Annotated in this window: 49 protein-coding genes, 1 tRNA gene and 1 pseudogene (2 of these 51 running past the window's edge); 30 read left to right on the forward strand and 21 right to left on the reverse strand. The window is 72.5% G+C overall.

What is annotated here, in order from left to right; translation table 11 throughout:
* A protein-coding gene (locus ACIBTU_RS06060; protein WP_399124687.1) for a MarP family serine protease crosses the window boundary here: on the forward strand, nt 1–439 show its end. The gene continues 761 nt to the left of window position 1, outside the view; only the last 439 of its 1,200 coding nucleotides appear in the window; its start codon lies off the left edge, out of view; the stop codon is at nt 437–439.
* 30 nt (nt 440–469) lie between these two features.
* Here ACIBTU_RS06060 and ACIBTU_RS06065 read toward each other — a convergent pair whose 3' ends face one another.
* From ACIBTU_RS06065 to ACIBTU_RS06090, 6 genes are all read right to left on the reverse strand, one after another.
* Entirely contained in the window at nt 470–655 is a 186-nt protein-coding gene (locus ACIBTU_RS06065) for a hypothetical protein (protein WP_399124689.1), read from the reverse strand.
* 337 nt (nt 656–992) lie between these two features.
* Nucleotides 993–1,946 carry an alpha/beta fold hydrolase gene (locus ACIBTU_RS06070; RefSeq protein ID WP_399124690.1) on the reverse strand — a complete coding sequence of 318 codons (954 nt, stop codon included), beginning with the start codon at nt 1,944–1,946 and terminating at the stop codon, nt 993–995.
* Nucleotides 1,943–2,452, reverse strand: a complete 510-nt coding sequence (locus ACIBTU_RS06075; RefSeq protein WP_399124691.1) for a phage holin family protein — start codon at nt 2,450–2,452, stop codon at nt 1,943–1,945. Before ACIBTU_RS06075 ends, ACIBTU_RS06070 begins: the two co-directional genes overlap by 4 nt.
* A 60-nt stretch (nt 2,453–2,512) precedes the next feature.
* Nucleotides 2,513–3,937: a Na+/H+ antiporter NhaA gene (nhaA, locus tag ACIBTU_RS06080; protein WP_399124692.1), complete on the reverse strand. Its 1,425-nt coding sequence runs from the start codon at nt 3,935–3,937 to the stop codon at nt 2,513–2,515.
* Between the two features lie 201 nt (nt 3,938–4,138).
* Entirely contained in the window at nt 4,139–6,097 is a 1,959-nt protein-coding gene (gene acs / locus ACIBTU_RS06085; protein WP_399124693.1) for an acetate--CoA ligase, read from the reverse strand.
* A 272-nt stretch (nt 6,098–6,369) separates the two neighbouring features.
* Nucleotides 6,370–8,808 (reverse strand): bifunctional SulP family inorganic anion transporter/carbonic anhydrase, encoded by a 2,439-nt coding sequence (locus ACIBTU_RS06090; RefSeq protein WP_399124694.1) that lies wholly within the window; start codon nt 8,806–8,808, stop codon nt 6,370–6,372.
* Between the two features lie 439 nt (nt 8,809–9,247).
* Here ACIBTU_RS06090 and ACIBTU_RS06095 point away from each other — a divergent pair, with 439 nt between their 5' ends.
* Nucleotides 9,248–10,561: a hypothetical protein gene (locus tag ACIBTU_RS06095; protein ID WP_399124695.1), complete on the forward strand. Its 1,314-nt coding sequence runs from the start codon at nt 9,248–9,250 to the stop codon at nt 10,559–10,561.
* A 91-nt stretch (nt 10,562–10,652) separates the two neighbouring features.
* Here the strand turns inward: ACIBTU_RS06095 and ACIBTU_RS06100 are convergent, their stop codons facing one another.
* Nucleotides 10,653–11,642 carry an ATP-binding protein gene (locus tag ACIBTU_RS06100; protein WP_399124696.1) on the reverse strand — a complete coding sequence of 330 codons (990 nt, stop codon included), beginning with the start codon at nt 11,640–11,642 and terminating at the stop codon, nt 10,653–10,655.
* Between the two features lie 101 nt (nt 11,643–11,743).
* On the opposite strand from ACIBTU_RS06100, the gene ACIBTU_RS06105 reads away from it, so the two are divergent.
* A complete protein-coding gene (locus ACIBTU_RS06105; protein WP_399124697.1) occupies nt 11,744–12,568 on the forward strand; it encodes an oxidoreductase in 825 nt (274 codons plus the stop codon).
* 337 nt (nt 12,569–12,905) lie between these two features.
* Here ACIBTU_RS06105 and ACIBTU_RS06110 read toward each other — a convergent pair whose 3' ends face one another.
* On the reverse strand, nt 12,906–13,757 hold the full coding sequence (locus tag ACIBTU_RS06110) for an HAD family hydrolase (RefSeq protein WP_399124698.1): 852 nt from the start codon (nt 13,755–13,757) through the stop codon (nt 12,906–12,908).
* Nucleotides 13,758–14,323: 566 nt separating this feature from the next.
* Between ACIBTU_RS06110 and ssd the strand changes: the two genes are divergently transcribed.
* From ssd to ACIBTU_RS06145, 7 genes are all read left to right on the forward strand, one after another.
* Nucleotides 14,324–15,421: a septum site-determining protein Ssd gene (gene ssd, locus ACIBTU_RS06115; RefSeq protein WP_399124699.1), complete on the forward strand. Its 1,098-nt coding sequence runs from the start codon at nt 14,324–14,326 to the stop codon at nt 15,419–15,421.
* Entirely contained in the window at nt 15,418–16,587 is a 1,170-nt protein-coding gene (locus ACIBTU_RS06120) for a TadA family conjugal transfer-associated ATPase (RefSeq protein ID WP_399124701.1), read from the forward strand. The genes ssd and ACIBTU_RS06120 overlap by 4 nt, the downstream gene beginning before the upstream one ends.
* Nucleotides 16,584–17,435: a type II secretion system F family protein gene (locus ACIBTU_RS06125; RefSeq protein ID WP_399124702.1), complete on the forward strand. Its 852-nt coding sequence runs from the start codon at nt 16,584–16,586 to the stop codon at nt 17,433–17,435. Before ACIBTU_RS06120 ends, ACIBTU_RS06125 begins: the two co-directional genes overlap by 4 nt.
* Before the next feature lie 232 nt (nt 17,436–17,667).
* On the forward strand, nt 17,668–18,318 hold the full coding sequence (locus ACIBTU_RS06130) for a type II secretion system F family protein (protein WP_399124703.1): 651 nt from the start codon (nt 17,668–17,670) through the stop codon (nt 18,316–18,318).
* Nucleotides 18,319–18,524: 206 nt separating this feature from the next.
* Nucleotides 18,525–18,662 carry a DUF4244 domain-containing protein gene (locus tag ACIBTU_RS06135; protein ID WP_399124704.1) on the forward strand — a complete coding sequence of 46 codons (138 nt, stop codon included), beginning with the start codon at nt 18,525–18,527 and terminating at the stop codon, nt 18,660–18,662.
* Nucleotides 18,649–18,999 carry a TadE family type IV pilus minor pilin gene (locus ACIBTU_RS06140; protein ID WP_399124705.1) on the forward strand — a complete coding sequence of 117 codons (351 nt, stop codon included), beginning with the start codon at nt 18,649–18,651 and terminating at the stop codon, nt 18,997–18,999. The genes ACIBTU_RS06135 and ACIBTU_RS06140 overlap by 14 nt, the downstream gene beginning before the upstream one ends.
* The gene (locus ACIBTU_RS06145; RefSeq protein WP_399124706.1) at nt 18,996–19,481 is read left to right on the forward strand and encodes an Rv3654c family TadE-like protein; all 486 of its coding nucleotides are present in this window, start codon (nt 18,996–18,998) and stop codon (nt 19,479–19,481) included. Before ACIBTU_RS06140 ends, ACIBTU_RS06145 begins: the two co-directional genes overlap by 4 nt.
* Nucleotides 19,482–19,686: 205 nt before the next feature.
* Here ACIBTU_RS06145 and ACIBTU_RS06150 read toward each other — a convergent pair whose 3' ends face one another.
* Nucleotides 19,687–21,969 carry a DEAD/DEAH box helicase gene (locus ACIBTU_RS06150; protein WP_399124707.1) on the reverse strand — a complete coding sequence of 761 codons (2,283 nt, stop codon included), beginning with the start codon at nt 21,967–21,969 and terminating at the stop codon, nt 19,687–19,689.
* Between the two features lie 289 nt (nt 21,970–22,258).
* On the opposite strand from ACIBTU_RS06150, the gene bldG reads away from it, so the two are divergent.
* The 6 genes from bldG (at nt 22,259) to ACIBTU_RS06180 (ending at nt 28,655) form a co-directional block, all read left to right on the forward strand.
* Entirely contained in the window at nt 22,259–22,600 is a 342-nt protein-coding gene (gene bldG / locus ACIBTU_RS06155; RefSeq protein WP_003975386.1) for an anti-sigma factor antagonist BldG, read from the forward strand.
* Nucleotides 22,601–22,680: 80 nt separating this feature from the next.
* Nucleotides 22,681–23,121, forward strand: a complete 441-nt coding sequence (locus ACIBTU_RS06160; RefSeq protein WP_399124708.1) for an ATP-binding protein — start codon at nt 22,681–22,683, stop codon at nt 23,119–23,121.
* A 309-nt stretch (nt 23,122–23,430) separates the two neighbouring features.
* The gene (locus ACIBTU_RS06165) at nt 23,431–25,818 is read left to right on the forward strand and encodes a sodium-translocating pyrophosphatase (RefSeq protein ID WP_399124710.1); all 2,388 of its coding nucleotides are present in this window, start codon (nt 23,431–23,433) and stop codon (nt 25,816–25,818) included.
* Between the two features lie 251 nt (nt 25,819–26,069).
* Nucleotides 26,070–26,663 carry a small secreted protein gene (locus tag ACIBTU_RS06170; protein WP_399124711.1) on the forward strand — a complete coding sequence of 198 codons (594 nt, stop codon included), beginning with the start codon at nt 26,070–26,072 and terminating at the stop codon, nt 26,661–26,663.
* 150 nt (nt 26,664–26,813) lie between these two features.
* Nucleotides 26,814–28,346, forward strand: coding sequence for a methyltransferase (locus ACIBTU_RS06175; RefSeq protein WP_399124712.1), 1,533 nt, complete (start codon nt 26,814–26,816; stop codon nt 28,344–28,346).
* A gap of 111 nt (nt 28,347–28,457) precedes the next feature.
* Nucleotides 28,458–28,655, forward strand: a complete 198-nt coding sequence (locus ACIBTU_RS06180; RefSeq protein ID WP_399124713.1) for a hypothetical protein — start codon at nt 28,458–28,460, stop codon at nt 28,653–28,655.
* Between the two features lie 94 nt (nt 28,656–28,749).
* Here the strand turns inward: ACIBTU_RS06180 and ACIBTU_RS06185 are convergent, their stop codons facing one another.
* The 3 genes from ACIBTU_RS06185 to ACIBTU_RS06195 form a co-directional block, all read right to left on the reverse strand.
* The gene (locus tag ACIBTU_RS06185) at nt 28,750–29,034 is read right to left on the reverse strand and encodes a TM2 domain-containing protein (protein WP_399124714.1); all 285 of its coding nucleotides are present in this window, start codon (nt 29,032–29,034) and stop codon (nt 28,750–28,752) included.
* Nucleotides 29,035–29,232: 198 nt separating this feature from the next.
* Nucleotides 29,233–29,631: a DUF2752 domain-containing protein gene (locus tag ACIBTU_RS06190; RefSeq protein ID WP_399124715.1), complete on the reverse strand. Its 399-nt coding sequence runs from the start codon at nt 29,629–29,631 to the stop codon at nt 29,233–29,235.
* A 3-nt stretch (nt 29,632–29,634) separates the two neighbouring features.
* A complete protein-coding gene (locus tag ACIBTU_RS06195) occupies nt 29,635–30,126 on the reverse strand; it encodes an NINE protein (protein ID WP_399124716.1) in 492 nt (163 codons plus the stop codon).
* A gap of 419 nt (nt 30,127–30,545) precedes the next feature.
* Here ACIBTU_RS06195 and topA point away from each other — a divergent pair, with 419 nt between their 5' ends.
* A complete protein-coding gene (gene topA / locus ACIBTU_RS06200; RefSeq protein ID WP_399124717.1) occupies nt 30,546–33,374 on the forward strand; it encodes a type I DNA topoisomerase in 2,829 nt (942 codons plus the stop codon).
* Nucleotides 33,375–33,534: 160 nt separating this feature from the next.
* Nucleotides 33,535–36,642: a dTMP kinase gene (tmk, locus tag ACIBTU_RS06205; RefSeq protein ID WP_399124718.1), complete on the forward strand. Its 3,108-nt coding sequence runs from the start codon at nt 33,535–33,537 to the stop codon at nt 36,640–36,642.
* A gap of 21 nt (nt 36,643–36,663) precedes the next feature.
* Here tmk and ACIBTU_RS06210 read toward each other — a convergent pair whose 3' ends face one another.
* Complete coding sequence (locus ACIBTU_RS06210; RefSeq protein ID WP_399124719.1) at nt 36,664–37,158, reverse strand: GNAT family N-acetyltransferase; 495 nt, start codon at nt 37,156–37,158, stop codon at nt 36,664–36,666.
* Nucleotides 37,159–37,261: 103 nt separating this feature from the next.
* Here ACIBTU_RS06210 and ACIBTU_RS06215 point away from each other — a divergent pair, with 103 nt between their 5' ends.
* The 4 genes from ACIBTU_RS06215 (at nt 37,262) to ACIBTU_RS06230 (ending at nt 41,320) form a co-directional block, all read left to right on the forward strand.
* Complete coding sequence (locus ACIBTU_RS06215; RefSeq protein ID WP_399124720.1) at nt 37,262–38,467, forward strand: DNA polymerase III subunit delta'; 1,206 nt, start codon at nt 37,262–37,264, stop codon at nt 38,465–38,467.
* Between the two features lie 286 nt (nt 38,468–38,753).
* Nucleotides 38,754–40,331, forward strand: coding sequence for an alpha/beta hydrolase (locus ACIBTU_RS06220; protein WP_399124721.1), 1,578 nt, complete (start codon nt 38,754–38,756; stop codon nt 40,329–40,331).
* A gap of 97 nt (nt 40,332–40,428) precedes the next feature.
* Nucleotides 40,429–40,502: transfer RNA gene (locus ACIBTU_RS06225), tRNA-Thr, on the forward strand.
* 251 nt (nt 40,503–40,753) lie between these two features.
* Complete coding sequence (locus ACIBTU_RS06230; RefSeq protein ID WP_399124722.1) at nt 40,754–41,320, forward strand: Uma2 family endonuclease; 567 nt, start codon at nt 40,754–40,756, stop codon at nt 41,318–41,320.
* Between the two features lie 88 nt (nt 41,321–41,408).
* On the opposite strand, the gene ACIBTU_RS06235 is transcribed toward ACIBTU_RS06230, so the two are convergent.
* Nucleotides 41,409–42,497: a YeiH family protein gene (locus tag ACIBTU_RS06235; RefSeq protein WP_399124723.1), complete on the reverse strand. Its 1,089-nt coding sequence runs from the start codon at nt 42,495–42,497 to the stop codon at nt 41,409–41,411.
* 91 nt (nt 42,498–42,588) lie between these two features.
* Here ACIBTU_RS06235 and ACIBTU_RS06240 point away from each other — a divergent pair, with 91 nt between their 5' ends.
* Nucleotides 42,589–43,545, forward strand: a complete 957-nt coding sequence (locus ACIBTU_RS06240) for a LysR substrate-binding domain-containing protein (protein ID WP_399124724.1) — start codon at nt 42,589–42,591, stop codon at nt 43,543–43,545.
* A gap of 15 nt (nt 43,546–43,560) precedes the next feature.
* Here ACIBTU_RS06240 and ACIBTU_RS06245 read toward each other — a convergent pair whose 3' ends face one another.
* Entirely contained in the window at nt 43,561–44,022 is a 462-nt protein-coding gene (locus tag ACIBTU_RS06245) for a GNAT family N-acetyltransferase (protein ID WP_399124725.1), read from the reverse strand.
* A gap of 70 nt (nt 44,023–44,092) precedes the next feature.
* Here ACIBTU_RS06245 and ACIBTU_RS06250 point away from each other — a divergent pair.
* Nucleotides 44,093–44,862 (forward strand): annotated as a pseudogene (locus ACIBTU_RS06250) (MBL fold metallo-hydrolase).
* Between the two features lie 7 nt (nt 44,863–44,869).
* Here ACIBTU_RS06250 and ACIBTU_RS06255 read toward each other — a convergent pair.
* Complete coding sequence (locus tag ACIBTU_RS06255; RefSeq protein ID WP_399124726.1) at nt 44,870–46,543, reverse strand: bifunctional 3'-5' exonuclease/DNA polymerase; 1,674 nt, start codon at nt 46,541–46,543, stop codon at nt 44,870–44,872.
* Nucleotides 46,544–46,603: 60 nt separating this feature from the next.
* Entirely contained in the window at nt 46,604–47,449 is an 846-nt protein-coding gene (locus tag ACIBTU_RS06260; protein WP_399124727.1) for a nitrilase-related carbon-nitrogen hydrolase, read from the reverse strand.
* 106 nt (nt 47,450–47,555) lie between these two features.
* On the opposite strand from ACIBTU_RS06260, the gene ACIBTU_RS06265 reads away from it, so the two are divergent.
* Both ACIBTU_RS06265 and ACIBTU_RS06270 read left to right on the forward strand, forming a co-directional pair.
* On the forward strand, nt 47,556–48,692 hold the full coding sequence (locus ACIBTU_RS06265) for a DUF2786 domain-containing protein (RefSeq protein WP_399124728.1): 1,137 nt from the start codon (nt 47,556–47,558) through the stop codon (nt 48,690–48,692).
* Between the two features lie 18 nt (nt 48,693–48,710).
* Nucleotides 48,711–50,831, forward strand: coding sequence for an FUSC family protein (locus tag ACIBTU_RS06270; RefSeq protein ID WP_399124729.1), 2,121 nt, complete (start codon nt 48,711–48,713; stop codon nt 50,829–50,831).
* Nucleotides 50,832–50,952: 121 nt separating this feature from the next.
* Here the strand turns inward: ACIBTU_RS06270 and ACIBTU_RS06275 are convergent, their stop codons facing one another.
* The gene (locus ACIBTU_RS06275; protein ID WP_399124730.1) at nt 50,953–51,441 is read right to left on the reverse strand and encodes a hypothetical protein; all 489 of its coding nucleotides are present in this window, start codon (nt 51,439–51,441) and stop codon (nt 50,953–50,955) included.
* 147 nt (nt 51,442–51,588) lie between these two features.
* Here ACIBTU_RS06275 and rpmG point away from each other — a divergent pair, with 147 nt between their 5' ends.
* Nucleotides 51,589–51,753, forward strand: coding sequence for a 50S ribosomal protein L33 (rpmG, locus tag ACIBTU_RS06280; protein ID WP_399124731.1), 165 nt, complete (start codon nt 51,589–51,591; stop codon nt 51,751–51,753).
* 5 nt (nt 51,754–51,758) lie between these two features.
* A complete protein-coding gene (locus tag ACIBTU_RS06285) occupies nt 51,759–52,016 on the forward strand; it encodes a type B 50S ribosomal protein L31 (RefSeq protein ID WP_399124732.1) in 258 nt (85 codons plus the stop codon).
* 83 nt (nt 52,017–52,099) lie between these two features.
* Here ACIBTU_RS06285 and ACIBTU_RS06290 read toward each other — a convergent pair whose 3' ends face one another.
* Nucleotides 52,100–53,575, reverse strand: coding sequence for an aldehyde dehydrogenase family protein (locus tag ACIBTU_RS06290; RefSeq protein WP_399124733.1), 1,476 nt, complete (start codon nt 53,573–53,575; stop codon nt 52,100–52,102).
* Between the two features lie 98 nt (nt 53,576–53,673).
* On the reverse strand, nt 53,674–54,570 hold the full coding sequence (locus tag ACIBTU_RS06295; protein ID WP_399124734.1) for a helix-turn-helix domain-containing protein: 897 nt from the start codon (nt 54,568–54,570) through the stop codon (nt 53,674–53,676).
* A gap of 268 nt (nt 54,571–54,838) precedes the next feature.
* On the opposite strand from ACIBTU_RS06295, the gene ACIBTU_RS06300 reads away from it, so the two are divergent.
* Nucleotides 54,839–55,336 carry an ATP-binding protein gene (locus tag ACIBTU_RS06300; protein WP_399124735.1) on the forward strand — a complete coding sequence of 166 codons (498 nt, stop codon included), beginning with the start codon at nt 54,839–54,841 and terminating at the stop codon, nt 55,334–55,336.
* A 15-nt stretch (nt 55,337–55,351) separates the two neighbouring features.
* Here ACIBTU_RS06300 and ACIBTU_RS06305 read toward each other — a convergent pair whose 3' ends face one another.
* Entirely contained in the window at nt 55,352–55,591 is a 240-nt protein-coding gene (locus ACIBTU_RS06305; RefSeq protein ID WP_399124736.1) for a DUF397 domain-containing protein, read from the reverse strand.
* Between the two features lie 242 nt (nt 55,592–55,833).
* Here ACIBTU_RS06305 and ACIBTU_RS06310 point away from each other — a divergent pair, with 242 nt between their 5' ends.
* Nucleotides 55,834–55,941: the 5' portion of a DinB family protein gene (locus ACIBTU_RS06310; RefSeq protein ID WP_399124737.1), read on the forward strand. Its footprint extends 438 nt past the window's final position; 108 of the gene's 546 nt are visible here — the first part of the coding sequence; it begins with the start codon at nt 55,834–55,836; its stop codon lies off the right edge, out of view.

Here is a 55,941-nt window from a genome sequence, read left to right on the forward strand (position 1 = left end):
CGACGCGAAGGTCGTCCTCTACGACTGGGAGCGCGACATCGCGGTCCTGGACGTGCCGGACCTGAAGGCGCCCCCGCTCCGGTTCACGTCGACGGACGCGGAGCGCGGCGGCGGCGCGATCGTCGCCGGCTTCCCGGAGAACGGCGCGTACGACGTGCGTCCCGCCCGGCTGCGTGGCCGCATCACGGCCGACGGCCCGGACATCTACCACCGGGGCACGGTGCAGCGCGACGTGTACTCGCTGTACGCGACGGTCCGTCAGGGCAACTCGGGCGGCCCGCTGCTGACGCCCGAGGGCCAGGTCTACGGCGTGGTCTTCGCCAAGTCCCTGGACAACGCGGACACGGGGTACGCCCTGACCGGCGACGAGATCCGCGGCGACATCGAGCAGGGCCGCACCGCGGTCCAGGAAGTCGACATGGACGCCTGCGCCCTGTGAGGTGAAGGTGGTGCTGCGGTGCGGCCGAGGTCAGTCGCGGGCGCTGTGCCGCAGCCGGGCGGACATCCACCGGGCCCTGCGGCGCAGGATGCGCGAAATGCCCAGCCGGGGGTCGTGCGCCGTGTGGTCCTGCGGCGCCCCCCTCTGGGGAGAGCCCAGCGTCATCGCCGGGCGGCGGGTGCGTGCTGCGTCACTGTAGTCGTGCGTCCAGCCCATACACCGACGTGTGCCCGGGCCTCATGGTCGGTAACCGCCCGCGCCGCGCCCAATTGGCTTATGCGCCGGGCATTTGGCTGTTCGTAGGACAACAGTTCCCGCCCGTCCGCCCACCGGCCGGGTGCGGGGGCCGCGGACGCGGGGCGAGGCCGCCGCCCACCGGCCGGATCACCGCCCCGTTCACCGGTCGGGCTCGGGGTCCTTGAGCCAGTTGACCAGCTCGTTCGAGAAGGCCAACGGGTCCTCCTCGTGCGGGCTGTGTCTCCCGGGGGCCGACCCCCGGACCCCCGGCCGGGAGGGGCCGTCTGCCGGGAGAAGCCGCCGCCCACCGGCCGGATCAGCGGTCGGGCTCGGGGTCCTTGAGCCAGTTGACCAGCTCGTTCGAGAAGGCCAACGGGTCCTCCTCGTGCGGGAAGTGGCCGAGGCCGTCGAAGAGGCGCCAGCGGTAGGGGGCCTCGACGTACTCGCCGGAGCCGGCCGCGCTGCGGGTGCGCATCACCGGGTCGAGCGAGCCGTGCAGATGCAGGGTCGGGACGCGGACCGGGCGCTTCATGCGGCGGTAGAACTGGATGCCGTCGGGCCGGGCCAGCGAGCGGACCAGCCAGCGGTACGGCTCGACCGAGCAGTGCGCCGTGGACGGGATGCGCATGGCCTGCCGGTACGCCTCGACGGCCTGGTCCTCCGGCTGGTTCGGCCCCGACCAGTCGCGCATCAGGCGGCCCACCAACGCCCCGTCGTCCGCGACCAGCTGACGCTCCGGGATCCAGGGCCGCTGGAATCCCCACACGTAGGACCCGGCCGAGGTCTGCTTGGGGTCGGCGAGCATCGCCGAGCGCCAGCGGCGCGGATGCGGCATCGACGACACCACGAGCCGGCGCACCAGCTTGGGGCGCATCACGGCGGCGGTCCACGCGAGATAGCCGCCGAGGTCGTGGCCGACGAGCGCCGCGTCGGGCTCGCCGAGGGAGCGCACGACGCCGGTGATGTCGAGCGCCAGGTTCGCCGGGTCGTAGCCGCGCGGCGTGCGGTCGCTGCCGCCGACGCCCCGCAGGTCCATCGCCACGGCCCGGAACCCGGCGTCGGCGAGCGCCACGAGCTGGTGCCGCCACGTCCACCAGAACTGCGGGAACCCGTGCAGCAGCAGCACGAGGGGTCCGTCACCCAGCTCGGCGATGTGGAAGCGCGCGCCGTTCGCCGCGACGTCCCGGTGGAGCACGTCCGGCGCCCCGGGTACGTCGAGTCGTACGACCGAGGTGGGCGGCTGGGCCGATGGGGTGGCGGGGTCCGTCATGAGGACGAGCGTGCCACAGCCTCGATGGCCTCGGGGACACGGTCGCCCGGCGTCACCTGACGGGGGTGCGGCTTGGCGTTCTGCAGTACGCCCGCCGTCTCCTTGACCGAGGCGGCGACCTTCTGCGGGCCCTTGCTCTGCTTGGCCTTCTTGGCGATCTTGATGCCGATGAGGCCGAGCAGTCCGGCCAGGACGAGGGTGCCGGCGAAGGACAGCAGGAAGCACCAGGCCAGGTTCCAGCCACCCTCCCCGTTGTGCCCGCCGGTCCACGCGTTGATCCCGTAGGCCAGCGCGAAGCTCAGCATGGGCAGCGAGAAGAGCAGCATGGTCAGGGCGACGATGAAGAGCGCCGCGCTGGTGACCCCGCGCTTCACGTCCTGCTTCAGCTGCACCTTCGCGAGGGCGATCTCGTCGTGCACCAGTGCGGACATCTCGGTCGTCGCCGAGGCGAACAGCTGGCCGATGCTGCGTTCGGCGCCGACCGGGCTGCCGTCGGGTGCGCTCATCGCGTACTCCCTGTTCTTCTGTAGCGGATATCTCCGGGGCGAACTTCCGTAGGCCTCAGATCATGCCGGACGCCCGTCGTCATCGCCTGCCCCGCCCGCCACTTCGGCACGCCTCCGGTGTTCCGCGGCCTTCTTCTCGTAGATCTCGGCCATCCGCCGGTGGTACTCCGGGTCGTCCTGCTCGTAGATGTCGGGGACGCCGCTCGCGTCCTCGTCGCGCTCCTCGTCCTCCCACAGGGCCCGGTACTTGGCGTTGCGGATCTTCAGCAGGACGCCCGCGAGCACGGCGGCGATCAGGGAGCCCGCCAGCACCGCGGCCTTGACCTCGTCGGTGAGCACGGGGTCGTCGGTGAAGGCGAGTTCGTCGATGAGCAGCGAGACGGTGAAGCCGATGCCGGCGAGCGTGGCGACCGCGAAGACGTCCGGCCAGGCCAGCTCGTCGGAGAGGGAAGCCTTGGTGAAGCGGGCCGTCAGCCAGGTGCCGCCGAAGATGCCGACGGCCTTGCCGACGACGAGGCCGAGCACGACACCGAGCGTCTCCGGCCGGGTGAAGACATCGCCGAGCGCGCCGCCCGACACGACGACCCCGGCGCTGAACAGGGCGAACAGCGGCACCGCGAGCCCGGCCGACAGCGGCCGCACCAGGTGCTCGATGTGCTCGCCGGGCGACTGCTCCTCGCCCTCGTGGCGGTGGCAGCGCAGCATCAGACCCATGGCGACACCGGCGATGGTGGCGTGGATGCCGCTGTTGTACATGAGCGCCCAGATGACGAGCGCGAGCGGCACGTAGATGTACCAGCCGCGCACGCCCTTGCGGAGCAGGAACCAGAAGACGAGGAGGCCGAGGACGGCGCCGCCGAGCGCGGCGAAGTTCAGTTCGCTGGTGAAGAAGATCGCGATGATCAGGATCGCGAAGAGGTCGTCGACGACGGCGAGGGTGAGCAGGAAGGCGCGCAGGGCGCTGGGCAGCGAGGTGCCGATGACGGCGAGGACGGCGAGGGCGAACGCGATGTCGGTGGCCGTCGGCACGGCCCAGCCGTCGAGCGAGCCGCCGCCCACCGTGCTGACCAGCGTGTAGACGAGCGCGGGCACGGCCATGCCGCACAGCGCGGCGACGACCGGCAGCGCCGCGGCCTTGGGGTCGCGCAGGTCCCCGGCGACGAGTTCGCGCTTGAGCTCGATGCCGGCGACGAAGAAGAAGACGGCGAGGAGGCCGTCGGCCGCCCAGTGCGCCACCGACAGGTCGAGCCCGATGGCACTCGGGCCGAGGTGGAAGTGGCTGACCGTCTCGTAGCTGTGGCTCAGGGCCGGGACGTTCGCCCAGACGAGCGCGGCGATCGCCGCGACGAGGAGCAGGACACCGCCGACGGTCTCGGTGCGCAGGGCGTCGGCGACGAAGGTGCGCTCGGGCAGGGAGAGCCGGCCCAGGACCTTGCGGGGGTTGTTCGACGGGTTGTCCGTCGGCTTCTTCGTCGGCGCGCTCACGGGTGGGGACCTCCGGTCAGGTACGGCTGTGGACACCGCCGACCAGACTTCCCGGCACACCCTGTGGACATCATGACGCGTTCTTGACGCGCCCTTCACCCTACCGGGTGTATGCGTGGCGTGCCTGGTGATCGTCACGATACGCACGAAACGGGCACCCGGCGCGTTCGCCGGATGCCCGTTCGTCAGGTGAGCGCGGGGTCAGTCCTCGCTGGACGCCGCCGGCAGCTTGGTCTGGATCAGGTCCATCACCGAGGAGTCGGTCAGCGTGGTGACGTCACCCAGCTCCCGGTTCTCCGCGACGTCCCGCAGCAGACGGCGCATGATCTTGCCGGAGCGCGTCTTGGGCAGCTCGGCGACCGGCAGCACCCGCTTGGGCTTGGCGATCGGGCCGAGCGTGGCGCCCACGTGGTTGCGCAGGTCGGCGACGAGGCCGTCGTCCTCCGCGTTCGCGGTGCCGCGCAGGATGACGAACGCGACGATCGCCTGTCCGGTCGTCTCGTCGGCGGCGCCGACGACGGCGGCCTCGGCGACGGCCGGGTGCGACACGAGCGCCGACTCGACCTCGGTCGTCGAGATGTTGTGCCCGGAGACGAGCATGACGTCGTCGACGCGGCCGAGCAGCCAGATGTCGCCGTCCTCGTCCTTCTTCGCCCCGTCACCGGCGAAGTACCTGCCCTCGAAGCGCGACCAGTACGTGTCGATGAACCGCTGGTCGTCGCCCCAGATGGTGCGCAGCATCGACGGCCACGGCTCGGTCAGGACCAGGTAGCCACCGCCGCCGTTCGGCACCTCGTTCGCCTCGTCGTCGACGACCGTCGCGGAGATGCCCGGCAGGGCGCGCTGGGCGGAGCCCGGCTTGGTCTCGGTGACGCCCGGCAGCGGCGAGATCATGATCGCGCCGGTCTCGGTCTGCCACCAGGTGTCCACGACGGGGCACTTGTCCGCGCCGATGTTCTTCCGGTACCAGACCCAGGCCTCGGGGTTGATCGGCTCGCCGACCGACCCGAGGACCCGCAGCGAGGACAGGTCGAACTTCGCGGGGATGTCGTCGCCCCACTTCATGAACGTACGGATCGCGGTGGGCGCCGTGTAGAGGATCGTGACGCCGTACTTCTGCACGATCTCCCAGAAGCGGCCCTGGTGCGGGGTGTCCGGGGTGCCCTCGTAGATGACCTGCGTCGCACCGTTCGAGAGCGGGCCGTACGTGATGTAGGAGTGGCCGGTGACCCAGCCGATGTCGGCCGTGCACCAGTAGACGTCGGTCTCCGGCTTGAGGTCGAAGACCGCGTGGTGCGTGTAGCTCGCCTGCGTCAGGTAGCCGCCCGAGGTGTGCAGGATGCCCTTCGGCTTACCCGTCGTGCCGGACGTGTACAGGATGAACAGCGGCTGCTCGGCGTCGAAGGCCTCGGGGGTGTGCTCGGCGGACTGGCGGCCGACCGTCTCGTGCCACCACAGGTCGCGGCCCTCGGTCCAGGCGACGTCCTGCCCGGTGCGCCGGACGACCAGCACGTTGGTCACGCCGGCCGCACGGGTCAGCGCCTCGTCGACGGCCGGCTTGAGCGCGGACGGCTTGCCGCGGCGGTATCCGCCGTCGGCCGTGATGACGACCTTGGCGTCGGCGTCCTCGATGCGCTTGGCGATGGCGTCGGCGGAGAAGCCGCCGAAGACGACGGAGTGCGCGGCGCCGATGCGGGCGCACGCGAGCATCGAGACGACCGCCTCGGGGATCATCGGCAGGTAGGCGGCGACGCGGTCGCCGGCCTCGACGCCCAGCTCGGTCAGCGCGTTCGCCGCGCGGCTGACCTCGTCCTTGAGCTCGGCGTAGGTGATGGCCCGGCTGTCGCCCGGCTCGCCCTCGAAGTGGATGGCGACGCGGTCGCCGTTCCCCGCCTCGACGTGCCGGTCGACGCAGTTGTACGCGACGTTGAGCTTGCCGTCGGCGAACCACTTCGCGAACGGAGGGTTCGACCAGTCGAGGGTCTGCGTCGGCTCGGTGGCCCAGCTCAGGCGGCGGGCCTGCTCGGCCCAGAAGCCGAGCCGGTCAGCCTTGGCCTGCTCGTACGCCTCGGCCGTGACGTTGGCTCGTGCGGCCAGGTCAGCCGGCGGCGCGAAGCGTCGCTCCTCCTTCAAGAGGTTGGCCAGGCTTTCGTTGCTCACGACATCTCCCTTACGGTGCTTAGCCGGGGCGGCCGTTGTGTCCCAGGCCACAGCTCATCAGACGGCGCCCCCTGCTGACAAGGGCTGCCCTGAAATTGGTTTAGACCTGTTGTCGCCTGTTGTCGATCTTGTGCGGGCCCCGTTCCGGTGCCCGCTCCGCACCCGTCTCCACGTCCGGAACGTCCGGCGGGTTCAGTCGGTCACGCTTTCCGGCGACATGCCGAGGGCGCGACCGATGTTTCCGGCCGCGCCCTCCATGCCCGTACGACCTCTTACGCGAGGCTGCGCTGCGGCACCGGATGCCCCTCCCCGGCTCTGTCTCCCCCTCCGTCCTCGGTACCGTCCACATGGCCGAAGACCGGGTCGACCGGGGCGGCGCCGCCCGGCCCGCCCTCGGTGAGCAGATAGGCCTGCGCCTCACCGACATGGAAGTACATCCCGTGCAGGTCGAGGGCGCCCCGCTCCAGCGCACGGGCCACCGAGGGGTGCGCCCGCAGATGCTCCAACTGCTGCACCACATTGGTCAGGCACAACTGCTCGGCCGCGTCCGCCGGCGCCCGCCCCGCGAGCCGCGCCCCGGGCCGTCCCGCGTCACCGGCCCGCGCGAGGCTGGGCAGTCCGTGCCGCAGCCAGCGCGCGAGCGGCGTCCGCGCGTCCCCGTCGGGCGGGCCGCTGAGCAGGGCCTGCATGGCCCCGCACCCGGAGTGCCCGCACACGGTGATCGACTGCACCTTCAGGACATCGACGGCGTACTCGATGGCGGCGGCCACCGAGTCGTCCCCGCTCTCCTCGCCCGGCAGCGGCACCAGATTGCCCACGTTCCGCACCACGAACAGGTCGCCGGGGCCGCTCGACGTGATCATCGACGTGACGACCCGGGAGTCGGCACAGGTGAGGAACAGCTGGGTGGGCTGCTGCCCCTCGCGGGCCAGCCGGGCCAGCTCTCCGCGCACCAGTGGCGCCGTGTTCCGCTGGAACGCGCTGATACCGCTGGCCAGTTGATGCCCGCCGCGGCGCGGCCGCTCCGTCTCGGGAGCGGTGCCCGCGGCGGAGCCGGTGGCGGCGTCCTGGGGCCGGTGGCCGTCGCAGTGGTGGTTGCGCCACGGCGTCCACGGGCGGCAGCACGAGTGCGCCGCGCTCGCGGGCTCGGCGATCCGCGCCCCGGCCCGGCCGGCGACCTCGACGGCGCCGCCCTCCGCGACGTGCGACTTCTGCCAGTCCTGGAGCGCCTCGAACGCGGCGTGGTCCATGAACGACCCGTCCAGCTCGACCACGCAGCTCGCCCCGTGCGGCACCTGGTGCAGGGCGCGGCTCAGCCGGGGCACGGCGAGGAAGGTCAACTGCCCCCGTACGCGCACATGGTGGACCCCATGGAGGTCCTCCTCGTACGTGATGCGGGTGCGGGCGAGCCGGTGCAGGGCGACACCGACGGCGACCGCGACACCGAGGCCGACGCCTTCGAGCACGCCGAGGGCGACGACGCCGACGGTGGTGACGACGTAGACGAGCACCTCGCGATGGCGGGTGACCGTGCGGATGTGGTGCAGGGACACCATCCGGATCCCGACGGCCATCACCAGGGCGGCGAGCGAGGCGAGCGGGATCAGCTCCAGGGCGGGGACCAGGAGCAGCGTGGCCGCTACCACCCAAACGCCGTGCAGCATCGTGGAGTTCCGGCTCACCGCTCCCGTGTTCACGTTCGCCGTGGAGCGGACGGCCACGCCGGCGACGGGCAGGCCACCGAGGCTTCCGGACACGATGTTCGCCGCGCCCTGGCCGAGCAGCTCGCGGTCCAGGTGCGAGCGGCGGACCGCGGGCGGCAGGTCGGTCCTCGCCGTGGCGAGCTTGTCGACGGCTACGGCGCCGAGCAGCGACTGCACGCTGCACACCAGGGTCGTCGTCAGGACGGCGGCGAGGATGCCGAGCACCGGCCCGTCCGGCAGCCCGGCCAGCGCGTGGCTGCTCCAGGACGGCAGGTCGACCTCGGGCAGCGTGAGGCCGAACAGGGCGGTGGCGGTGGCCGCGGCGGTCACCGCGACGAGTGCGGCGGGCACCTTGCGGGCGATGCGGCCGACTCTGCCGGGCAGCCGGGGCCACAGGACGAGCAGCCCGAGGGTGAGCACGCTCATGGCGACGGTGGCGGGGTGCGCGTCGGCCAACTGGTGCGGCAGCGCCGCCACGTTGGCCAGGACCGAGCTGTCGGGGGTGCCGCCCAGGACGATGTGCAGCTGGGCGACGGCGATGGTGACGCCGATGCCGGCGAGCATGCCGTGCACGACGGCGGGGCTGACGGCGAGCGCGGTGCGGGCCACCCGCAGGCAGCCGAGCCCGAGCTGGGCGACGCCGGCGAGGACGGTGACGGCGCAGGTGGTGCGCCATCCGTAGCGCTGGATGAGCTCGGCGGTGACCACGGTCAGACCGGCGGCGGGGCCGCTGACCTGGAGCGGGGATCCGCCGACGAGGCCGCCGACCAGTCCGCCGACGGCGGCGGCGACGAGCCCGGACTCCAGGGGTGCGCCGGTCGCGAGGGCGATGCCGAGGGACAGCGGCAGGGCGATCAGGAAGACGGACACGGACGCGGACAGGTCGGCGCCCGCGAGGCGGAATCGGCGGGGCGGTGCGGGTGGTGGGCTGTGGGCCTTCCGGAGAGCGGCTGTGGGCTCGTCCGTCCGGTCGGGGTCACTGGCTCGGGTGGGTACGCAGGCTGACATGTTCCCGTCTCCTCCGGGGTGCAGCGCGGTCGCGGAATTGTGGGGGACCCCCATGGGTGTGAGGGGTCGGAAATCGCGGCCGTGGTTCACGGCGTGCAGCGGCGGGATGAAGCAATGCGGTGAGGCAAGCGGTGAGGCAAGCGGTGAAGCAGGCGATGAAGCAGTGCGGCGAAGCACTGAATTGCGTGAATGCAACGAGATGAATCAACGCTCGGTAAACGGATCGTAATGCAGAGTAAAGGCCGGGGAAGGATTAATCGGGCAAATGGCCCCATGCTTCACCCCAGAGAGTGAATAAGATTTCTGGTCGGCTTGTCGTACAAATTCGGCACGGACCGCATGCGACCTTGGCGGCGCACCCGGGTATTTCGGGCATTTCGCACGGTCTTTCTCGTGCCCCGTCTCGCAAGCCGACTCCCAGGAAGAAGGTGGGCGGAAGATGGCCGCCACCCAGCGGATCGCCACCCAGCGGATCGCCGGCAGGAGGATCGTCGCGGGGGTCGCCGCCGCCGCGGCGTGCGCCGCCGTCCTCTCCGGTTGCGCGACCGGAGACACCACGTCCACGCCGCCGCACAAGGGAGCCCCCGGCCCCAAGAAGGCGGCGCCCGCCGCGCCCGCCCCGGGCAGTGTGATGCGCCCGATCGGCGACGGCTCGACCGCGTACACCGGACAGCAGCCGCACCTGCCCCGCCCCGAGCGGCTGAAGCCGGGTCAGAAGCCCCCGCAGTTCGTCGTCTTCTCCTGGGACGGCGCGGGCGAGGACAGCCAGAAGCTGTTCTCCCACTTCCGCGAGGTCGCCAAGGCCAACAACGCGACCATGACGTACTTCCTCAGCGGCGTGTACATGCTCCCGGAGAGCAAGGCCGGCCAGTACCACGCGCCGCAGCACTCGGCGGGCCGCTCGGACATCGGCTTCAACGACGTCCAGGGCATCCGCGACACCGCCGAGCAGGTGCGCGGCGCCTGGCTCGAGGGCAACGAGATCGGCACCCACTTCAACGGCCACTTCTGCGGCAAGGGCGGCGGGGTCGGCGAGTGGTCGGTCGCCGAGTGGAAGAGCGAGATCCAGCAGGCCAAGACCTTCGTGAAGTCGTGGAAGACCAACGCGGGCCTGAAGAACATGGCGCCGCTGCCCTTCGACTACGACAAGGAGCTCATCGGCGCCCGCACCCCCTGCCTCGAGGGGCAGAAGAACTTCATGCGGGCGGCGAAGGACCTCGGCTTCCGCTACGACACCAGCGGCGTCAACGACCAGCTGTGGCCCCGGAAGAAGAGCGGCCTGTGGGACCTGTCCATGCAGCTCGTCCCCTTCATCGGGCACAAGTACGAGCAGCTGACGATGGACTACAACTTCATGGTCAACCAGTCGGGCACCAGCACCCAGGGCGACCCCGACCAGCGTGAGTTCTGGGGCGACCAGATGCGCGACAGCCTGATCGCCGGCTTCGACCGCGCCTACGAGGGCAACCGCGCGCCCCTGGTCATCGGCAACCACTTCGAGTCCTGGAACAGCGGCGTCTACATGCGCGCCGTCGAAGAGACCGTCGAGACCGTCTGCACCAAGCCCGAGGTGCGCTGCGTCAGCTTCCGGCAGCTCGCCGACTGGCTCGACGCCCAGGACCCGCGGACCCTGAAGAAGCTCACGACCCTCGGCGTCGGCCAGGCACCGAAGCAGGGCTGGGCGTCGTTCCTGACCGGCGGGCCCGCGCCTGCGCCCAAGGGCGTCCCGGGCGCACCGGCCGCCAGGCCCTGAGCCCGGACCCGGCCGGACCGGACCCGACCGATCCGGACCCGACCGACCCGGACCCGACTGATCCGGATCAGGCCGATCCGGCCCCGGACCGTCAGGCCGTGGCGCCCACGCTCGGCCGGCTCTCCCGCAGTACGAAGCCGGGGTCGACCTGCGCCGCCAGGTCGGCCCCCGTCTTCTCGTTGCCCCAGCTCTGCGCGTTCTTCAGGTGAAAGTGGACCATCTGGCGGGTGTACCGCTCCCAGTCGCGCGCCTCGTACGTGGCGTCGGCGGCGGCCCGCAGAGTCGCGAGCGCCCCGGCGTTCGCCTCCTCCAGGAGCTCGAAGCGGGGCGGGCGGCCCTTCTCCATCGCGCGCACCCAGTCCGAGTGCCCCACGGTGACGAGCAGGTCGTCCCCGACCTCCGAGCGCAGGAAGTCGAGGTCGTCCTCGCCCTGCACCTTGTTCCCCACGACCTTCAGGGCGATGCCGAAGTCCCGTGCGTACTCCTTGTACTGGCGGTAGACCGAGACCCCCTTCCGCGTCGGCTCGGCGACGAGGAACGTCATGTCGAAGCGGGTGAACATGCCCGAGGCGAAGGAGTCGGAGCCCGCGGTCATGTCGACCACCACGTACTCGCCCTGGCCGTCGACGAGGTGGTTCAGGCACAGCTCCACCGCTCCGGTCTTGGAGTGGTAGCACGCGACACCGAGGTCGGCTTCGGTGAAGGGGCCGGTGACCATCAAACGGACGGACCCGCCGTCGAGTTCCACCCGCCGGGCACAGGCGTCGTACACCGGATTGTTCTCGCCCACCCGCAGCAGCCGTGAGCCCTCGCCCGGCGGTGTCGTCTTGATCATGGTGTCGGCGGACGCGATCCGCGTGTTCGAACCGCGCAGGTAGTCCTTGATGAGCGGCAGCCGCGCGCCCATCGCCGGCAGTTCGGCGGCGACGTCCTCGTCGAGGCCGAGCGCGGCGCCCAGGTGCTGGTTGATGTCGGCGTCGACGGCGACGACCGGCGATCCGGTGGTGGCGAGGTGACGGATGAAGAGCGAGGACAGCGTCGTCTTGCCGCTGCCGCCCTTCCCCACGAAAGCGATCTTCATGTTCACGAAGCGTAGTAGGAGTGTCGCGCTCCGTGTCGACCCGGCGTGAAGAAGACCACTCCTTCGTGGGGCGGCGCCCTGTGCCCCGTAGGGTCGTACGCATGAGTACGACAGCCGACCCCCTCGCCGCACTGGCCGACCTGCCGGGCGTGGCCGACTCCGTGGCCTCCGTGCGCAAGGCGGTGGACCGGGTCTACGGGCACCGGGTCATGCGCCGCCGCAGCAACGAGGTCACCTCCGAGGCCGCGCTGCGCGGCGCGCGGGGCAGTGCGGCGCTGTCGGGCGCCGACTGGGCGCTCGAGGAGGTGCGCCGGCGCACCGACTTCAGCGGGGGCGACGGCGACAAGGAGGCGCCCGTCGTCGGCGCGGCCCTGCGGCTCACCGCGGAGGCGGGTCAACTCCTGTCCATCTGGCGGCAGTCTCCGCTGCGCGTCCTCGCGCGGCTGCACCTGGTCGCGGCCGCCGACCAGGGCGACGCGGTGGGCCGGCCCCGTCAGGCGGGCGAGCCGGTCGACGAGCCGCTCGTGGAGCTGCCCCTGCCGGACGCCGACGAGGTCGCGGGCCGGCTCGACGGACTCGCCCAGCTGATCATCGCGGGCAGCGAGGCGCCCGCCCTGGTGACGGCGGCCGTGGTGCACGGCGAGCTCCAGGCGCTGCGCCCCTTCGGTTCGCACAACGGGCTGGTGGCGCGCGCCGCCGAGCGCATCGTCCTGGTGGGCAGCGGTCTCGACCCGAAGTCGATCTGCCCCGCGGAGGTGGGGCACGCGGAGCTCGGGCGTGCGCAGTACGCGGCGGCGCTCGACGGCTACGCCTCCGGTACTCCGGAGGGCATGGCGGCGTGGATCGCCCACTGCGGCAAGGCCGTTGAGCTCGGGGTCAGGGAGTCGACCGCGGTCTGCGAAGCGCTCCAGCGCGGCGCCGCCTGACGGGAATTCCCGGAGCGTTCCCGGAGTGAAAAGCCCCGGAAACGGGTTGCGGCGGTACGAGTCCTCGTACCGCCGCTGGCATGGCCACTGGGTTACCAAGCGTCCTCGATATTTGCCCATCAGGTCGGGAACTTCTGCCCGTCACCTGGTGCGGCTGGCCCGTAATCGACGGGTCGACGTCGCGTGGGTGCCCTGCGTTCATGCTTCGGTCCGTGGGGCCTTGGTTGCGTTTGAAGGTGATCCTCTCGGATGTCCTTGGTCTCGCGGGCCGTTGACTCCTTTGTACTCCACCCCTGAGGAGAGCGGTAGTCCTGGCCGCACTTCTTTACTTTTAGGTTCAAATAGGACGCATTCGGGCGCGGCGCTGGCTGGCGTACCAGACCAGGCCCGCGGTGGCCGCCGCGGCGCCGATCGCGACCGCCGCGGCCACCGCCGGACGGGACGGCGCGGACAGGTGCGGCAGGCGCTGCTTGAGTCGAACCGGCTTGTGGAAGTCGAGGATCGGCCACTCGCGCGCGATCGCCTCGCGGCGCAGCGCGCGGTCCGGATTCACCGCGTACGGGTGTCCGACGGTGCTCAGCATGGGCACGTCCGTCGCCGAGTCGCTGTACGCGTAGCAGCGTGACAGGTCGTACCCCTCGGAGCGGGCGAGCTCCTCGACGGCCTCGGCCTTCGTGGGGCCGTAGGCGTAGTACTCGACCTCGCCCGTGAAGCAGCCGTCGTCGCCGACGACCATGCGCGTGGCCACCACCCGGTCCGCGCCGAGCAGCTCGCCGATCGGCTCGACGACCTCGGCTCCCGACGTCGAGACGATGACGACGTCGCGGCCCGCGGTGTGGTGCTCCTCGATGAGGGACGCGGCCTCGTCGTAGATGATCGGGTCGATCAGATCGTGCAGCGTCTCGGCGACGAGCTCCTTCACCTGCTGCACGTTCCAGCCGCGGCAGAGCGCCGAGAGGTACTCGCGCATCCGCTCCATCTGGTCGTGGTCGGCGCCGCCGGCGAGGAACACGAACTGCGTGTACGCGGTCCGCAGCACGGCCCTCCGGTTGATCAGCCCGCCTTGATAGAACGACTTGCTGAATGTGAGCGTGCTCGACTTCGCAATGACCGTTTTGTCCAGGTCGAAGAACGCCGCCGCGCGAGGCATGGAGTGGGTCAAGGAGGGGTTTTCCACGAGCTCGAGCATAGGCGCCCACCATTCGGCGTAAGCTCGGGCGCGTGGGTTTGCCTGAGAAGGCTCTCGGGTACACCATGGAAGTCACGGATCGTTCGCGACCGTGCTAACCCGGTCTGGCTCCTCCCCCCCCGAGTCGGACCGTGGGGACGACCCCCGCTCTCCCCCCCCGGCGGGGGTCGTCGCATGTCCGGACCCGTTTTTGGGCCCTCTTACTTCCCCGTTCAACCGTGCCGCCCGGCCTCGACGCCGCGAGCGGCACTTCGTCGTTCCGTCACGCTGTGTGACCTTCGGGCTGCTGTGCGGGAGGTTCGGGCCGGATCTCGCGGCGTTCACCTGTTGGGGTGATCGAGATATCCACAAGCGTTCTCGCGTCCACAGGAATTGTCCAAGATCCACACGATTTCCGAGATCGCCGCACGGTGATTCCGCACGCGAAGTTCCGGTTCGGTCCGACGGCCGGTCCGGCATTGCCGAGCTGTGCGGAGCGGCCGGTATCCGGCGCTGCGCCGGCCGGGCTTCGCGGCGGTGCGGATCGCTCGCGGACGCGGGCGGCGCGGAGAGAGGGGGATCGGACCATGACGGGGACGAGTGCGCAGGACCCGGTGCGGGACACTGGGGCGCGGGGGCGGGCGCCGCTCATCGTGACGGAGGACGGACGGCTCCTGGACGACCTGCTGCGGCTGTGCGCGGCCGCCGGGGTGCGGCCGGAGGTCGGACACGGGGCGCCGGGCGGACGCGGGAGCTGGGAGGGCGCGCCGCTCGTCCTGGTCGGGGACGACGCGGCCGACCGGCTGCGCGGAGCGCCCCGCCGGCACGGGGTGGTGCTCGTGGGCCGGGACCAGGACGACCCGGGGGTGTGGCGGCGCGCCGTCGAGATCGGCGCCGACCACGTCCTGATGCTGCCGGACGGCGAGCAGTGGCTGATGGACCGGATCGCGGACGTCGCGGAGGGCGTCGGGCGGCCCGCCCTCACGGTCGGCGTGCTCGGCGGCCGGGGCGGCGCCGGTGCCTCCACCCTGGCCTGCGCGCTCGCCGTGGCGTCCGCGCGGGCCGGGCGGCGCACGCTGCTCGTCGACGCGGACCCGCTGGGTGGCGGGCTCGACGTGCTGCTCGGCGGCGAGGCCGCGGACGGGCTGCGCTGGCCCGCCTTCGCCCAGTCCCGCGGCCGCGTCGGCGCCACCGCCCTGGAGGAGTCCCTGCCCGCGCTGCACGGCCTGCGGCTGCTCAGCTGGGACCGGGGCGATCTGGCGGCGGTGCCCCCGGAGGCCGTGCGCGCGGTGCTCGCCGCGGCGCGGCGCAGGGGAGGCACCGTCGTCGTGGACCTGCCGCGCCGGATCGACGCGGGCTCCGTGGAGGCGCTGGCCCAGCTCGACGTGGGGCTGCTCGTGGTCCCGCCCGAGCTGCGCGCGGTCGCGGCCGCCCGGCGGATGGCGGGCGCCGTCGGCATGGTGCTGCGCGACCTGAGGATCGTCACCGCGCCCGTACGGGGCACGGCCGCGCTCGGCGCCGACGAGACGGCCCGGCTGCTCGGCCTGCCGCTCGCGGGTGAACTGCCCCTGGACAACGGGGTCCTCGCGGGAAAGCCGCCGGGGGTGGGCGGCCCGCTCGGGCGGTTCACGGCGCAGTTCTGGGACCGCGCGGCTGTCGGCTCGGACGCCGGGGGCATGGCATGACCGCCGTGGTCGGGGCCCGCATGCTCGATGGCGTCCGCCAGTGGCTCGCGGAGAACGGGGCGGAGGCCACCCCCGCGCGCGTCGCCGAGGCGCTCCGGGCGCAGGGCCGGATCCTGGGCGACGCCGAGGTGCTCGGCGCGGCCGGCCGGCTCCGCTCCGAGCTGGTGGGCGCGGGCCCGCTGGAGCCGCTCCTCGGCGACCCCGCGGTGACCGACGTCCTGGTGTCGGCGCCCGACCGGGTCTGGGTCGACCGGGGCGGCGGCCTGGAGCCCGCGGGGGTGCGCTTCGAGAGCGCGGCGGACGTGCGCCGGCTGGCCCAGCGGCTCGCCGCGGTCGTGGGGCGCCGCCTCGACGACGCCCGCCCCTGGGTGGACGCGCGCCTGCCCGACGGGACCCGCCTGCACGCCGTGCTGCCGCCGATCGCGGTCGGCTGCACCTGCCTGTCGCTGCGCGTCGTACGGCCGCGGGCCTTCACCGTGGACGAGCTGGTGACGGCGGGCACGGTGCCGCCGGGCGGCGACCGGGTGGTGCGGGCCCTGCTCGACGCCCGCCTCTCCTTCCTGATCAGCGGCGGCACCGGCAGCGGCAAGACGACGCTGCTCAGCGCGCTCCTGGGCCTGGTCGGACCGCAGGAGCGGATCGTCCTCGCCGAGGACTCGGCCGAGCTGCGACCCGACCATCCACACGTGGTGCGCCTGGAGGCCCGGCCGGCCAACCAGGAGGGCGCGGGCGCCGTCGGCCTCGACGACCTGGTCCGCCAGGCCCTGCGGATGCGCCCCGACCGCCTCGTCGTCGGCGAGGTGCGCGGCCCCGAGGTCGTCTCCCTCCTGGCCGCTCTCAACACAGGGCACGAAGGAGGCTCGGGCACGCTGCACGCCAACGCGGCGAGCGACGTCCCCGTCCGCCTTGAAGCGCTCGGCACGGCGGCAGGCCTCGACCGGGCCGCCCTGCACAGCCAACTCGCGGCGGCCGTCTCGGTGATCCTCCACCTCGTACGGGACCGAGGCGGGCGGCGACGGGTCGCGCAGGTCCACGTACTGGAGCGGGACGCGCAGGGCTGGGTGCGGACCGTCTCCGCGCTGGAGTGGGGCGAGCGGGGTTTCGTGCCGGGGCCCGGCTGGGCTCGGCTGCGCGAACTGCTGGGGATGCGCGGTGATCCGACATGAGCGGGGTCGTGGCGGTGGCGCTGCTCGGCGTGCTGAGCGTGGCCTGGGCCGTGCGCGTGCGAGGCGGCGAACTGCGCAGGGCGCGGGCGGTGTTGGGCCCGGGCCCCGAGGTGGGTGGCGCCGCGCCGGTGGTTCGGTGGCCGGGGCTGGTGAGGTGCCGGGCCTGGTTGGGGGCGCGACCCGAGTGGGCGTGCGGGGCGGCCGGGCTGGCCGTCGGGGTGCTCGGGGCCTCGCCGCTGCCCCTGGTGCTGGGGGCCGCCGCGGTGCCCGGGGCGGCGCGGGTGCGCAGGGCGCGGGACGCGCGGCGGGCGGCGGAGCGGCGGGGCGACGCGGTGATCCGGCTGTGCGAGCTGCTGGCCGGCGAGGTGCGCGCGGGGCGGCAGCCCGGAGCGGCGCTCACGGTCGCCGTACGGGAGTCGGGGGCGCCGGGCGGGGCCGCGGTGGTGGCCGCGGCGCGGTTCGGCGGTGACGTTCCCGGGGCGCTGGGCTCGGCGGCCGCGGAACCGGGCGCCGAGGGTCTGTACGGGCTCGCCGCGTGCTGGCGGGTGGCGGTGGACCGGGGCGCGGGCCTCGCCGTCGGGGTCGACCGGCTGGCGGACGCGTTGCGGGCCGAGCGGGATCAACGGGCCGAGCTGAGAGCGCAGTTGGCGGGTCCGTGGTCGACGTCGGTGATGCTCGCCGGGCTGCCCGTGTGCGGGCTGCTGCTCGGCTCGCTGCTCGGGGCCCGCCCGCTGCGGGTGCTGCTGCACACCGGGCCGGGGCTCGGGTGCCTGGTGGTGGGCGGGCTGCTGGAGGCGGCGGGGCTGTGGTGGGCGGTGCGGATCGTGCGCGGGGCGGAACGGGGATGACGGGGTGGTCGGGGTGATCGATGTGTTCGGGGTGTTCAGGGTGTTCATGGTGTCCGGCGGGGCTGGGTCGATGGCGGGAGTTGTCCACAGGCTGGGGGTGGTGCTGTGTGTCGCCGGGTTGAGTGTCTGGGGGGCGTACGGGGTGTGGGGACGGTTGAGGGCGCGGGCGGTACGGCGCCGGGTGCGGGCGGTTCTGGAGGCGGCCCCGGTCGAGGTGCGGGCGCGGTGTCGGATGCGGATGCCGTCGGGGGTGTGGCGGTGGGCGCCGGTGGCCGGGGCGGGGTGTGCCGGGTACGCGCTGGTCGGCGGCGTGGCCGGGATGTTCGTCGGGCTGGTCGTGGCGTCGGGCGTGGGGTGGTGGAGGTCTCGCGGGAAGAGCGCGGGGCCGGCGGCTGTCCCGACGGAGGGGCTCGGTGCGGACGAGCGGGCCGAAGTGGCACGGCAACTGCCGCTTGCCGCCGAGCTGTTGGCGGCCTGCCTGGCGGCCGGGGCGGATCCGGTCGGGGCCGCACGGGCGGTCGGGGAGTCGTTGGGCGGGGCCGTGGGGCGAGGTCTCGCGCGGGGTGCGGCTCAGGTGCGCCTGGGGGGTGAAGCCGCCTCGGCGTGGCGGGAGGTGGCGGTACTGCCCGGTGCGGCCGGCCTCGTGCGGCTCCTGGAGAGGGCCGGGGAGTCCGGGGCGCCCGCGGCGGTGCCGGTGGCCCGGTTCGCCGCGGAGTGCCGAGCCGAGCGGGGCCGGCGTGCGACGACGGCGGCGAGACGGGCGGGGGTGGTCATCACCGCGCCGGTGGGGCTGTGCTTCCTGCCCGCGTTCCTGGCGATCGGCGTACTGCCCGTGGTGATCGGACTGACGGGAGGTGTGCTGGGCGGAGGAGTCGGTCGGTGAGGGGTGCTGAGAGGTGAACGAACGTGATGCGCAAGGGGGTTGTGATGAGCCGTGGATGCGGTGAGTGCAGTGAATGCGGTGGGTGCGGCGGAAGTCATGAGGGTCGTGGAAGCCGCCGGGGAACGCGGGGTGGTGTCGGCGTGCGGGTGCGGGTGCGGGTGCGGCGTTGGGCGCGGGCCGTGCGGACCGCGCGGAAGGACGCCGGGATGGTCAGTGCCGAGTACGCCGTGGGGATTCTCGCGGCCGTGGGCTTCGCCGGGCTGCTCTACAAGGTGATGACGAGCGGGGCCGTGATGTCGGCCCTGGAGGAGCTGGTGGGGAAGGCGCTCAATGGGTCGTTCTGACCGGGGCTTCGTGACGGCGGAGGCGGCGGTGGTGCTGCCCGTGCTCGTGGGGTTCACGCTGGCGCTGGCCTGGGGGCTGCTCGCGGTCTCCGGGCAGATCCGGTGTGTGGACGCGGCGCGGGCCGGTGCCCGCGCCGTGGCCCGGGAGGAGCCCGCGAGCGAGGCACGGGCCGCGGCCCTGGAGGCGGCGCCGCCCGGGGCGCGCGTGGCGGTGAGCCGGGAAGGAGACCTGGTGCGGGTGACGGTGTCGGCCCGGTCGGCGGGGCCGGGTCCGCTCGCCGCGGACCTGAGGGCGGAGGCGGTCGCGGCGGCCGAGGAGACGGTGGGGGCGGCGTGAGGAGGCAGGCGGGAAGAGGGCGGGCCGGACCGTGCGGGCGCCGGACGGGCTCGCGGCTGCGGGCCGATCGTGGGTCGGCGACGGTGTGGGTCGTGGTGGCGATGGCCGCGGTGGGGGCGGTGTTCGGGGTGGTGCTCGCCCTGGGCCAGGCAATTCAGGCCCGCCACCGGGCGGGCGGCGCCGCTGACTTGGCGGCACTGGCTGCGGCGGGGCACTGGATGGAGGGCGGTACCGATGCGTGTGCCCTGGCCGGGCGGGTGGCCGGGGCGCAGGGGGCGAGAGTCGTGAGCTGTGCGGTGCGGGGGGAGGTGGCGGAGGTGGTCGCGGCGGCGGGGCGGGGCCCGTTCGCGGCGGAGTTCCGTTCCAGAGCCGGCCCCTCGGGGCCTCGCCCGGAGGGGCCTTTGGCACCTGTTCCGGGGCCGGAGTCTGAGCCGGACTCGAGCTCCGAGACTTCTCCGGCGCCGGGACCGGTCCCGGAATAAGACTCACGCCTCGGTGCATCTCCGGTGCCGGTACCGGGTCCGGAGCAGGGGCGGCGCCTCGGGACACCTCCGGCGCCGGGGCCCGTCACGGAACCGGACTCGCGCCCCCAGGCTCTGCCGGGACTGGATCCGGGGCCGGGTCAGGAGCAGGGCTCGACGGTCGGTCGGCTCACCGGCGGGCCCTCGGCGTCGGGGGCCGGGCCGGCTAATCCCCCGTAGACACCGCGGGTTGGGGCGCGTCCGGCTGGGTGGGCGCGCCCTGGAGGAGGACGGAGAGGAGGCGGACCGCGCCGCGCTTGTGCAGGGGGTCGTTGCCGTTGCCGCACTTGGGGGACTGGATGCAGGACGGGCAGCCGGCCTCGCACTCGCAGGCGGCGATCGCCTCGCGCGTGGCGGCGAGCCATTCCCGGGCCGTGTGGAAGGCCCGCTCGGCGAAGCCCGCCCCGCCGGGGTGGCCGTCGTAGACGAAGACCGTGGGGAGCAGCGTGTCGGGGTGGAGCGGGATCGAGACGCCGCCGATGTCCCAGCGGTCACAGGTGGCGAAGAGCGGGAGGAGGCCGATGGAGGCGTGTTCGGCGGCGTGCAGGGCGCCGCCGAGGATCTCGGGGTTGATGCGGGCGGCGTCGAGCTGGTCCTCGGTGACCGTCCACCACACCGCGCGGGTGCGCAGGGTGCGGGGAGGGAGGTCGAGTTTGGTCTCGCCGAGCACCTCGCCGGTGATGAGGCGGCGGCGGAGGTAGCCGACGACCTGGTTGGTGACCTCGACCGAGCCGTAGCACAACCGGCCGTCGCCCCACGGGACTTCGACGTCCGTCTCCAGGACTGAGATGGCCGTGGTGTCGCGGGCGGTGGTGGAGTACGTGGGGTTGGCGGGCTCGACGAGGGCGACGTTGTCGTCGAGGTCGAGGCGCTGGACGACGTACGTGCGGCCCTGGTGGAGGTGGACGGCGCCGTCGTGGACGGTGGTGTGCGAGGAGGCCGCGTCGACGGTGCCGAGGAGCCGGCCGGTGCTCGCCTCGACGATCTGCACCGGGTTGCCGCCCCCGCCGCGGATGTCGGCGAGGTCGGCGGCGGACTCGCGGCGCGTCCAGTGCCAGGCCTTCGTGCGCCGCCGGAGCAGCTTCGCGGCCTCCAGCTGCGGGAGCAGCTCGGCGGTGGTGGGGCCGAAGAGGTCCAGGTCCGGTGCGGTGAGCGGGAGTTCGGCCGCCGCGGCGCACAGGTGTGGGGCGAGCACGTACGGGTTGTCGGGGTCGAGGACCGTGGACTCGACGGGCTGGTCGAAGAGGGCCTCGGGGTGGTGGACGAGGTAGGTGTCCAGCGGGTCGTCGCGGGCGACGAGGACGGCGAGGGCGCCCTGCCCGGAGCGTCCGGCGCGGCCGGCCTGCTGCCACAGGGAGGCGCGGGTGCCGGGGTAGCCGGCGATGAGGACGGCGTCCAACCCGGAGACGTCGATGCCGAGTTCGAGGGCGGTGGTGGCGGACAGGCCGAGGAGTTCGCCGGAGTGCAGGGCGGCTTCGAGGGCGCGGCGTTCCTCGGGGAGGTAGCCGCCCCGGTAGGCGGCGACACGCCGGACGAGCGAGCGGTCGACCTCGGCGAGTCGCTCCTGGGCGATGACCGAGATCAGTTCGGCGCCGCGCCGGGACCGTACGAAGGCGACGGAGCGGACGCCCTGGACGGTCAGGTCGGTCAGCAGGTCGGCTGTCTCGGCGGTGGCGGTGCGCCGCACCGGGGCGCCCTTCTCGCCCTGCATCTCGGTGAGCGGCGGCTCCCAGAGGGCGAAGACGAGCTCGCCGCGCGGCGAGGCGTCGTCGGCGACCTCGACGACCGGCAGGCCCGTCAGACGGCCCGCTGAGGCGGCCGGCTCGGCGGAGGTGGCGGAGGCGAGCAGGAAGACGGGTTCGGAGCCGTAGCGGGCGCACAGGCGGCGCAGCCGGCGCAGGACCTGGGCGACGTGCGAGCCGAACACGCCGCGATAGGTGTGGCACTCGTCGACGACGACGTACTTCAGGGCCTTGAGGAAGGAGGACCAGCGGGCGTGGGAGGGCAATATCCCGCGGTGCAGCATGTCGGGGTTGGTCAGGACGTAGTTGGCGTACTGGCGGACCCACTCGCGTTCTTCGAAGGGAGTGTCGCCGTCGTAGACCGCGGGACGGATCGCGTGGCCCAGCGGTTGTGAAAGTTCCTTCACCGACCGGCACTGGTCCGCCGCGAGCGCCTTGGTGGGGGCGAGGTAGAGCGTGGTGGCCCCGCGGCCGTTCGGCGCCTCGGAGCCGTCGAGCAGCCCGGAGAGGACCGGGACCAGGTATGCCAGGGACTTGCCGGAGGCGGTTCCGGTGGCGACGACCACCGACTCGCCGTCGAGGGCGTGCTCCGCCGCGAGCGCCTGGTGGGCCCACGGGTGATCGATTCCGGCCTTCTGCACGGCGGCGACGACCTCGGCGCGGATCCGGTCCGGCCACACGGCATGACGGCCCTCACGAGGGGGCAAGTGCTCCGTATGGGTGATGCGCGCAGCCCTGCTCGGACCCGAGGCGAGCCGCTCCAGGACCGCCCCGGGAGAGGGTCGGGAGCCCGTGGACGCCGCAGGTCGTTCGGGTCGGTGATTCTTGGCCATCGGCTCCGAGTGTGTCACTGGCGTGACGGACAATGTTCCAAGGCGTCGTGCACGCCTGCCGGTAAGTGATTGAATGCCATCGCGGCTGGCGAACCGTCCCGGGGGATCAGGCCGAGGTGTCCCCGAGGGGCGACCGCTCGATTAGCAAGGTGCTGGAGGATCCGTGGACCTGTCCCTGTCGACCCGTACCGTCGGCGATCGTACGGTCGTCGAGGTCGGTGGCGAAATCGATGTGTATACCGCGCCCAAGCTGCGCGAGCAGCTGGTCGAGCTGGTGAACGACGGCAGTTTCCACCTTGTCGTCGACATGGAGGGCGTGGACTTCCTCGACTCCACCGGGCTCGGCGTGCTGGTCGGCGGTCTCAAGCGTGTGCGGGCCCATGAGGGCTCGCTGCGCCTGGTCTGCAACCAGGAGCGCATTCTCAAGATCTTCCGGATCACGGGTCTGACCAAGGTGTTCCCGATCCACACCTCGGTCGAGGAAGCCGTAGCGGCGACCGACTGAGCCGGTCGAGAGAGTCAGGGGACCGGGCGGCCCAGGCCGTCCCGGTCTCCCCGAGCACGCCCGTACTTCGAGGGGGATGCATGGCCACCGTCGAACTTCGCTTCAGTCCTCTTCCCGAGCACGTCAGGACCGCCCGTCTCGTGGCGGCCGCGGTGGCGCGCAGGGCGGGCGTGGACGAGGCGGTGCTCGACGAGGTCAGGCTCGCCGTCGGTGAGGCGTGCAGCCGCGCCGTGGGGCTGCATCAGAGCAGTGGCCTGACGGCGCCGGTGCGCGTGGCTCTCATCGAGGAGGAGAAGCAGTTCTCCATCGAGGTGGGTGACGAGGCGCCGCGGGCCGCGGTGGTCGAGCAGGCGTCCGCGGGCGGTGGTGCGGGCGAGCCGGAGGCGGACGGCGAGGACGACATGGGTCTCGCGGTCATCAGCGGCCTCGTGGACGATGTGGAGGTCACCGCCGACGAGAGCGGCGGTCTCATCCGCATGAGCTGGCCGACCACGCCGGACACGGAGGAGCCGCCCGGCTGACCGGCGGCGACGAAGACAGCAAGCCCTGTTCACCCGCGCGGTGAGCAGGGCTTTCTTTCGTTCTGTAGATCTTTCCCGCCGGCCTTTCGCGTGATCATTTCCGCGATCGTTCCCGTGATCATTTCTGCCGGTCTCTTTCTAGATCGAATTCGCCGATGATCTCGGGAGGGCTCCGATAATGCCTTGGAGGCATTATCGGCTTCCCTTCAGGTCGACGATCTTATCTTTTCCCGCGTACTGTTTTGATCAGGTTCCTCTCCCTACAATCCGTCCACGTCTTGAGCTCAGTCCAAGCGTCAAGGAGGACGAATGGCGGAGCCTTCCATCCCCTCACATCTCGCGGCCGCGGACCTGACGGACGGCAATCGTCTGATCGTGATCGTCATCGCCGTCGTCGCGCTCGCGGCGCTCGCCCTGGCCGGAGTCCTGGTGCGCCAGGTGCTCTCGGCGGGCGAGGGCACGGATTCCATGAAGAAGATCGCCGGTGCGGTCCAGGAAGGCGCGAACGCCTATCTGGGCCGGCAGCTGCGCACCCTGGCCGTGTTCGCGGTCGTCGTCTTCTTCCTTCTCATGCTGCTTCCGGCGGACGACTGGAATCAGCGCGCCGGTCGCTCGGTGTTCTTCCTGATCGGCGCCGTGTTCTCCGCGACCACCGGCTATATCGGAATGTGGCTCGCGGTGCGCAGCAATGTGCGCGTCGCCGCCGCGGCCCGGGAAGCGGCCTCGGGGGAATCCGAAAAGGATCCCACCGTCGCCTCACACAAAGCCATGAAGATCGCTTTCCGTACGGGCGGCGTCGTCGGCATGTTCACCGTGGGGCTCGGTCTGCTCGGTGCCTCCTGCGTCGTGCTGGTCTACGCGGCCGACGCGCCGAAGGTTCTGGAGGGATTCGGGCTCGGGGCCGCGCTGATCGCCATGTTCATGCGTGTCGGCGGCGGCATCTTCACCAAGGCCGCCGACGTCGGCGCCGACCTGGTCGGCAAGATCGAGAAGGGCATCCCGGAGGACGATCCGCGCAATGCCGCGACCATCGCCGACAACGTGGGCGACAACGTCGGAGACTGCGCCGGGATGGCCGCCGACCTCTTCGAGTCGTACGCCGTCACTCTGGTGGCGGCACTGATCCTCGGAAAAGCGGCCTTCGGTGACGCGGGGCTCGCCTTCCCGCTGATCGTGCCCGCGATCGGCGTCGTCACGGCCATGATCGGCATCTTCGCCGTGGCGCCCCGCGCGAGCGACCGGTCCGGGATGAGCGCCATCAACCGGGGCTTCTTCGTCTCGGCCGTCATCTCGCTGGTCCTCGTCGCCGTGGCCGTCTACGCGTACCTGCCGGGCTCGTACGCGGAGCTCGACGGGGCGGTCGGGGAGGTCACCGGCAAGTCCGGCGATCCGCGGATCCTCGCGATCGTCGCCGTGGCCATCGGCATCGTGCTCGCCGCGCTGATTCAGCAGCTCACCGGGTACTTCACCGAGACGACCCGGCGGCCCGTGCGGGACATCGGGAAGGCCTCGCTGACCGGGCCCGCGACCGTGGTGCTCGCCGGCATCTCGATCGGGCTCGAGTCGGCCGTCTACACGGCGGTGCTGATCGGCCTCGGCGTCTACGGCGCGTTCCTGCTCGGCGGCACGTCGATCATGCTGGCGCTGTTCGCCGTGGCGCTGGCCGGGACCGGGCTGCTGACCACGGTCGGCGTCATCGTCGCCATGGACACCTTCGGGCCGGTCTCCGACAACGCGCAGGGCATCGCCGAGATGTCCGGTGACGTCGAGGGCACGGGCGCGCAGGTGCTCACCGACCTGGACGCCGTCGGCAACACGACCAAGGCGATCACCAAGGGCATCGCCATCGCCACGGCCGTGCTCGCCGCGGCCGCGCTGTTCGGCTCGTACCGGGACGCGATCCTCTCGGCGGCCCACGACGTCGGCGAGAAGGTCGGCGACGCCGGGCCGATGAACCTGAACATGGACATCTCGCAGCCCAACAACCTGGTCGGGCTCATCGTCGGCGCCGCCGTCGTGTTCCTGTTCTCGGGGCTCGCGATCAACGCGGTGTCGCGGTCGGCCGGTTCCGTGGTCTACGAGGTGCGGCGGCAGTTCCGCGAGCACCCCGGGATCATGGACTACACGGAGACGCCGGAGTACGGGCGGGTCGTCGACATCTGCACCAAGGACGCCCTGCGCGAACTCGCCACGCCCGGGCTGCTCGCCGTCATGGCGCCGATCGCGGTCGGCTTCACGCTCGGCGTCGGCGCGCTCGGCGCGTATCTCGCGGGCGCCATCGGGACGGGCACGCTGATGGCCGTCTTCCTGGCCAACTCGGGTGGCGCCTGGGACAACGCGAAGAAGCTCGTCGAGGACGGCCACCACGGCGGCAAGGGCAGCGAGGCCCACGCCGCCACGGTCATCGGCGACACGGTCGGCGACCCGTTCAAGGACACGGCGGGCCCGGCGATCAACCCGCTCCTGAAGGTCATGAACCTCGTCTCGCTGCTCATCGCGCCCGCGATCGTCAAGTTCAGCTTCGGGGACGACGCGAGCGTCGGCGTACGGGTCGTGATCGCGGTGCTGGCACTCGCCGTCATCGTCGGCGCGGTCTACGTCTCCAAGCGGCGCGGCATCGCGGTCGACGACGACACTGACGACGCCGGACCGGCCACGAAGCAGGCGGATCCGGCCGATCCGGCGGTGGTGCCGTAATGCCCTTGGGCAGTGGTGCCGTAACACCCTCGGAGCATGTCGAGGACGGCGCCTGAGCGGTCAACACGGAGGCGGGCGGCCCGGATTGACGGGTCGTCCGCCTCACGCGTGTCCCGGGTTTGCCGGTTCGTGTCCCGTGAGCCTTCTCTCCCTTGATGCAAATGGCCCCTAATGGGGAAGAAACTGGTCATATCTAACGCCTCGCGTGCGCTGGTCGTGTGCTTGGCGTGTAAGTTCCGGGGCCGAGAGCCATGGAAGGGACCAATCCGGTGAACAAGAAGCTCGCGGCCGCACTGTCCGGCGGTGCGGTACTGGTACTGGCGCTGTCGGGCTGCAGCGGTGACGACAGCAACGAGGAGCTGAACGCCTGGGCCAAGCAGGTCTGTGACGCCCGGGTGGCACCGGCGAAGCAGATCCAGGCCGCCAACGACTCGATCCAGAAGGTGAGCTCGGAGAACAGCAAGCCGGAGGAGGTGCAGAAGGCCGACTCCAAGGCGTTCCAGGACCTCTCCGACGCGTACGGCGACATCGCCGACGCGGTCGAGAAGGCCGGCCCGCCGCCGGTCGACGACGGCAAGAAGAAGCAGCAGAACGCCGTCAAGGAGCTCGACGCCCTCTCCACGGGCTACGCCGACCTGAAGAAGAAGGTCGACGCGCTCGACACCGGTGACCAGGCCGCGTTCGCCAAGGGCCTGGAGGGCATCGGTGAAGGCCTGACGAAGCTCAGCCAGAACGGCGACAACGCCGTCGCCGAGCTGCAGGAGGGCGAGGTCGGCAAGGCCATGGAGAAGCAGGAAGGCTGCAAGAGCACGGCCGCGACGCCGTCCGCCTCCAAGAACTCCTGAGCTCTGGAGTTCCTGAGCTCAGGAATTCGTGAGTTCCTGAATTCCTGAGTTCCTGCGTCTCGGGCCGCCTCACCGGCCCCATACGCCTCACGACGCCCCCGGTGCCCCCGCGCGCCGGGGGCGTGGCCGTTCCCGGGTCACAATGGGACCGTGAGTCGTACCAGCCTGGACAATCTGCCCGCCGCCGACCGTTCCGACGTCGCGCTCGCCCTGCGCGACGCGCTGCTCAAAGCCGAGTTCACCGCCGATGGGCTGCTCGACCTGCTCGGGGCGCCCGCGTACGCGGCGCTCGCGCGCAGCGAGACCGTGCCCGCGCTGCGGGCGACGCGCGGCGAGAGCCCTCTGGAGGCGCTCGTCCGCCTCTTCCTGCTGCAGCAGCCCGTGCCGCGCACCCGCCTGGAGGCCGTGCTGCCCCTCGACGCGTGCGTGGCGAGCGGCTGGCTGCGCGAGACCGACGGCGCCGAAGTCGCGGCGACCGTCGACGTACGCCCCTACGGCGGCCCGGACGGCGAGGACTGGTTCATCGTGTCCGATCTCGGCTGCGCGGTCGGCGGCGCCGGCGGTATCGGCAGCCGCGAGGAGGGCGTCGTGCTCGGCGTCGGCGGCGCGTCGACCACGCTCGCCGGCATCACCGTGCGCACGCCGGTCGAGTCCGCCCTGGACCTCGGCACCGGCTCCGGCATCCAGGCGCTGCACGCGTCCCGGCACGCCACCAGGGTCACCGCCACCGACCTCAACTCCCGAGCGCTGCACATCACCGCGCTCACCCTCGCGCTGAGCGGGGTCCCGGCCGCCGAACTCTCCGAGGGCTCCCTGTACGAGCCGGTCGGCGAGGAGACGTACGACCTGGTCGTGTCGAACCCGCCGTTCGTCATCTCGCCCGGCGCCCGGCTCACGTACCGGGACGGCGGGATGAGCGGGGACGATCTGTGCCGCACGCTCGTTCAGCAGGCGGGGGAGCGACTGAACGAAGGGGGGTACGCCCAGTTCCTGGCCAACTGGCAGCACGTGGACGGCGAGGAGTGGCAGGAGCGGCTGCGCTCGTGGGTGCCGCGCGGCTGCGACGCCTGGGTGGTGCAGCGCGAGGTGCAGGACATCACGCAGTACGCCGAGCTGTGGCTGCGCGACGCCGGTGACCACCGCACCGACCCGGCCGAGTACGCGGCGCGCTACGACGCGTGGCTCGACGCGTTCGAGGAGGCCGGGGTGAGGGCCGTCGGCTTCGGCTGGATCACGCTCAGGAAGAGCGCGGCCGCCGCCGAGGAGCCGTCGATCACCGTCGAGGAGTGGCCGCACCCCGTCGAGCAGCCGCTCGGCGACACCGTGCGCGCCCACTTCGCACGGGTCGACTGGCTGCGGGCGAACGACGACGCGGCGCTGCTGGAGTCGGCGTTCAAGCTGTCCGGCGAGGTCGTGCAGGAGCAGGTCGGGCTGCCCGGCGCCGAGGACCCGGAGCACGTCGTGCTGCGCCAGGGACGCGGGATGCGCCGGGCCACGAAGGTGGACACCGTGGGCGCCGGGTTCGCGGGCGTGTGCGACGGGACGCTGAGCGCCGGGCGGATCCTGGACGCCATCGCGCAACTCATGGGCGAGGAGCCCGTGTTGCTGCGCGACCGCACGCCCGCGCAGATCCGCACGCTCGTCGAGCAGGGTTTCCTGGAGCCGGTGGCACTCGCCGGCTGACCGGACTTCGCCCCGCGCTGTACGGGAGTTCACCCGTGGTTTCCCCGCCCGTGCGAGCCTCGCGGCCCTGGGCACCCGCAGCGGTGCCGACTGCCGGGGGAGGCAAAGGCGATGGAGAGTACGCCTGCGGTGTTCGCGGGTGCCGTGTTCGCGCTGTTCGGGGCGGGGTTGCTGCTGTGGACGGGGGTGCGGTCCGCGCAGGGTGAGCCGGTCGCGGAAGGGGTGCGTCCGGTCGCCGCGGCGGTGCTCAGCGGCAGCGTCGGGCTGCTCGCGGTGCTGGCCGCGGTCTGGTGCTTCGGCCGGCTCTGACGTCGGTTCCGACGTCGGCTCGGTACGGGCCTTCGGCTACGACGACGCCCGCCCCGGTCGGAACCGGGGCGGGCGTCGGTGTGTGCGCGATGCGTCAGCGCAGGACGCGGCCCTGAGCGTCCGTACGGTCGTTGCTCGTGAGGAACAGGATGCCGTCGATGAAGCCCCACAGGCCGCCGGCGCCGCAGGTCAGGATCGAGACGACGAGCTGCCAGACACCGATCTTCGTGTCGCCCACGTAGAAGCGACCGACGCCGAACGAGCCCAGGAAGATGCCGAGCAGACCCGCGACGAGCTTCTGCTTGTCGGAGTACGGGCGGCCCTGCGGGTCGACGCCGAAGGGGGCCTCGGGCGTGGCGCCGGGGAAGGGCTGGGACATGGGAGTTGCTCCTAGGGACAGACTGAACAGACCCGGTTGCCGGGCTGTCTGAGCGGATGGCCGAGAGTGAACGCACCGGTGGGGACACGGCGGCACCTCGGACGGGTCCGAGCCTAGGTGCAGCGGGGGTCCTCGCGAGCGCCCGAGCCCTTTATTGTGGCGGGTTCGTGACCTTGCGCGGCCTGATGTGATGTGCCGTCACTTCAGGTTGCGCAGCACGCCCCAGGTGAGGGCGAGGCCGAGCAGGGCGAGCTGTGTGCGGGTGCCGGGGAGAGGCGGACGGCGGCGCCCGCGCAGGCCTGCGTAGAGCCAACTCCCCAGCAGCGCAACGGCGAAGGGGGTGGCCACGAGCAGGAGCGCATTGTCGTGCCAGGCGGTCGCGATGCGGCCGTGCAGCACGTCGTACGCCATGCGCGTACCGCCGCAACCCGGGCAGAGCAGCCCGGTGAGCGCCCGGAACGGGCAGACCGGCAGCAGATGGCCCGGCTCGTGCGGATCGGTGCCGTACAGGTAGACGGCTCCCGCGATCCCGGCGGCGAGCACCGTGAGTGGTGCTGCGACAGCCGGGATCCTTGGAGACGTGCGCAGGGAGGCCATGGATTACGGCCGCAGCGGGCGGCCCTGGGAGTCCGTCGTGTTGCTGCTGGCCAGCATGACGATGCCGTCGACGAAGCCCCACAGGCCGCCGATGCCGCAGCTGAGGACGCCGACGATCAGCTGGCCGACGGCGAGTCCGGTGTGACCCGTGTAGAAGCGGCCGACGCCGAAGGTGCCGAGGAAGATGCCGAGCAGGCCGGCGGTGAGCTTCTGCTTGTCCGAGTACGGGCGGCCGTACGGGTCGTAGCCGTACGGGGCGGACGGGTCGTACGCCGCCGGGACGCCCGGCTGCGGCTGGGCGTAGCCGCCGGCCGGGGCGGAGTTCGGGTACGGGTAGCCGTAGTTCGGCTGGCCGGGCTGGCCCGGGGCGGCGCCGTAGCCGGGCTGCGCGCCCTGCTGCGGGTAGCCGTAGGGGTCCTGCGGGGGCTGCTGCTGGCCGTACGGGTTGTTCGGGTCCTGCGGGGGCTGCTGGCCGTACGGGTTGCTGTCGGACATCAGGGGCTCCTGCGCGGTCGGGATGGCCTTCGGGGACGAGCCGGAGGCCCCCCGTGGCTCTGTCGACAGACTCCCGGGCTCCCCCAGCCACCCCCCATCCTGTCAGGAGGAGATAAAGGTGTGGAGCACGGGCGCCGGACCGGGGCGGAATGCAGCGCAATAGGGACGCTCGTGACAGGAACGTGGCACGCACAGTGATCTTCCGCTCACCCGGAGGCCGGGCGTCCGCTCGCCGGTCCGGGGGCAGGATCAAGAAGAGTCGGGTTACCGTTCCGAGTGGCTGCTGCGTGCTTTTCCCGTTTGACACACCGGCGGGAGGTACCGTCACACTCCGCAGCAGTGCCGCAGAAGCAGTGCGCCGCACACCGGACCCGACCGACCAGAACGGCCCGAACCGCCGACCGGAGAGAAGAGCGAAGTTGTCCCCGACCAGCGAGACCGCACAGGGCGGCCGCCGACTCGTCATCGTCGAGTCGCCCGCCAAGGCGAAGACGATCAAGGGCTACCTCGGCCCCGGATACGTCGTCGAAGCGAGCGTCGGGCACATCCGCGACCTGCCCAACGGCGCGGCGGAGGTCCCCGAGAAGTACACGGGTGAGGTCCGCCGCCTCGGCGTCGACGTGGAGCACGACTTCCAGCCCGTCTACGTCGTCAACAGCGACAAGAAGGCGCAGGTCAAGAAGCTCAAGGATCTCCTGAAGGACTCCGACGAGCTCTTCCTCGCCACCGATGAGGACCGCGAGGGCGAAGCCATCGCGTGGCACCTCCTGGAGGTCCTGAAGCCCAAGGTTCCCGTCCACCGGATGGTCTTCCACGAGATCACCAAGGACGCGATCCGCTCCGCCGTCGCCAACCCGCGCGAGCTCAACAAGCGCATGGTCGACGCCCAGGAGACCCGCCGCATCCTCGACCGCCTGTACGGCTACGAGGTCTCGCCGGTCCTGTGGAAGAAGGTCATGCCGCGCCTGTCGGCGGGCCGCGTCCAGTCGGTGGCCACCCGTCTCGTCGTCGAGCGGGAGCGCGAGCGCATCGCCTTCCGCTCCGCCGAGTACTGGGACCTGACCGGCACCTTCGCGACCGGCCGCGCCGGCGACCCGTCCGACCCGTCCTCGCTGGTCGCCCGCCTGAGCGCGGTCGACGGCAAGCGCATCGCCCAGGGCCGCGACTTCGACTCCCTCGGTCAGCTCAAGGCCGGCTCGGCGAACACGCTGCACCTGGACGAGGCGAACGCGCGAGCGCTCGCCGCCGCCCTGGAGAACACGTCGTTCGCGGTCCGCTCCGTCGAGTCCAAGCCGTACCGCCGCTCGCCGTACGCGCCGTTCCGCACCACGACGCTGCAGCAGGAGGCCTCGCGCAAGCTGGGCTTCGGCGCCAAGGCGACCATGCAGGTGGCCCAGAAGCTGTACGAGAACGGCTTCATCACCTACATGCGTACGGACTCCACGACGCTGTCCGACACGGCGGTGACCGCCGCCCGCACCCAGGTCACGCAGCTGTACGGGGCCGACTACCTGCCGGACAAGCCGCGCACCTACGCCGGCAAGGTCAAGAACGCGCAGGAGGCCCACGAGGCGATCCGCCCCTCCGGCGACCGCTTCCGCACGCCCGCCGAGACCGGCCTGACCGGCGACCAGTTCCGGCTCTACGAGCTGATCTGGAAGCGGACCGTCGCCTCCCAGATGAAGGACGCGGTCGGCAACAGCGTGACGGTGAAGATCGCCGGCACCTCCGCCGACGGCCGCGACACCGAGTTCAGCGCGTCCGGCAAGACGATCACCTTCCACGGCTTCCTCAAGGCCTACGTCGAGGGCGCGGACGACCCGAACGCGGAGCTGGACGACCGCGAGCGGCGCCTGCCGCAGGTCACCGAGGGCGACGCGCTGTCCGCCGAGGAGCTCACGGTCGACGGCCACGCCACCAAGGCGCCGGCCCGCTACACCGAGGCCTCCCTGGTCAAGGAGCTGGAAGAGCGCGAGATCGGCCGCCCGTCGACGTACGCGTCGATCATCGGCACCATCCTCGACCGCGGCTACGTGTTCAAGAAGGGCACGGCGCTCGTCCCGTCCTTCCTGTCCTTCGCCGTGGTCAACCTGCTCGAGAAGCACTTCGGCCGGCTCGTCGACTACGACTTCACCGCCCGGATGGAGGACGACCTCGACCGCATCGCGCGGGGCGAGGCCCAGTCCGTGCCGTGGCTCAAGCGCTTCTACTTCGGCGAGGGCGACGACTCCGGCTCCGCGTCCGACGCGGGCAACGGGGACGGCGACCACCTCGGCGGCCTCAAGGAGCTCGTGACGGACCTGGGCGCCATCGACGCCCGCGAGGTCTCGTCCTTCCCCGTGGGCAGCGGGATCGTGCTGCGTGTCGGCCGCTACGGCCCGTACATCGAGCGCGGCGAGCGCGACCAGGAGGGCTACCAGAAGGCCGACGTCTCCGACGACCTCGCGCCCGACGAGCTCTCGGTCGAGTACGCGGAGGAGCTGCTCGCCAAGCCGAGCGGCGACTTCGAGCTCGGCGCGGACCCCGTCTCCGGCAACCAGATCATCGCCCGGGACGGCCGCTACGGCCCCTACGTCACCGAGGTGCTCCCCGAGGGCACCCCGAAGACGGGGAAGAACGCGGTCAAGCCGCGCACGGCCTCCCTCTTCAAGTCGATGTCCATCGACACGGTCACCCTCGACGAGGCGCTCAAGCTGATGTCGCTGCCCCGCGTCGTCGGCACCGACGCCGAGGGCGTCGAGATCACCGCGCAGAACGGGCGGTACGGGCCGTACCTGAAGAAGGGCACGGACTCGCGCTCCCTGGAGACCGAGGACCAGCTCTTCGGCATCACGCTCGAAGAGGCCCTGGCGATCTACGCCCAGCCCAAGCAGCGCGGTCGCGCCGCCGCCAAGCCCCCGCTCAAGGAGCTCGGCGAGGACCCGGTCAGCGGCAAGCCCGTCGTCGTGAAGGACGGCCGTTTCGGCGCGTACGTCACCGACGGCGAGACGAACGCGACGCTGCGCGCGGCCGACTCCGTCGAGGACATCACGCCGGAGCGCGGCTACGAGCTGCTCGCCGAGAAGCGTGCCAAGGGCCCCGCCAAGAAGACGGCGAAGAAGGCCGCCGCCAAGAAGGCACCGGCCAAGAAGACCGCGGCCAAGAAGACGGCGGCGAAGAAGACGACGGCGGCGAAGAAGACCACCACCGCCAAGAAGACGACCGCGGCGAAGAAGACCGCGGCCAAGAAGGCGGCGCCCGCGGAGTAGGTCTCCGTAGGGCGAGTCATCGCGAAAGGGGTGCCCTGGAGGCGCCCCTTTTCGTGTTCCCGCCGGTGCCTTTTCCCGTTCCCGCCGGTGTCCTTCCTGCTCCCGGGCATTTGTTCGGGCAGGGGCCATGGCTGTCGGTGTGTCCCGATAGGCTGGACGAATGACCCGTGCCGAGCAGCCAACGGCCCCCCACACGGCCTCCGACGACGCCCTGGTGGCGGATTCCCGCGAGCGTGCCGTGCGCGCTCTGCTGCGTGTACCGCAGCTGAAGAGGCTGTGGTCCGCCCAGCTCGTCGGCGGGGTCGGTGACGTACTCGGGCTGCTCGTGCTCGTGGTGCTCGCCCTGCAGGCGGCCATCGCCCAGGAATCCTTCGGCGGCGGATACCGGGGCGTGGCCCTCGCCGTCGCCAGCGTGTTCGGGGCCCGGATCCTGTCCACGCTGCTGTTCGGCGCCGTGCTCCTCGGCCCCCTCACCGCCCTGACCACGCCCGGCGGCCCGCTCGACCGGCGCTGGACCATGGTCGGCGCCGACGGACTGCGCGCCGCCCTGCTGATCGTCGCCCCCCTGTGGATCGACTGGACGCCGGACAACGCTATGGCGCTGCTCCTCGTGACGGCCTTCGTCGCGGGCGTCGCCGAGCGGCTCTGGACCGTCGCCAAGGAGAGCGCGGCGCCCGCGCTGCTGCCCGCGCCGCCCCCGGAGGGCGCCGCGATCCGGCCGCTGCCCGACCACCTGGACGCCCTGCGCCGCCTCTCGCTGCGCACCACCTTCCTCGCCGTGCCGCTCGCGGCCGCCGCCCTCGTGCTCGTCACGCTCGTGCAGAACCTGATCGGCGCCGGCGTCGACTGGTTCTCGCTGCACCAGGCCGCGCTGTCCTCCTACGTGGGCGCGGGCCTGTTCGCCGCCTCCCTGTCCGTCGTCTTCTTCCTGGAGCTGCCGGACACGCAGACCCCGCGCGCCCGCTCGCCGCTCGAGGGCCTGCGCCGGCCCAAGACCGCGGCCGGCGTCGACAAGGGCCGCACCGGCGCCATCCCGCTGCTCGTCCTCGCCTGCGCCGCGATCGCCGGTGCGATCTCGGCCGCCGTCGCCGTCTCCGTGCTGCACGCCAAGGACCTGGGCGGCGGCCCCGTCACCTTCGGGCTGCTCGTGCTCGGCCTGACCGGCGGCACCGCCGTCGGCATCCGCACCGCGCCCGCCGTGCTCCCGGCGCTGTCCCGGCGCCGGCTGCTCGCCCTCGTCATCGCGCTGACCGGCATCGCCCTGCTCGCCGCCGGCCTCGTCCCGGACGTCACCACCGTCCTCCTCGTCGTCGCCCTCGCCGGCGTCACCGCGGGCATCGCGGCCCACACCGGGCACACCCTGCTCGACCAGGAGACCGAGGAGTACCGCAGGCCCCGCACCACCGAGCACCTCCAGGCCGTCGTACGGGTCTCCGTCGCGCTCGGCGTGCTGCTCGCCCCGGTCCTCGCCGGGCTCATCGGCCCGCACCGCCTGGAGAACGGCAAGTTCGTCTTCGCGCACGGCGGCGCCGCGTTCACGCTGATGCTGGTCGGCGCGCTGCTGCTGCCCGTCGCCGCGCTCGTCCTCGCCAAGACCGACGACCGCAGCGGCGTCCCGCTCCGCCACGACCTGCGCGACGCCCTCCTCGGGGGGAACGATCCGGCGCAGGCCCCCGCCGCGACCGGCTTCTTCATCGCCCTGGAGGGCGGCGACGGCGCCGGCAAGTCCACCCAGGCCGAGGCGCTCGCCGAGTGGATCCGCGCCAAGGGCCACGAGGTCGTCGTCACGCGCGAGCCCGGCGCGACCCCGGTCGGCAAGCGGCTGCGCTCGATCCTGCTCGACGTGTCGAGCGCCGGCCTGTCCCACCGGGCCGAGGCCCTCCTGTACGCGGCCGACCGCGCCGAGCACGTCGACACCGTCGTACGGCCCGCCCTGGAGCGCGGCGCCGTCGTCATCTCCGACCGCTACATCGACTCGTCCGTCGCCTACCAGGGCGCGGGCCGCGACCTGTCGCCCGTGGAGGTCGCCCGGATCAACCGCTGGGCCACCAGCGGCCTCGTCCCGCACCTGACCGTGCTGCTCGACGTCGACCCGGAGGCCGCGCGCGAGCGGTTCACCGAGGCGCCGGACCGGCTCGAGTCGGAGCCGATGGAGTTCCACGCGCGCGTGCGCTCCGGCTTCCTCACGCTGGCCGCCGCCGACGCCGGGCGCTACCTGGTGGTCGACGCGGGCCAGGAGCCCGAGGGCGTCACCACCGTCATCCGGCACCGCCTCGACCAGCTGCTGCCCCTCTCCGAGGCCGAGATCAAGGCCCAGGAAGAGGCCCGCAAGGCCGCCGAGGAAGAGGCGCGGCGCAAGGCCGAGGAAGAGGCCGCGCGCAAGGCCGAGGAGGAGCGCCTGGAGCGGGAGCGTCAGGAGCAGCTCGCCAAGCTGCGCGCCGAGGAGGAGGAGCGTCAGCGCCGCGAGCTGGAGGAGGCGCAGCGCGTCGAGGCCGAGCGCCAGGCGGAGGAGGCCCGGCAGCGCGCCGAGGAGGCCCGCCGCAAGGCCGAGGCGGAGCAGGCCCGTCTACTCGCCGAGGAGAAGGCACGCAAGGCCGAGGAGGAGCGCCGCCGCAAGGAGGCCGAGGAGGAGGCACGCCTTCGGGCCGAGGCCGAGGAGCGCCGCCTGGAGAAGCAGCGCAAGGCCGAGGAAGCGCTGCTGCGCGCGGAGGAGGCCCGCCGGCTCGCCGCGCAGGCGGCGCAGGCCGCCCAGCGCAGTGCGCACACGCCGACGACGAACCTGCGCAAGGTCGAGCTCCCGGAGTCCGGCCCCAAGGCGGCTCCGGCCGCGCCCCAGGTGTCCGAGGCCGCCCCTGACGTGCCGGACAACGAGACGACGGTCCCGACGCCGATCGTGCGGCCCGAAGCGGCCGGAGCGGACGCCGAGGAGACCACGGTCATGCCGAAGCCGCCCGTGCGGGAGGCCGAGGAGACGGCGCAGCTGCCGCGTCCGGCCGCCGACGAGACGGCCGTACTGCCGCAGATCCAGGAAACGTCCGACCGGGTCCCGCCGGGCTACTTCCGTGACGAGCGGCCCGCCGCGCGGGAGCGGGAGAACGAGCGCACGGCCGAACTGCCGCAGGTCGACGAGCAGGGCCGGCCGCGCCGCCCCCGCCCGGACTGGGCGGAGGAGACGCCGCTGGACGACCTGCCGTCCCTCGCGGACGAGCTGCTCGGGGGCCTGGACGACGAGCCCGAGGACGGGCGCGGGCGGCGCCGCCGGCGCTGAGACAGCGTGAGGGGTGGGGGCTCAGGTCAGCCTGAGCTCCACCCAGTCCACGGTGTCGCCGTCCAGCCGGTAGCGGTCGACCTCGGTCGTGAACCCGGTCCGCTCGGCGAAGCGCAGCCCCGCCGTGTTCGACGTCAGCACGACGGTCTCGACCGCCTCGGCGCCCAGCGCCCGCGCGGCGGCGAGCCCCCGCTCGTACAGCACGGTGCCGAAGCCCTGGCCGCGGTGCTCGGGCAGCACGCGCGAGATCACGGTGGCGGCGCCGCCGTCGCGGGGCGGCCGGACCGTCGAGCAGCCGACGGGGGTGCCGTCGGGGGCGTACGCGAGCTCCAGGACGTTGCGCCCGGCCCGCTCGCGGACGTCGTTCAGGGAGAGCAGCGCCGAGGCGACGGGCACGACGGTGTTGTGGATGTGACGCCAGTCGGCCAGCGCCCGGCTGTCATCGGGGCCGAGGGTCTCGACGCGCAGACCGCGCAGATCGCGTAGGTCGTTCGAACCGTTCCGTAGATCGCTCATGGGCTCATCCCATCGCGCGGAGCGCCGGGTTGTCAGCCGGAATTCGGGGGCTGTCAGTCGCGCCCGGCACAATGGCGGGAGGGCGAGGAAAGGGCGGTGGCGCATGACCGTGTGGGACGACCTGGTCGGTCAGGAGCGCGTGGCGGGGTCGCTGGACGCGGCCGCGCGGGACGCGGACGCCCTGGTGACGGCGGTGGCGCAGGGCACCGCGCCGCCCGCAGCGTCGAAGATGACCCACGCGTGGCTGTTCACGGGCCCGCCCGGCTCGGGGCGGGTCACGGCGGCGCGGGCGTTCGCCGCGGCGCTGCAGTGCGTGAGCCCCGACCGGGCGCTGGGCGGGGCGCCGGGCTGCGGTTTCTGCGACGGCTGCCACACGGCGCTGCTCGGCACGCACGCGGACGTGTCGACGGTGGCCGCGGTCGGCACGCAGATCCTCGCCGACGACATGCGCGACACGGTCCGCAAGTCGTACACGTCGCCGGCCGGCGGCCGCTGGCAGGTGATCCTCGTCGAGGACGCCGAGCGGCTGAACGAGAAGTCGGCGAACGCGGTGCTCAAGGCCGTCGAGGAGCCCGCTCCCCGCACGGTCTGGCTGCTGTGCGCGCCCTCCGTGGAGGACGTGCTGCCCACGATCCGTTCCCGCTGCCGCCTGCTCACCCTGTCGACCCCGGCGGTCGACGCCGTCGCCGACATGCTCGTACGGCGCGACGGCATCGAGCCCGAGGTCGCCGCCACGGTCGCGCGCGCCACCCAGGGCCACATCGACCGGGCCCGGCGGCTGGCCACGGACCCGCGCGCGCGGGAGCGCAGGGCCGCCGTCCTGAAGGTGCCGCTGCGCGTCGCCGACGTGGGCGGCTGTCTCAAGGCGGCCCAGGAGCTGGTCGACGCGGCGGCCGAGGACTCCAAGCAGCTCGCCGAGGAGGTCGACACGAAGGAGACCGAGGAGCTGAAGGCGGCGCTCGGCGCGCAGAGCGGCGGACGGATGCCGCGCGGCACCGCCGGCGTGATGAAGGACCTGGAGGACAAGCAGAAGCGCCGCCGTACGCGTTCGCAGCGGGACAGCCTCGACCTGGCCCTCACCGAGCTGACCGGGGTGTACCGGGACGTGCTCGCGCTGCAGCTCGGCTCGCGGGTGGCGCTGGCGAACGTGGACATCCAGGACACGCTGGAGCGCCTTGCCAGAGAGACGTCCCCGGAGTCGACCCTGCGCCGCGTCGAGGCGATCGCCGCGTGCCGCGAGGCCCTCGACCGCAATGTCGCTCCGCTGCTGGCGGTGGAGGCGATGACGATGGCTCTGCGCGCGGGCTGATCGGGCCGGGGGGGGGCTGAGGGTCGGTCGGCGGGTGCGGGCCGGTGGGGCTTCTCGCGCAGTTCCCCGCGCCCCTGAAATGCAGACCCTTCGGGTCGCATTTCCCCGAGACAGGTGCGGGGCGCCTGTTGCCGGGGGAAGGCGCGGCGAAGCCGCATGCCTTCCAGGGGCGCGGGGAACTGCGCGACCAGCCCCCACCGGAGCCGCGGCCGAAATCAAGCGGGCCCGCTCAGGACCGCCGGGTACGTAAAGTGACGGCCGGCGCGCGGAGCGTTACGCTCGCCCGATGCACTCCAGGCGCCTGACCCGACCCGCCCGCCGTCGACGATCCGCCCTGCTGGCCGCCGCCGCGGGCCTGCTGCTGACGGGCGTCTCGGCCTGTTCGCCGCAGCCCGCGGACTCCGCCGGCGCCTCGCTCACCGCCCTGCCCCGGTCCACGCCGCAGAGCCTGACCAGGTACTACGACCAGACCCTGAAGTGGCGCGAGTGCGGTGCCCCCGGCTTCGAGTGCGCCACGCTCAAGGCGCCGCTCGACTACGACAAGCCGGCCGCCGGGAACATCGACCTCGCCGTCTCCCGCAAGAAGGCCACCGGCCCCGGCAAGCGCCTCGGCTCCCTGCTGGTCAACCCGGGCGGCCCGGGCGGCTCGGCCGTCGGCTACCTCCAGTCGTACGCGGGCATCGGCTACCCCGAGGGGATCCGCGCCCGCTACGACATGGTCGCCGTCGACCCGCGCGGCGTCGCCCGCAGCGAGCCGGTGACCTGCCTCTCGGGGCGCGCCATGGACCGGTACACGCAGACCGACGCGACGCCGGACGACGCCGGTGAGCGGACGGAGCTGAGCGCGGCGTTCGAGGACTTCGCGCAGGGCTGCGAGACGCACGACCGGACCTCGCGGGAGGTGCTGCCGCACGTGTCGACCGTCGAGACGGCCCGCGACATGGACCTCGTACGGGCGGCCGTCGGCGACGAGAAGCTGAACTACGTGGGTGCCTCCTACGGCACGTTCCTCGGCGCGACCTACGCGGGGCTCTACCCGGAGCGGGTGGGCCGTCTGGTCCTCGACGGCGCGATGGACCCGTCGCTGTCGGCGCGCGAGCTGAACATGCAGCAGACCGCCGGCTTCGAGACCGCGTTCCAGTCCTTCGCGAAGGACTGTGTCGGCCGCTCCGACTGCCCGCTCGGCAAGGGCACCCCGGCGCAGGCCGGCGAACGCCTGAAGAAGTTCTTCACGGACCTCGACGCGAAGCCGCTGGACGCGGGCGACCCCGACGGGCGCAAGCTCGGCGAGTCCCTCGCGACGACGGGCGTGATCGCCGCGATGTACGACGAGGGCGCCTGGCCCCAGCTGCGCGACGCGCTCACCGCGGCCCTCTCCAAGAAGGACGGCGCCGGCCTGCTCGCCCTGTCCGACAGCTACTACGAGCGTGACCCGGACGGCTCGTACACGAACCTGATGTTCGCGAACGCCGCCGTGAACTGCCTGGACGCGCCCCCGGCGTTCACCTCGCCGGACGAGGTGGAGAAGTCCCTGCCCGACTTCGAGAAGGCGTCCCCGGTGTTCGGCGCGGGCCTCGCCTGGGCGTCGCTGAACTGCGCGTACTGGCCGGTGAAGCCGACCGGCGCCCCGCAGCGGATCACCGCCGAGGGCGCCGCCCCGATCGTCGTGGTCGGCACCACCCGCGACCCCGCGACCCCCTACCCCTGGGCCAAGTCCCTCGCCGCCCAGCTCTCCTCGGGCCGCCTCCTCACCTACGACGGCGACGGCCACACCGCGTACGGCCGCGGCAGCACCTGTATCGACGGAGCGATCGACCACTACCTCCTGACCGGCACCCCGCCGAAGGACGGAAAGCGCTGCTAGCGACCGCCCCGGCCCCCCGAAAAAGGGTGCGCGGAGCACTCCTGGGGACCGTGTAGGATTGGCGACGTTGCTGACGCACTCCGGTGCGCGCGGCGGCGCCGCCTTAGCTCAGATGGCCAGAGCAACGCACTCGTAATGCGTAGGTCTCGGGTTCGAATCCCGAAGGCGGCTCAGACACAGACCCCAGGTCGGATTCATCCGGCCTGGGGTTTTTTGTTGCTCGGGGCATGGCGAGTCGCACGGCCTTCGCGGCCTGGTCGACCTGCGCTCGTGTGATGCGGATGTGAGTACCCGAGTGCCTGCTGGACAGCCGGAGCACGCGTGGCAGCTGCTCTGGCGTCCGACGTGCTGGGGGAGCTGAGACAGTACGCTGAGTTCAGCGGGATCGGGACCGCCCCCGCATGATGTCCGGGAGGTGCGTCATGACTGCCGAGATGGCAGCCCCTGCGTGGATGCACGAGCAGATCACGGCGGAGCAGTACGACTCCTGGTCCGACGAGCAGTGTGCAGGGATCGAGATCGTCGACGGGATGGTTGTCGTGAGCCCCAGCGCCTCCAAGCGCCACAACCGGCTCGCTCGGATCCTGGCGAATGCCTTGGAGGCGGCTGCGGGGCCTGATTGGAACGCGGACACCGACTTCGACGTTCGCCTCCAGGACGTCCCGCTCACGAATCGGCGCCCGGACGTCGTGGTGTACCGCGCGGACACGATCGACATCACGCCCACCCGTCCTGAGCACGTGTTGCTGGTCGTTGAGGTTGTCTCACCGGGATCGGAGACCACCGACCGGATCGTGAAGACGGACCAGTACGCCAAGTCTGGTATCGCCTTCTATTGGAGGGTCGAGCAGGCGGTGACCGGCGTGCCTCTCGTGTACACCTACGTCCTCGATCCGGCCGCCAGGGCCTATCGGGACGGGGAAGTGTTCACCGGTGTCATCAAGGTCTCGGCGCCTTTCGCCGTGGAGGTCGACCTCAGCAGGATCTGATATCCCGAAGGTGCTCAGTTAAAGACCCCAGGTCGGATGCATCCGGCCTGGGGTTTTCTGTTGTCGTCAGGTTGTCGTGAGCTTGTGCTCAGGGTGTCGACAAGGCGGTGACTGATCCCGTCAGCAGCACCCCCGCGTACGACACCCCCGCCACCAGCACCCAGGACGCCAGCCCGAGCAGGGCCGTGCGGGTGCCGCCCGTGCGGGCGAGGGTGGGGAGGTGGACGGCGCTGCCGAGGCCGAACAGGGCGGCGGCCAGGAGGAGTTCCTGGGTGAAGGTGGCCGCGTCGAGGAGGGGGGCGCTGAGGAGGCCCGTGGTGCGCAGGGCGACCATCGCCAGGAAGCCCACGACGAACAGGGGGAGCAGCGTGGGGCGGGCGGTGGAGGTGGTGGGGTCGGCGCGGCGGCGGCTCAGGGCGACCCCCGCCACGAGAGGCGCCAGCATCGCGACCCGGATCAGTTTGACCAGGACGCCCTTGGTCAGGGCCTCGGGTCCGGCCGTCTGGGCGGTGGCGACGACCTGCCCGACGTCGTGGACGCTCGCGCCGACCCAGCGCCCGAACTCCGTGGGGTCCAGGCCGAGCGGGGTCCGCAGCAGGGGCAGTACGGCGATGGCGAGCGTGCCGCAGAGCGTGACCAGGGCGACCGAGGCGGCGACCTCCGCCTCGTGCCGCTCGTCGTTCCCGTCCTTGCCGAGCACGCCGCTGACCGCGCCGATCGCGGACGCGCCGCAGATCGAGTAACCCGTGGCGACCAGCAGCGACTGGTCGGCGGACAGCCCGATCCGGCGGCCCAGCCACTGCGTCCCGAAGAACGTGACCAGGACGACGCCGGCCACCATGGCGACCGCCTGCCAGCCGAGTTGGACCACGTCACTGAGGCTCAGTTTCAGGCCGAGCAACACGATGCCGAGCCGCATCAGCCGCTTGCCCGCCATCGACAGCCCGGGCCGCGCGGCACCCCGTACGAGGGGAGCGGTCACCGGCAGATGGGCCGCGGCGATGCCGAGCACCACGGCCGCGGTGAGCATCGGCACGGCGGGCAGCAGCCGGTGGATCCCGTACGCCACCGCGACTCCCGCCGCGGCGAGCGCGAGGCCCGGGGCGAGGCGCTCCGCGCGGGGGGCGGCGGGCGGCGCCGTCGTGCGGCGTGGGCGTGGCGGACCGATGAGAACCATGGATCTCAGCGTGCGCCGGGCCCGGGGAGCCCACTAGACGCGATCTTGTGGGCAGGTCATAGGGTTCGGCTATGACCGTACGAGCTCGCCGATGACCTCGGAGTCCGACCGCACCACCGACCGCACCATCGACCGAGCCGCCGACGGCACCCCGCGCCCGCTCCCCGACCTGCACGCCCTGCAACTGCTCGTCTGTGTCGCCGAGACCGGGAGCCTGGGCCGGGCCGCCGCGCGGCTGCGCATCAGCCAGCCGTCCGCGAGCGCCCGGATGCGGACGCTGGAGCGGCGTATGGGGCTGAAGCTGCTGGACCGTTCGACCTCGGGCTCGCGGCTCACGCCCGCCGGCGCCGTCGTCGGCGACTGGGCGCGCTCGCTGCTGGAACAGGCGGAGGCGCTCGTCGCGGGCGCCGCCGCGCTGCGGTCCCGGCAGGACCACCGGCTCCTGGTGACCGCGAGTCTGACCATCGCCGAGGAACTGCTGCCGGGCTGGCTGGTCGGGCTGCGCGAGGAGTCGCCCGACACGCACGTCGGGCTCACCGTCACCAACAGCTCCGGGGTGATCGAGGCGCTGCGCCGCGGCAGTTGCGACCTGGGCTTCGTCGAGGGGCCCTGGGTGCCGGACGACCTGCACCGCACGGTCGTCGGCCGCGACCGCCTCGCCGTGGTCGTGGCCCCGGGCCACCCCTGGACCCGGCGCCGCCGCCCGCTCACCGGCCGCGAACTCGCCGACACTCCCCTGCTGTTGAGGGAGCCCGGCTCCGGTTCCCGCGAGACCCTGGAGAAGGCGCTGCGCCCGTACGACGGCGTGGCCGTGCCGATACTCGAACTGGGCTCCACCGCGCCCCTGCGCAGCGCGGCCGCCCAGGGGCTGGCCCCCGCCGTGCTCTCCGCGCTGGCCGTCCAGGAGGACGTGGACCACGGCCGGCTGCGCGAGATCGAGGTCGATCCGGCGGTCCCGCTGCGCCGTCTGCTGCACGCGGTGTGGCTGAAGGGGCGTGAACTCCCCGAGGCGGCCGTGCGCCTGCTCGGAGTGGCCCAGGCTGCGTGAGACGCCCGCGCTCGGCTACAGGGGGAGCTTGAAGCCGTCGTGGCTGCGCGCGAAACCCAGCCCCGCGTAGAACCGATGCGCCTCCGTCCGCTGCTTGTTGCTGGTGAGCTGGACGAGGGCGCAGCCGCGCTCGCGGGCCCGCTCGATCGCGCGGGACATCAGGGCCCGGCCGAGGCCCGACCCCCGCCGGTCGGCGCGGATGCGCACCGCCTCGATCAGCGCGCGCTCGGCGCCGCCCTTGCCGAGCCCAGGGATGTACGTGGCCTGGAGGCAGCCCACGACCGTGCCGCCCGGCTCCACGAGCACCAGCATCTCGTTGCGCGGATCGGCGTCGATCGCCGCGAAGGCCCGCTCGTAGGCCTCCGTCACGACCACGGTCGCCGGGTCCACGACACGGTCCTCGTCGGCGAGCAGGGCCAGGACCACCGGCAGGTCGGCGCGGGTCGCGGGGCGCAGGGCGTGATCGTCGGAGTGCATGGGGCCCGACCTTAACGGGCGGCGGGAGACCCGCCGCCGACACTAGGGTCACGCAACGGCTGATCAGACGCTGCATCTCACGGTCCTGGGCTCCGCGACGCCCTACCCGAGCGCGGACAACCCCTGCTCCGGCTATCTGGTGACGGGCGGCGGCGCCCGCATCTGGGTCGACGCGGGCAGCGGCACGCTCGGCCCGCTCCAGCGGTACACGCGCCTCGACGCACTCGACGCCATCTGGATCTCGCACCTGCACGCCGACCACAGCGCGGACCTGCTCACCGCCTACTACGGTGCGCTCTACGCCGACCTCACCCTCACCGCCCCGATTCCCCTGTACGGTCCGCCCGGCATCACCGACCGCCTCGCCGGGTTCCTGACGAACGGCGCGGACCGCAGCCCGGTCGATCGGCCTTCGCCGTCACGGAGTTGTACGACGGCCACCAGGTGGACGTCGGCCCCCTCCGCCTGACCGGCCGGGCCGTGGCCCACGGCATGCCCGCCTTCGGGCTGCGCGTCGAGGGCGCGGGCGGCTCCCTCGCGTACTCCGGGGACACGGCCCCCTGTGCGAGCCTGACCGAACTGGCCGCCGGCTGCGACGTGTTGCTCTGCGAGGCCGACAGCGACCGGCATCCGACGGCGGCTCCGGAAGCCGAACGGGTCCACCACACGCCCGAGGACGCGGGCGAGACGGCCACGAAGGCCGGCGCGGGACGGCTGATCGTCACGCACGTAGGGCGCTCACTCGCCCCGCGCGAGGCCGTGGACCGGGCCTCCACGCGCTTCGACGGCCCCGTCGAACACGCCGCACCCGGCGCCGAGTTCGAGGTCCGGCGCCGCTGAAAGCAGCTCACTTCGCGTCCGCGTAGCACTCCACCCCCGCCACCGAGAACGGGAACCGCACCGGGGTCTGGCCGAACGTCAGCCGCCCCGCCGTCGCCGCCGCCCGCTCGATCGCCTCCGTCACCTCGGGGACCTCGTGCTCGGGGCAGTGGACGATGACCTCGTCGTGCTGGAAGAAGACCAGCTCGGCGGCGAGCGGAGCCAGGGTGGAGCGCAGGGCGGCGAGCAGGAGGAGGGCCCAGTCGGCGGCGCTGCCCTGGACGACGAAGTTGCGGGTGAAGCGGCCCCGGGCACGGGAGTTCGTCGAGGCGTAGCCGTACGGGGAGTCGGCGGAGGTCTCGTCCTGCGGCAGGCCCGCCTCCTCCGCGCCGGAGGCGCCCGCCGCCGGGGGACAGGTGCGGCCCAGCCAGGTGCGCACGAGCCGCCCCTCCTCACCGGCCCGCGCCGCCTCGTCGACGTACGCGACCGCGCGCGGGAAGCGGCGGCGCAGCAGCGCCAGGTTCTTCAGGCCGTCGCCCGAGGTCTGCCCGTACATGGCGCCGAGGACGGCCAGCTTGGCCTGGTCGCGGTCGCCGGAGAAGGCGCGGTCCGAGACCGACTGGTAGAGGTCGCCGGACTGGGCCGCGACCTCCATGAACGCCGGGTCCCGCGAGATCGCCGCGAGCACCCGGGGCTCCATCTGCGCCGCGTCGGCTACGACGAGCCGCCAGCCCGGGTCGGCGACGACCGCGCGGCGGATCACCTTGGGGATCTGCAGCGCCCCGCCCCCGTTCGTCGTCCAGCGGCCCGAGACCGTGCCGCCCGGCAGGTACTCGGGGCGGAAGCGTCCGTCCCGCACCCAGTCCTGGAGCCAGGACCAGCCGTGGGCCGTGTAGATGCGGTACAGCTTCTTGTAGGCGATCAGGGGCGCGACCGCCGGATGGTCCAGGGACTCCAGCTCCCAGCGACGGGTCGAGGTGACCTTGATGCCGGCCTGGGCGAACGCCTTCACGACGTCCGCCGGCAGCTCCGGCCGCACCCGTCTGCCGAACGCCGCCGACACCTCGTCCGCCAGCTCCGCGAGCCGGCGCGGCTCGCCGCCGCCCGCGTACCGCTCGCCGAGCAGCTCCGCGAGCACGGCCCGGTGCACATCGGCCCGCCACGGAAGGCCCGCCGCGCGCATCTCCGCCGCGACCAGCATCCCGGCGGACTCGGATGCGGTGAGCAGCCGCATCCGCTCCGGGTGCTCGGCCGCCGCGTGTCTGCGCTGCTGCTCCGCGTACACCTCGACCAGGTCCGGCAGCGGCACGTCGACGGGCGGGCGGGGCTCGAAGAGGGAGGACTGGGAGCCGGGGGCGGCCGTGCGCGGCGGCGGGTCGGCGGGCACGGGGCCCTGGCGCAGGCGGGCCAGGGCGGCGGCCGCCGAGCGGGGTTCGCCGTGCCGCCCCTCGTGGCCCAGCAGCAGGTTCTCCGCCGCCTCGATGTCGTAGCAGCGCTCGACGCGGACGCCGGCGGCGAGCAGCCGCGGGTACACGGCGTGGGTGTCGCGCCAGACCCAGCGGGTCACGTCGGGCCGGGAGCGGACCGCCCCGGCGAGGTCCGGCTCGCGCACGACGGGGCCCGCGGGCAGCCCGTCGTCGCCCAGCGGCGCGAGCTCCGCGCCGCCGGACTCGGTCGGGGCGAGCACCCAGCGTCCGGTCATGCAGCGAGTCTCACACCGGCCACTGACAATCCCCGGGCGAGCCGGCCCCGAGCACCGGGGTCAGCTGTCGCCGCCCTCGTCGATCAGCCGTCTGACCTCCCGGTCGACGAGCCCGAGCCGCGCCTCCGCGACCAGCGGCACCGACCGCCGCTGCCGCCGCGCCTCGTGCACCTCGACGTCGACGGTGACCAGCGCCCGCTCCCACTTCGGGGCTTGCGCGACGACCGTGCCGCGCGGGTCGACGACGCGGGAGCCGCCCCAGAAGGACGCCCCGTTCTCGTTCCCGACCCGGTTCACGAAGACGACCCAGCACTGGAGCATCTTCGCCGTGTACGCGAGCAGCGTGTCCCAGTACAGGCCCGTGTCCATGGCCTCGGGGTCGAGCGTGGACGCGCTGTTCGCGGGGACGATCACGACCTCGGCCCCGTCCTGCACCGCGAGCCACGGCAGCACCGGCTGCCACGCGTCGTTGCAGACGAGGGTCGCGGCCCGGCCGCGCCCGCCGGGCAGGTCGTAGGCGCGCAGCTGCTGGCCGGGGCTGACGTGCTTGCGCTCCTCCCAGGCCAGGTAGTTCGGCAGGTACAGCTTGCGGTGGGAGTGCACGAGGGCGCCGCGCGAGTAGAGGGCGGAGGCGTTGTAGGCGCGCAGGCCGGTGTGCTCGTGCAGGCCGACGAGCGCGTCGGGCCCGCCCCGCTCGGAGGTCAGCGCGAGCAGCCGCGGGTCGTCGACGGTGATGGAGGTGTCGGTGGCGAGCGCGCCGAGGTGATAGCCGTGCAGGCTCAGCTCGGGGAAGACGACCAGGTCGGCGCCCTGGGCCGCGGCCTGCGCGAGCTGCTCGCGGGCGGTGGCGAGGTTCGCCTCGACGTCGCCGAGCACGCAGTCCGTCTGCGCCAGTGCCACTCTCATGTCCCGAGCGTCCCAGTCCCGCCCCCGCCCGGCATCCCGAGCGGCCCGCGCCCCTGAGATCATCGAAGCCGGGAGACGACCGGGAGACCGAGAGGGAGACAGGCACATGAGCGAAGGCACCGTCGATCGCGCCTTCGCCAAGGCTCTGTACGGATCCGAGGGCGACCTGGACACAGGCGCCTCCCTCCTCGCGGCCGACCCCGCGTCCGACACCGAACTCGCCCGGCGCGGACGCGAGCTCGTGCGCCGCGCCTGGGAGCGCGGCTGGCAGCCCGCCGACCTGCACCGCATGGTCGTTCGGGACCTGGGCCCCGACACCGCGCACAGCCGGCTCGCGGCTCGCCTGATCCGCACCGAGACCGGCCGCTACGACGTGCTGCCGCCGCGCTGGACGGCCCAGCTGGAGGCTCTGCCCGCCGGTGAGGCCCCCCGCACGGACCGCTTCTCGGCGGCGACGACCACCCTGGAGCTGTACCGGCTGCTGCTGCGGCTGCCCGCGATCGAGCCGGTCGGTCCGGTGCCCGGCGAGGCGCTGAGCGTGCCCGTGGCCGGTGAGTCGCGCACCCTGGCCCGGATCCGCGCGCTGCTCGCCAAGGCGGAGGCGACCGGCTACCCGCCGGAGGCCGAGGCGCTGTCCGCGAAGGCGCAGGAGCTGATGGCCCGGCACTCGGTGGACGAGGCGCTGCTCGCGTCCCGTACGCACGCGAAGGACACGCCCGCGGCCTGCCGGATCGGCGTCGACGCGCCCTACGAGACGGCGAAGGCGGTGCTGCTCGCCGCGGTGGCGGGGGCGAACCGCTGCCAGGCGGTGTGGAACGGCGCGTTCGGCTTCTCCACGGTCGTCGGCTTCGAACCGGACCTGGAGGCGGTGGAGCTGCTGTACACCTCGCTGCTCGTACAGGCCACGGCGGCGATGACGCGGGCCGAGGCGGAGCAGCGGGCGGGCGGCCGCAAGCGTACGAAGACGTTCCGGCAGTCGTTCCTGGCCGCGTACGCGCAGCGGATCGGTGACCGGCTCGCGGCGGTCGCGGACGAGGTGACGGGGGAGCGCGGGGAGCTGCTGCCGGTGCTCGCCGCGCGGGACGTGGCGGTGACGGGCCGCACGGAGGAGATGTTCCCGGAGACGGTGACGACGCGGATGCGGGGCGTCTCGGACGAGGCGGGCTGGCACGAGGGCCGCTCGGCGGCGGACCGCACCCGGCTGTCCGGTACGTCACCGTCCGGGGAGATTGATCCCGCTTAGTCCCCGTATTCTGGCCGGGTGAGCTGGTTCCGGGCGCTGAAGGACACCACGCGCTCGGGGTTGAGCGTCGAGCGCAAGCGGCTCGAACCGCTGATCGCGGTGCGCGGCGCCGCCGGACTCGCCCTCGTCATCGCGATGAGCCTGTGGCTGTTCGGGCCGGAGGTGGCGGCCGGATCGGCCTTCGGCGCGTTCCAGGCGGCCATCGCCACGTTCCAGCGGAGCTGGCGTCCGCGCCCCGAACTGGCCTTCGCCTCCGGCGCGAGCCTCGGCGTCTCCACCTTCGTCGGCTATCTCACCGGCTCGCACCTGGCCCTGTTCCTGCCGCTGCTCGCGCTGTGGACCTTCCTGGCCGGACTGGCCTGGGCGGCGGGCCCGACCATCGGCCTGATCGCCTCGTCGAACGTCGCGATGATGCTCGTCACGATCACCCTGCCGACCTCCGTCGCGGGCGCCGCCGCGCACGCCGCGATGATGATCGTCGGCGGCCTGGTCCAGGCGGCCCTGGTGATCCTCTTCCCCGTACGCCGCTGGGGCGCCCAGCGGGACGCGCTGGCCGACGCGCTCGCCGCCGAGGCCGACTACGCGCGCCGGCTGCGCCACGACCCGGTCGCCCCCTTCGACCCCGAGCCGCTGATGCTGGCCCGCAGCGCCGCCGCGCTCACCCCCCGCCAGGCCCGCACCCGGCCCGCCCAGCTGCGCGGCACGCGCGGGCTCGCCGAGCGGATCAGGCCCGTCCTCGCCTCGCTCGCCGACCCGGCCGTCGGGGTGCCCGAGGAGGGACCCGAGCGGGACCGGGTGCGGGAGCTGCTCGCCGGCGCCGGTTCGATCCTGGACGCCGCCGCCCGCGCCATCCGCCAGGGGCAGCCGGTGACGATCCCGGGCGGCGCGGTCGCCGCGTTCCGCAGCCCGGACACCGCCGCGATCCTCACCGGGCCCGCCCAGCGCGCGGCGAAACGGCTCGGCTCGCTGCTGCGGGACGTCGTGGAGACGGCCGGCGGCACCCGGCCCGAGGACGACGACGTCCGCCGCCGCCCCGCCGACCCGGCCGCCTCCCTGCGCCGGCCGTCCCTCTTCCGGCTGCTGCCCGCGGCCGTGCGGGCCGTCCGCCGCGAGGCCCGGCCGGGCTCGCCGATCCTGCGGCACGCGACCCGGGTCACCGCGGTCGCCCTCGCCGGTTACCTCCTCGGCAACGCGCTGCCCTTCGGCCACGGCTACTGGGCGCCCATGTCCGCCGTCATGATCATGCGGCCCGACTTCTCGCAGACGTACTCGCGCGCGGTCGCCCGCTTCGCCGGCACGCTCGTCGGGGTCGCCGTGGCCACCGGCATCGTGCGGCTCGCCCACCCGGACACGTACACGGCGGCCGCCCTCGCCGTGGGGTGCGCGTGCCTGATGTACCTGCTGATGCGTACGGGGCAGCTCGCGGCGCAGGCCTGCATCGCCGCGTACGTCGTCTTCCTGCTCGGCATGGGCGGCGAGAGCTGGGACCAGACCGTCGTCGAGCGGGTCGTGCTCACCCTGGCCGGCGGACTGCTCGCCATGCTGGCGTACGCGCTCTACCCGGCCTGGGAGACCCCGCGCCTGCGCACCCGGCTCGCCGACCGGCTCGTCGCGCTCGGCACGTACGCGGCGGCCGTCGTCGGGCACTACGCCCGGCCCGAGGGCAAGGCCTGCCCGGACGTGCGGGAGGCGCTGCTGAAGGCGCGGGACGCGCACATCGCGTGGGAACAGGCGCTGGCCCGGGCCAAGACCGAGCCGGTCCGCAGCCGGGGTCTCACACGGGCCGCGGCCGACGACGCGGCCGAGGCGCTGCATCATCTGGGGCGGGTGGCGATGCTGATGGAGGCGCATCTGCCGGAGCGCGGGGCCACGCCGGTGCCGGCCGCGTCCGTACTCGCCGACGCGCTGATCAAGGCGACCCGTGACGGGGCCCGGGCGATCCGTGAGCGTCGCGTGCCGCGCTGGGATCCCGTCCGGGAGGCGCTGGCCGCTTGGGACGGGGACGGGGTTCCGGACCGGGTCGTCCGTCGGGGCGCGGGGTTGCTGCTGGAGACGCTGGACGACCTGTCCGAGGCGCTGGACACGGAGGCTTCGCCGATGGGGGTAAAGGATTCGGGGGAGCGGACTGCCGCTTCTTGAGCGTCGCCGGGTGCGGGTGATTCGTGGCTGGTCGCGCCCCGCGGCGGAGCCGCTGATGTCACGGCCCCGCGCCCCTGAAATGCAGACCCTTCGGGTCGCATTTCAGGGGCTACGAAGCGGGTCAGCCCGTGGGGAGGCCCGTCGGGAGGCCGCCCGGGAGCTTGCCGTCCTCGGACTTGGTGAAGGCGTCGGTCTTGCCGCCGTCCCAGCTGACCTGCATGGACTTGCCGTCGTTGGACTCGACCTTGCCGGTCGTCCGGTCCGTGCTGCCGTCCGCGCACTTGAGGACGAACGTCGGCGCGGCCCCGTCGGACACCGTGCCGGAGCACAGGTGCCCGTCACCCGTGCTGAGCGAGGCCTGCTTGCCGCCGACCACGAGCACGACGGGCTGCCCGCCGCTCGTGGCGCTCCAGATGCCCTCGGTGTCCTTCACGGAGCCCGCGGACCCGGACGCGCCGCCGGTCGAGCCGCCGTCCGTCGACGAGGACGAGCCGCTGTCCGAGCCCCGGTCCTTCTTGCCGCCGCCGCTGTCGCTGCTGCAGCCGGTCACGGCCAGTGCCGCCACGACGGCCGCGACGCCCGCGACGATCCGTACGTTCCTGATGCGCACAACTTCCCCCTGCTTCACGACTGTCACAGCGGTCGCTCCCGTCGTGCGACCGCCGCAGCAAGTTACCAGTCGTCACACCGCGCCATGGTGACGTACCTCTCCCGGCGAGCTATTGAAAACGGAAGTCATTTCCATATACTGGGGTCCATGGCACGCAACGAACTTCGACCGGTGATCAAGCTCAGGTCCACCGCCGGGACCGGCTTCACGTACGTCACCCGCAAGAACCGGCGGAACGACCCCGACCGCCTGGCCCTGCGCAAGTTCGACCCCATCGCGGGCCGGCACGTCGACTTCCGAGAGGAGCGCTGACTTTCATGAAGAACGGCATCCACCCCGAGTACGCCCCGGTCGTGTTCCGCGACCGCGCGGCGAGCAGCGCCTTCCTGACCCGCTCGACGATCACCGCCTCCGACAAGCTCGGGGACCGGACGATCGAGTGGTCGGACGGCAACACGTATCCCGTGTTCGACGTCGAGATCTCCGACGCGAGCCACCCCTTCTACACGGGCCAGCAGCGGGTCCTGGACACCGAGGGCCGCGTCGAGGCCTTCCGTCGCCGCTACGGCGGCTGACCCCGCGGCTGATACCGGCAAAGACAGCAGGCCCGACCCCTTCCGGGGCCGGGCCTGCTGTCTTGTGTAATACCGCTACGGCGTCAGAACGGGAACTGCGAGCGTCCGTGCTGGACGGAAATCCACTTCTGCGTGGTGAACGCCTCGACCGTCGCCTCGCCGTTCAGCCGGCCGATGCCCGAGCGCTTCTCGCCGCCGAAGGCGACCAGCGGCTCGTCGTGCACGGTGCCGTCGTTGACGTGGATCATGCCCGTGTCGATCTGCTGGGCGAAGGCCACGCCCCGCTCGACGTCGCCCGTGTGCACGGCGCCGCTCAGCCCGTACGGGGTGTCGTTCGCGATCCGCACCGCCTCCTCGTCACCGTCGAAGGGGATGAGGAGCGCGACCGGGCCGAAGATCTCCTGCCGCAGGACCGGCGAGTCGGCGGGCAGGCCGGACAGGACGACCGGCTCGACCAGGTTGCCGTCCACCGCGCCGCGCACGAGCGCCGTCGCGCCCTCCGTGACCGCCTGCTCGACGACCGCCGAGAGGGCGTCCGCCTGCGTGGAGTTGATCACCGGGCCGATCACGGTCGACGGGTCGCGCGGGTCGCCCGCCTTCAGCGTCTTGACCTTGGCGACGAACTTCTCCGTGAACTCCTTCTCGACCTTGCGGTCGACCAGGATGCGGTTCGCGGCCATGCAGACCTGGCCCTGGTGCACGTAGCGGCTGAAGACGGCCGCGTCGACCGCGTAGTCGATGTCGGCGTCGTCGAGGACGGTCAGCGCGCTGTTGCCGCCGAGCTCCAGGACCGCCTGCTTGAACTGGGAGGCGCACACCGTCGCCACGTGCTGGCCGACCTTGTCCGAGCCGGTGAAGGAGATGACCTTCGGCACGGGGTGGGTGAGCAGGGCGTCGCCGATCTCGGCGATGTCGGTGATGACGACGTTGAGGAGACCGGCCGGCAGGCCCGCGTCCTCGAAGATCTTCGCGACGAGCGAGCCGCCCACGATCGGGGTGTTCTGGTGCGGCTTCAGCACGACCGCGTTGCCGAGCGCCAGCGCGGGCGCGACCGACTTCAGGGAGAGCAGGAACGGGAAGTTGAAGGGGGAGATGACGCCGACGACGCCGACCGGCACCCGGTAGACCCGGTTCTCCTTGCCGTCCACGGGGGAGGGGATGACCCGGCCCTGCGGGCGCAGCGCCAGCTGGATCGCCTCGCGCAGGAACTCCTTGGCCAGGTGCAGCTCGAAACCGGCCTTGACGCGGGTGCCGCCGAGCTCGTCGATGATCGCCTCGGCTATCTCCGCCTCGCGCTCCTCGACCAGGCGCAGCGCCCGCTCGAAGACCATCCGGCGCGCGTACGCGTTGGTCTTCGCCCAGTCCTTCTGCGCCCGCTCGGCCGCCCGGTACGCCTCGTCGATCTCCTCCACGGACGCGACGGTGATCGACGCCAGCTTGTCCCCGTTGTACGGGTTGAAGTCGATGATGTCCCACGACCCGCGACCCTCGCGCCACGTGCCGTCGATGTACTGCCGGTCCAGATCGGTGAAGTACGTGTGCGAGGACTGTGACGTCATGGCAAATCCCTTGCTGAAGCGCCGGACGGCTGATGGGACGTCATCGTACGTCCGGCGCCTGTCGATTGACGCAAGAGATCGGTCAACTCGCTTTGCACTCAGGCGAATTCGGTCAGTACCCGCTGGAGCAGATCGACACTCTCCGCCGGGCCCGGGCACTGCTCGGCGAGGAGCGTCATCGCCTTCTCGTACTGGGCGACGTCCTCGCGCTTGTCCAAGTACAGGGCGCTGGTGAGCTGTTCGAGGAAGACGACGTCGGAGAGGTCCGACTCGGGGAACCTGAGCAGGGTGAAGCTGCCGGACTCGCCCGCGTGCCAGCCGCGGTCGAACGGCATGACCTGGAGGGTGATCCGGGGCCGGTCGGCCAGCTCGATCAGGTGGCGCAGCTGTCCGCGCATCACCTCGGGCCCGCCGTGCACCCGGCGCAGCGCGGCCTCGTCGAGCACCACGTGCAGCTCCGGGGCCTGCTCGGCGACCAGCAGCTTCTGCCGCTCCAGGCGCAGCGCCACGCGCCGGTCGACGTCCTCGGGGGCGGCGCCGCGCATGCCCTGCTCGACGACCGCGTGGGCGTAGGCCTCGGTCTGCAGCAGGCCGTGCACGAACTGGGCCTCGTAGCCGCGGATGTGCGAGGCGGCGGCCTCCAGGCCCACGTAGGTCTGGAACCAGCCGGGCAGCACGTCGGAGTAACTGTGCCACCAGCCCGTGGAGTTGGCCTCCTTGACGAGCGAGAGGAGGGCCTCGCGCTCGGCGCCGTCCGTGACCCCGTACAGGGTCAGCAGGTCCTCCACGTCGCGCGCCTTGAAGCTCACGCGGCCCAGCTCCAGGCGGCTGATCTTCGACTCGGAGGCGCGGATCGAGTAGCCGGCGGCCTCACGGGTGATGCCGTGCGACTCCCGCAGGCGCCGCAGCTGTGAGCCCAGCAGGATGCGCCGCACCACCGAACCGCCGCCCGGCCCCAGCGCCTGGGGTGACGCCCAGGACTCCCCAGCGGTCACGTCGTCCACCCTCCCTGATCGATCCGGGCCCGAAGTCTGCCACTAAAACGCTCCGGGCCGTACTCGCGCGGTTACGGAAAGGGAGAAGAGGCGAAAGGGGTGCGTGAGAACTTGGAAGAAGTCGCGGGAAGAAATGAGCAAGAAGCGGTACGGGAACGGCCAAGTCCGGCGCGTGCACGTGCATCTGCCCTTGCATCCGTTCTGCGCATTCGGAACCATGGTCGCCACCACCGGTCGCTACGTACTGCGAAAATGGGGAGTGCCTCGCATGGGGACGAACGGATCGACCATGCTCGAGCCCTTCGACGCGTTGAGGCAGAGTCTTCCCCCGCTCGACCCCTCGGAGGTGTCCAGCGCCGCCTCCTGCGCCCTGCCCGCCCGCTACGAAGCGGTGCGCAGCGCAAGGGAGTTCAGCCGCAGAACGCTCGGCGACTGGGACGTGCCCGAGCGCTTCGACGACATCTGCCTGGTCGTCTCCGAACTCGTCACCAACGCGCTGCGCCACGCGCTGCCCGCGGACACGCCCTACGACCAGGACCCGCCGGTGCGGCTGCACCTGATGCGCTGGGCCTCGCGCGTGGTGTGCGCGGTGCGCGACCCCAGCAACGACAGCCCGGTGGCCCGCGAGGCCGACGTGTGCGAGGACTTCTCGGCCGAGTCGGGGCGCGGCCTGTTCCTCGTCGAGTCCTTCAGCGACAGCTGGGGCTGGCACCCGCTGGCCGGCGCGCTGAGCGGCAAGGTCGTCTGGGCCCTGTTCCGGGTGTGAGCGCCGGGCGGCCGCTCAGGCGACCGTCAGATGGTCGAACTCCCCGTCCTTCACGCCCAGAAGCATGGCCTCTATCTCGGCGGGCGTGTAGACGAGCGCGGGGCCCTCGGGGAAGTTCGAGTTGCGGACGGCGATCCTGCCGCCGGGCAGCTTCGCGAACTCCACGCAGGAGCCCTGCGAGTTGCTGTGCCTGCTCTTCTGCCAGACCACTCCGTGCAACTCCGTGGCCGCCATGCCGTTGTACACGTGGTGCACGGTTCGCTCCCCCGGTGGTTCATGTGGCACATGGGTGCAGGGGGCAACTGCCCCGACTGGTCTGGATCATAGCCCTCGATCAAGATCTTCTGCATGAGCAGATGCACGTGCACGCGGGGTGTTCCCGTGACTACAGAACTCGGCGGAACTCGGCGCCGACTCTCGTAAAGAGGCCAGGATCTGACCTACATGCCCCGTAGTTTCTTCTCATCGAGTCCGGCGAACGACGTGAGGTGTTTTCGATGGTCATGCACGTGAACCCCGAGGCCCGCGGTGACGAGCGCGGCGCGCTCCTGGCCTTCATCGCCGAGCAGCGCGGCGGCCTGCGCCGCACCCTGCTCGGGCTGACG

Source organism: Streptomyces sp. NPDC050145 (assembly GCF_044460245.1).
Lineage (GTDB): Bacteria > Actinomycetota > Actinomycetes > Streptomycetales > Streptomycetaceae > Streptomyces.

What these genes read in the sequence shown, in the direction of transcription:
- ACIBTU_RS06090 (WP_399124694.1), bottom strand. Translation starts at nt 8,808, where the DNA reads ATGTCAGCCTGCGTACCCACCCGAGCCAGTGACCCCGACCGGACGGAC.
- ACIBTU_RS06215 (WP_399124720.1), top strand. Translation starts at nt 37,262, where the DNA reads ATGACCGTGTGGGACGACCTGGTCGGTCAGGAGCGCGTGGCGGGGTCG.
- ACIBTU_RS06195 (WP_399124716.1), bottom strand. Translation starts at nt 30,126, where the DNA reads ATGTCCGACAGCAACCCGTACGGCCAGCAGCCCCCGCAGGACCCGAAC.
- ACIBTU_RS06165 (WP_399124710.1), top strand. Translation starts at nt 23,431, where the DNA reads ATGGCGGAGCCTTCCATCCCCTCACATCTCGCGGCCGCGGACCTGACG.
- ACIBTU_RS06070 (WP_399124690.1), bottom strand. Translation starts at nt 1,946, where the DNA reads ATGACGGACCCCGCCACCCCATCGGCCCAGCCGCCCACCTCGGTCGTA.
- ACIBTU_RS06190 (WP_399124715.1), bottom strand. Translation starts at nt 29,631, where the DNA reads ATGGCCTCCCTGCGCACGTCTCCAAGGATCCCGGCTGTCGCAGCACCA.
- ACIBTU_RS06245 (WP_399124725.1), bottom strand. Translation starts at nt 44,022, where the DNA reads ATGCACTCCGACGATCACGCCCTGCGCCCCGCGACCCGCGCCGACCTG.
- ACIBTU_RS06100 (WP_399124696.1), bottom strand. Translation starts at nt 11,642, where the DNA reads ATGAAGATCGCTTTCGTGGGGAAGGGCGGCAGCGGCAAGACGACGCTG.
- ACIBTU_RS06105 (WP_399124697.1), top strand. Translation starts at nt 11,744, where the DNA reads ATGAGTACGACAGCCGACCCCCTCGCCGCACTGGCCGACCTGCCGGGC.
- ACIBTU_RS06180 (WP_399124713.1), top strand. Translation starts at nt 28,458, where the DNA reads ATGGAGAGTACGCCTGCGGTGTTCGCGGGTGCCGTGTTCGCGCTGTTC.
- ACIBTU_RS06240 (WP_399124724.1), top strand. Translation starts at nt 42,589, where the DNA reads ATGACCTCGGAGTCCGACCGCACCACCGACCGCACCATCGACCGAGCC.
- ACIBTU_RS06290 (WP_399124733.1), bottom strand. Translation starts at nt 53,575, where the DNA reads ATGACGTCACAGTCCTCGCACACGTACTTCACCGATCTGGACCGGCAG.
- ACIBTU_RS06170 (WP_399124711.1), top strand. Translation starts at nt 26,070, where the DNA reads ATGGAAGGGACCAATCCGGTGAACAAGAAGCTCGCGGCCGCACTGTCC.
- ACIBTU_RS06065 (WP_399124689.1), bottom strand. Translation starts at nt 655, where the DNA reads ATGGGCTGGACGCACGACTACAGTGACGCAGCACGCACCCGCCGCCCG.
- ACIBTU_RS06125 (WP_399124702.1), top strand. Translation starts at nt 16,584, where the DNA reads ATGAGCGGGGTCGTGGCGGTGGCGCTGCTCGGCGTGCTGAGCGTGGCC.
- ACIBTU_RS06135 (WP_399124704.1), top strand. Translation starts at nt 18,525, where the DNA reads ATGGTCAGTGCCGAGTACGCCGTGGGGATTCTCGCGGCCGTGGGCTTC.
- ACIBTU_RS06185 (WP_399124714.1), bottom strand. Translation starts at nt 29,034, where the DNA reads ATGTCCCAGCCCTTCCCCGGCGCCACGCCCGAGGCCCCCTTCGGCGTC.
- ACIBTU_RS06265 (WP_399124728.1), top strand. Translation starts at nt 47,556, where the DNA reads ATGAGCGAAGGCACCGTCGATCGCGCCTTCGCCAAGGCTCTGTACGGA.
- ACIBTU_RS06130 (WP_399124703.1), top strand. Translation starts at nt 17,668, where the DNA reads ATGCGGATGCCGTCGGGGGTGTGGCGGTGGGCGCCGGTGGCCGGGGCG.
- ACIBTU_RS06120 (WP_399124701.1), top strand. Translation starts at nt 15,418, where the DNA reads ATGACCGCCGTGGTCGGGGCCCGCATGCTCGATGGCGTCCGCCAGTGG.
- ACIBTU_RS06300 (WP_399124735.1), top strand. Translation starts at nt 54,839, where the DNA reads ATGGGGACGAACGGATCGACCATGCTCGAGCCCTTCGACGCGTTGAGG.
- ACIBTU_RS06230 (WP_399124722.1), top strand. Translation starts at nt 40,754, where the DNA reads ATGACTGCCGAGATGGCAGCCCCTGCGTGGATGCACGAGCAGATCACG.
- ssd (WP_399124699.1), top strand. Translation starts at nt 14,324, where the DNA reads ATGACGGGGACGAGTGCGCAGGACCCGGTGCGGGACACTGGGGCGCGG.
- ACIBTU_RS06255 (WP_399124726.1), bottom strand. Translation starts at nt 46,543, where the DNA reads ATGACCGGACGCTGGGTGCTCGCCCCGACCGAGTCCGGCGGCGCGGAG.
- ACIBTU_RS06095 (WP_399124695.1), top strand. Translation starts at nt 9,248, where the DNA reads ATGGCCGCCACCCAGCGGATCGCCACCCAGCGGATCGCCGGCAGGAGG.
- ACIBTU_RS06110 (WP_399124698.1), bottom strand. Translation starts at nt 13,757, where the DNA reads ATGCTCGAGCTCGTGGAAAACCCCTCCTTGACCCACTCCATGCCTCGC.
- ACIBTU_RS06075 (WP_399124691.1), bottom strand. Translation starts at nt 2,452, where the DNA reads ATGAGCGCACCCGACGGCAGCCCGGTCGGCGCCGAACGCAGCATCGGC.
- ACIBTU_RS06235 (WP_399124723.1), bottom strand. Translation starts at nt 42,497, where the DNA reads ATGGTTCTCATCGGTCCGCCACGCCCACGCCGCACGACGGCGCCGCCC.
- ACIBTU_RS06285 (WP_399124732.1), top strand. Translation starts at nt 51,759, where the DNA reads ATGAAGAACGGCATCCACCCCGAGTACGCCCCGGTCGTGTTCCGCGAC.
- rpmG (WP_399124731.1), top strand. Translation starts at nt 51,589, where the DNA reads ATGGCACGCAACGAACTTCGACCGGTGATCAAGCTCAGGTCCACCGCC.
- tmk (WP_399124718.1), top strand. Translation starts at nt 33,535, where the DNA reads ATGACCCGTGCCGAGCAGCCAACGGCCCCCCACACGGCCTCCGACGAC.
- ACIBTU_RS06260 (WP_399124727.1), bottom strand. Translation starts at nt 47,449, where the DNA reads ATGAGAGTGGCACTGGCGCAGACGGACTGCGTGCTCGGCGACGTCGAG.
- ACIBTU_RS06160 (WP_399124708.1), top strand. Translation starts at nt 22,681, where the DNA reads ATGGCCACCGTCGAACTTCGCTTCAGTCCTCTTCCCGAGCACGTCAGG.
- ACIBTU_RS06210 (WP_399124719.1), bottom strand. Translation starts at nt 37,158, where the DNA reads ATGAGCGATCTACGGAACGGTTCGAACGACCTACGCGATCTGCGCGGT.
- ACIBTU_RS06140 (WP_399124705.1), top strand. Translation starts at nt 18,649, where the DNA reads ATGGGTCGTTCTGACCGGGGCTTCGTGACGGCGGAGGCGGCGGTGGTG.
- ACIBTU_RS06220 (WP_399124721.1), top strand. Translation starts at nt 38,754, where the DNA reads ATGCACTCCAGGCGCCTGACCCGACCCGCCCGCCGTCGACGATCCGCC.